50 protein-coding genes, 1 tRNA gene and 3 pseudogenes are annotated in these 55,652 nt (G+C 70.1%); 27 read left to right on the top strand and 27 right to left on the bottom strand.

What is annotated here, in order from left to right; translation table 11 throughout:
- Positions 1-150: 150 nt before the first annotated feature.
- From M1E25_RS12125 to M1E25_RS12105, 5 genes are all read right to left on the bottom strand, one after another.
- Positions 151-1,200, bottom strand: a complete 1,050-nt coding sequence (locus tag M1E25_RS12125) for a LacI family DNA-binding transcriptional regulator (protein WP_251414000.1) — start codon at positions 1,198-1,200, stop codon at positions 151-153.
- A gap of 156 nt (positions 1,201-1,356) precedes the next feature.
- Entirely contained in the window at positions 1,357-2,760 is a 1,404-nt protein-coding gene (locus tag M1E25_RS12120) for a GH1 family beta-glucosidase (protein ID WP_251413998.1), read from the bottom strand.
- Between the two features lie 294 nt (positions 2,761-3,054).
- A complete protein-coding gene (locus M1E25_RS12115) occupies positions 3,055-3,960 on the bottom strand; it encodes a carbohydrate ABC transporter permease (protein WP_251413996.1) in 906 nt (301 codons plus the stop codon).
- A complete protein-coding gene (locus tag M1E25_RS12110) occupies positions 3,957-4,904 on the bottom strand; it encodes a carbohydrate ABC transporter permease (RefSeq protein WP_251413993.1) in 948 nt (315 codons plus the stop codon). Before M1E25_RS12110 ends, M1E25_RS12115 begins: the two co-directional genes overlap by 4 nt.
- Positions 4,905-5,043: 139 nt before the next feature.
- The gene (locus tag M1E25_RS12105; protein WP_251413991.1) at positions 5,044-6,348 is read right to left on the bottom strand and encodes an ABC transporter substrate-binding protein; all 1,305 of its coding nucleotides are present in this window, start codon (positions 6,346-6,348) and stop codon (positions 5,044-5,046) included.
- A 712-nt stretch (positions 6,349-7,060) separates the two neighbouring features.
- Here M1E25_RS12105 and M1E25_RS12100 point away from each other — a divergent pair.
- The 3 genes and pseudogenes from M1E25_RS12100 to M1E25_RS12090 all read left to right on the top strand — a co-directional run.
- A pseudogene (locus tag M1E25_RS12100) lies at positions 7,061-8,008 on the top strand (glycoside hydrolase family 16 protein); the annotation flags it as partial.
- A gap of 388 nt (positions 8,009-8,396) precedes the next feature.
- A complete protein-coding gene (locus M1E25_RS12095) occupies positions 8,397-9,431 on the top strand; it encodes a hypothetical protein (protein WP_251413989.1) in 1,035 nt (344 codons plus the stop codon).
- A gap of 203 nt (positions 9,432-9,634) precedes the next feature.
- Entirely contained in the window at positions 9,635-10,006 is a 372-nt protein-coding gene (locus M1E25_RS12090; RefSeq protein ID WP_251413988.1) for a hypothetical protein, read from the top strand.
- Positions 10,007-10,358: 352 nt separating this feature from the next.
- On the opposite strand, the gene M1E25_RS12085 is transcribed toward M1E25_RS12090, so the two are convergent.
- Positions 10,359-10,994: a dihydrofolate reductase family protein gene (locus M1E25_RS12085; RefSeq protein WP_251413986.1), complete on the bottom strand. Its 636-nt coding sequence runs from the start codon at positions 10,992-10,994 to the stop codon at positions 10,359-10,361.
- A gap of 293 nt (positions 10,995-11,287) precedes the next feature.
- Here M1E25_RS12085 and M1E25_RS12080 point away from each other — a divergent pair, with 293 nt between their 5' ends.
- Positions 11,288-12,232: a DUF5996 family protein gene (locus tag M1E25_RS12080; RefSeq protein WP_251413984.1), complete on the top strand. Its 945-nt coding sequence runs from the start codon at positions 11,288-11,290 to the stop codon at positions 12,230-12,232.
- Between the two features lie 74 nt (positions 12,233-12,306).
- On the opposite strand, the gene M1E25_RS12075 is transcribed toward M1E25_RS12080, so the two are convergent.
- The 3 genes from M1E25_RS12075 to M1E25_RS12065 all read right to left on the bottom strand — a co-directional run bounded on the left by M1E25_RS12075 (position 12,307) and on the right by M1E25_RS12065 (position 14,979).
- Positions 12,307-12,666 carry a UBP-type zinc finger domain-containing protein gene (locus M1E25_RS12075; RefSeq protein WP_251413982.1) on the bottom strand — a complete coding sequence of 120 codons (360 nt, stop codon included), beginning with the start codon at positions 12,664-12,666 and terminating at the stop codon, positions 12,307-12,309.
- A gap of 192 nt (positions 12,667-12,858) precedes the next feature.
- Positions 12,859-14,241 (bottom strand): FAD-binding oxidoreductase, encoded by a 1,383-nt coding sequence (locus tag M1E25_RS12070; protein WP_251413978.1) that lies wholly within the window; start codon positions 14,239-14,241, stop codon positions 12,859-12,861.
- A 150-nt stretch (positions 14,242-14,391) separates the two neighbouring features.
- Entirely contained in the window at positions 14,392-14,979 is a 588-nt protein-coding gene (locus tag M1E25_RS12065; RefSeq protein WP_251413974.1) for a hypothetical protein, read from the bottom strand.
- Between the two features lie 187 nt (positions 14,980-15,166).
- Here M1E25_RS12065 and M1E25_RS12060 point away from each other — a divergent pair, with 187 nt between their 5' ends.
- The gene (locus tag M1E25_RS12060; protein WP_251413971.1) at positions 15,167-15,844 is read left to right on the top strand and encodes an SCO2400 family protein; all 678 of its coding nucleotides are present in this window, start codon (positions 15,167-15,169) and stop codon (positions 15,842-15,844) included.
- Positions 15,845-15,930: 86 nt separating this feature from the next.
- Here the strand turns inward: M1E25_RS12060 and M1E25_RS12055 are convergent, their stop codons facing one another.
- Positions 15,931-16,356 (bottom strand): MarR family winged helix-turn-helix transcriptional regulator, encoded by a 426-nt coding sequence (locus tag M1E25_RS12055; protein ID WP_251413968.1) that lies wholly within the window; start codon positions 16,354-16,356, stop codon positions 15,931-15,933.
- Positions 16,357-16,469: 113 nt separating this feature from the next.
- Here M1E25_RS12055 and M1E25_RS12050 point away from each other — a divergent pair, with 113 nt between their 5' ends.
- The 3 genes and pseudogenes from M1E25_RS12050 (at position 16,470) to M1E25_RS12040 (ending at position 18,693) form a co-directional block, all read left to right on the top strand.
- On the top strand, positions 16,470-17,489 hold the full coding sequence (locus tag M1E25_RS12050; RefSeq protein ID WP_251413965.1) for an NADP-dependent oxidoreductase: 1,020 nt from the start codon (positions 16,470-16,472) through the stop codon (positions 17,487-17,489).
- Positions 17,490-17,558: 69 nt separating this feature from the next.
- A pseudogene (locus M1E25_RS12045) lies at positions 17,559-17,822 on the top strand (Ohr family peroxiredoxin); the annotation flags it as partial.
- A 79-nt stretch (positions 17,823-17,901) separates the two neighbouring features.
- Complete coding sequence (locus M1E25_RS12040) at positions 17,902-18,693, top strand: EI24 domain-containing protein (RefSeq protein WP_251413962.1); 792 nt, start codon at positions 17,902-17,904, stop codon at positions 18,691-18,693.
- On the opposite strand, the gene M1E25_RS12035 is transcribed toward M1E25_RS12040, so the two are convergent.
- Positions 18,671-19,600, bottom strand: coding sequence for a GDSL-type esterase/lipase family protein (locus tag M1E25_RS12035; protein ID WP_251413960.1), 930 nt, complete (start codon positions 19,598-19,600; stop codon positions 18,671-18,673). The two genes, M1E25_RS12040 and M1E25_RS12035, sit on opposite strands and share 23 nt — an antisense overlap.
- 434 nt (positions 19,601-20,034) lie before the next feature.
- Here M1E25_RS12035 and M1E25_RS12030 point away from each other — a divergent pair, with 434 nt between their 5' ends.
- Positions 20,035-20,529: a DUF3145 domain-containing protein gene (locus tag M1E25_RS12030; protein WP_251413957.1), complete on the top strand. Its 495-nt coding sequence runs from the start codon at positions 20,035-20,037 to the stop codon at positions 20,527-20,529.
- Between the two features lie 151 nt (positions 20,530-20,680).
- Here the strand turns inward: M1E25_RS12030 and fabF are convergent, their stop codons facing one another.
- The 5 genes from fabF to M1E25_RS12005 all read right to left on the bottom strand — a co-directional run bounded on the left by fabF (position 20,681) and on the right by M1E25_RS12005 (position 25,667).
- Entirely contained in the window at positions 20,681-21,952 is a 1,272-nt protein-coding gene (gene fabF / locus M1E25_RS12025) for a beta-ketoacyl-ACP synthase II (RefSeq protein WP_251413954.1), read from the bottom strand.
- Positions 21,953-22,028: 76 nt separating this feature from the next.
- On the bottom strand, positions 22,029-22,277 hold the full coding sequence (locus M1E25_RS12020) for an acyl carrier protein (RefSeq protein ID WP_251413945.1): 249 nt from the start codon (positions 22,275-22,277) through the stop codon (positions 22,029-22,031).
- Between the two features lie 75 nt (positions 22,278-22,352).
- The gene (locus tag M1E25_RS12015) at positions 22,353-23,387 is read right to left on the bottom strand and encodes a ketoacyl-ACP synthase III (RefSeq protein WP_251413942.1); all 1,035 of its coding nucleotides are present in this window, start codon (positions 23,385-23,387) and stop codon (positions 22,353-22,355) included.
- A gap of 13 nt (positions 23,388-23,400) precedes the next feature.
- Entirely contained in the window at positions 23,401-24,375 is a 975-nt protein-coding gene (locus tag M1E25_RS12010; RefSeq protein WP_251413940.1) for an ACP S-malonyltransferase, read from the bottom strand.
- 89 nt (positions 24,376-24,464) lie between these two features.
- Positions 24,465-25,667 (bottom strand): PucR family transcriptional regulator, encoded by a 1,203-nt coding sequence (locus tag M1E25_RS12005; protein ID WP_372500655.1) that lies wholly within the window; start codon positions 25,665-25,667, stop codon positions 24,465-24,467.
- Positions 25,668-25,761: 94 nt separating this feature from the next.
- Between M1E25_RS12005 and M1E25_RS12000 the strand changes: the two genes are divergently transcribed.
- A complete protein-coding gene (locus tag M1E25_RS12000; RefSeq protein ID WP_251413936.1) occupies positions 25,762-26,439 on the top strand; it encodes a pirin family protein in 678 nt (225 codons plus the stop codon).
- Here M1E25_RS12000 and M1E25_RS11995 read toward each other — a convergent pair.
- Positions 26,430-27,248, bottom strand: coding sequence for a serine hydrolase domain-containing protein (locus M1E25_RS11995; RefSeq protein WP_251413934.1), 819 nt, complete (start codon positions 27,246-27,248; stop codon positions 26,430-26,432). The two genes, M1E25_RS12000 and M1E25_RS11995, sit on opposite strands and share 10 nt — an antisense overlap.
- Positions 27,249-27,258: 10 nt before the next feature.
- Positions 27,259-27,732, bottom strand: coding sequence for a GNAT family N-acetyltransferase (locus M1E25_RS11990; protein WP_251413931.1), 474 nt, complete (start codon positions 27,730-27,732; stop codon positions 27,259-27,261).
- Positions 27,733-27,850: 118 nt separating this feature from the next.
- On the opposite strand from M1E25_RS11990, the gene M1E25_RS11985 reads away from it, so the two are divergent.
- From M1E25_RS11985 to M1E25_RS11970, 4 genes are all read left to right on the top strand, one after another.
- Positions 27,851-28,873 carry an aldo/keto reductase gene (locus M1E25_RS11985; protein WP_251413927.1) on the top strand — a complete coding sequence of 341 codons (1,023 nt, stop codon included), beginning with the start codon at positions 27,851-27,853 and terminating at the stop codon, positions 28,871-28,873.
- Positions 28,874-29,008: 135 nt separating this feature from the next.
- Positions 29,009-29,461, top strand: coding sequence for a MerR family transcriptional regulator (locus tag M1E25_RS11980; protein ID WP_251413911.1), 453 nt, complete (start codon positions 29,009-29,011; stop codon positions 29,459-29,461).
- Positions 29,462-29,463: 2 nt separating this feature from the next.
- Positions 29,464-30,480, top strand: coding sequence for an aldo/keto reductase (locus tag M1E25_RS11975; protein WP_251413908.1), 1,017 nt, complete (start codon positions 29,464-29,466; stop codon positions 30,478-30,480).
- 85 nt (positions 30,481-30,565) lie between these two features.
- Positions 30,566-31,054 (top strand): GNAT family N-acetyltransferase, encoded by a 489-nt coding sequence (locus M1E25_RS11970; RefSeq protein ID WP_251413905.1) that lies wholly within the window; start codon positions 30,566-30,568, stop codon positions 31,052-31,054.
- A 33-nt stretch (positions 31,055-31,087) separates the two neighbouring features.
- On the opposite strand, the gene M1E25_RS11965 is transcribed toward M1E25_RS11970, so the two are convergent.
- Both M1E25_RS11965 and M1E25_RS11960 read right to left on the bottom strand, forming a co-directional pair.
- On the bottom strand, positions 31,088-31,996 hold the full coding sequence (locus M1E25_RS11965; protein WP_251413902.1) for a DUF4429 domain-containing protein: 909 nt from the start codon (positions 31,994-31,996) through the stop codon (positions 31,088-31,090).
- A gap of 82 nt (positions 31,997-32,078) precedes the next feature.
- On the bottom strand, positions 32,079-33,314 hold the full coding sequence (locus M1E25_RS11960; RefSeq protein ID WP_251413899.1) for an alpha/beta hydrolase: 1,236 nt from the start codon (positions 33,312-33,314) through the stop codon (positions 32,079-32,081).
- 292 nt (positions 33,315-33,606) lie between these two features.
- On the opposite strand from M1E25_RS11960, the gene M1E25_RS11955 reads away from it, so the two are divergent.
- On the top strand, positions 33,607-33,981 hold the full coding sequence (locus M1E25_RS11955; protein ID WP_251413897.1) for a peptidase inhibitor family I36 protein: 375 nt from the start codon (positions 33,607-33,609) through the stop codon (positions 33,979-33,981).
- Positions 33,982-34,051: 70 nt separating this feature from the next.
- Here M1E25_RS11955 and aceE read toward each other — a convergent pair whose 3' ends face one another.
- Positions 34,052-36,784: a pyruvate dehydrogenase (acetyl-transferring), homodimeric type gene (gene aceE / locus M1E25_RS11950; protein WP_251413895.1), complete on the bottom strand. Its 2,733-nt coding sequence runs from the start codon at positions 36,782-36,784 to the stop codon at positions 34,052-34,054.
- Between the two features lie 500 nt (positions 36,785-37,284).
- Between aceE and M1E25_RS11945 the strand changes: the two genes are divergently transcribed.
- From M1E25_RS11945 to M1E25_RS11920, 6 genes are all read left to right on the top strand, one after another.
- Complete coding sequence (locus tag M1E25_RS11945; RefSeq protein ID WP_251413893.1) at positions 37,285-37,725, top strand: DUF3052 domain-containing protein; 441 nt, start codon at positions 37,285-37,287, stop codon at positions 37,723-37,725.
- A gap of 179 nt (positions 37,726-37,904) precedes the next feature.
- Entirely contained in the window at positions 37,905-38,363 is a 459-nt protein-coding gene (locus tag M1E25_RS11940) for a peroxiredoxin (RefSeq protein ID WP_251413891.1), read from the top strand.
- Positions 38,364-38,484: 121 nt separating this feature from the next.
- Complete coding sequence (locus M1E25_RS11935) at positions 38,485-39,060, top strand: TerD family protein (protein WP_251413889.1); 576 nt, start codon at positions 38,485-38,487, stop codon at positions 39,058-39,060.
- Positions 39,061-39,187: 127 nt separating this feature from the next.
- Positions 39,188-39,763 carry a TerD family protein gene (locus M1E25_RS11930; protein WP_251413887.1) on the top strand — a complete coding sequence of 192 codons (576 nt, stop codon included), beginning with the start codon at positions 39,188-39,190 and terminating at the stop codon, positions 39,761-39,763.
- Between the two features lie 48 nt (positions 39,764-39,811).
- The gene (locus tag M1E25_RS11925) at positions 39,812-40,942 is read left to right on the top strand and encodes a DUF475 domain-containing protein (protein ID WP_251413883.1); all 1,131 of its coding nucleotides are present in this window, start codon (positions 39,812-39,814) and stop codon (positions 40,940-40,942) included.
- 126 nt (positions 40,943-41,068) lie between these two features.
- The gene (locus M1E25_RS11920) at positions 41,069-41,809 is read left to right on the top strand and encodes a TerD family protein (RefSeq protein ID WP_251413881.1); all 741 of its coding nucleotides are present in this window, start codon (positions 41,069-41,071) and stop codon (positions 41,807-41,809) included.
- A gap of 43 nt (positions 41,810-41,852) precedes the next feature.
- Here M1E25_RS11920 and M1E25_RS11915 read toward each other — a convergent pair whose 3' ends face one another.
- A complete protein-coding gene (locus M1E25_RS11915) occupies positions 41,853-42,716 on the bottom strand; it encodes a TerD family protein (protein WP_251413879.1) in 864 nt (287 codons plus the stop codon).
- 215 nt (positions 42,717-42,931) lie between these two features.
- On the opposite strand from M1E25_RS11915, the gene M1E25_RS11910 reads away from it, so the two are divergent.
- The 4 genes from M1E25_RS11910 (at position 42,932) to M1E25_RS11895 (ending at position 48,314) form a co-directional block, all read left to right on the top strand.
- The gene (locus tag M1E25_RS11910; protein ID WP_251413877.1) at positions 42,932-44,128 is read left to right on the top strand and encodes an HpcH/HpaI aldolase/citrate lyase family protein; all 1,197 of its coding nucleotides are present in this window, start codon (positions 42,932-42,934) and stop codon (positions 44,126-44,128) included.
- 134 nt (positions 44,129-44,262) lie between these two features.
- The gene (locus M1E25_RS11905) at positions 44,263-46,761 is read left to right on the top strand and encodes a phosphoribosyltransferase (protein ID WP_251413875.1); all 2,499 of its coding nucleotides are present in this window, start codon (positions 44,263-44,265) and stop codon (positions 46,759-46,761) included.
- Positions 46,758-47,612: an HAD family hydrolase gene (locus tag M1E25_RS11900; RefSeq protein ID WP_251413873.1), complete on the top strand. Its 855-nt coding sequence runs from the start codon at positions 46,758-46,760 to the stop codon at positions 47,610-47,612. The genes M1E25_RS11905 and M1E25_RS11900 overlap by 4 nt, the downstream gene beginning before the upstream one ends.
- Before the next feature lie 15 nt (positions 47,613-47,627).
- A complete protein-coding gene (locus M1E25_RS11895) occupies positions 47,628-48,314 on the top strand; it encodes an O-methyltransferase (RefSeq protein ID WP_251413872.1) in 687 nt (228 codons plus the stop codon).
- A gap of 101 nt (positions 48,315-48,415) precedes the next feature.
- Here the strand turns inward: M1E25_RS11895 and M1E25_RS11890 are convergent, their stop codons facing one another.
- The 3 genes from M1E25_RS11890 to M1E25_RS11880 all read right to left on the bottom strand — a co-directional run bounded on the left by M1E25_RS11890 (position 48,416) and on the right by M1E25_RS11880 (position 50,790).
- A complete protein-coding gene (locus M1E25_RS11890) occupies positions 48,416-48,631 on the bottom strand; it encodes an FmdB family zinc ribbon protein (protein WP_251413870.1) in 216 nt (71 codons plus the stop codon).
- A gap of 64 nt (positions 48,632-48,695) precedes the next feature.
- Positions 48,696-49,337, bottom strand: coding sequence for a DUF4383 domain-containing protein (locus M1E25_RS11885; RefSeq protein ID WP_251413867.1), 642 nt, complete (start codon positions 49,335-49,337; stop codon positions 48,696-48,698).
- Between the two features lie 148 nt (positions 49,338-49,485).
- Complete coding sequence (locus M1E25_RS11880; protein ID WP_251414006.1) at positions 49,486-50,790, bottom strand: hypothetical protein; 1,305 nt, start codon at positions 50,788-50,790, stop codon at positions 49,486-49,488.
- Positions 50,791-51,206: 416 nt separating this feature from the next.
- Between M1E25_RS11880 and M1E25_RS11875 the strand changes: the two genes are divergently transcribed.
- A tRNA-Val gene (locus M1E25_RS11875) sits at positions 51,207-51,278 on the top strand.
- Positions 51,279-51,383: 105 nt separating this feature from the next.
- Here M1E25_RS11875 and M1E25_RS11870 read toward each other — a convergent pair.
- Positions 51,384-52,250 (bottom strand): annotated as a pseudogene (locus M1E25_RS11870) (tyrosine-type recombinase/integrase); the annotation flags it as partial.
- A gap of 375 nt (positions 52,251-52,625) precedes the next feature.
- Between M1E25_RS11870 and M1E25_RS11865 the strand changes: the two are divergent.
- A complete protein-coding gene (locus M1E25_RS11865; protein WP_251413864.1) occupies positions 52,626-54,944 on the top strand; it encodes a hypothetical protein in 2,319 nt (772 codons plus the stop codon).
- On the opposite strand, the gene M1E25_RS25900 is transcribed toward M1E25_RS11865, so the two are convergent.
- Positions 54,883-55,515: a GNAT family N-acetyltransferase gene (locus M1E25_RS25900; protein ID WP_372500663.1), complete on the bottom strand. Its 633-nt coding sequence runs from the start codon at positions 55,513-55,515 to the stop codon at positions 54,883-54,885. The genes M1E25_RS11865 and M1E25_RS25900 overlap by 62 nt on opposite strands.
- Positions 55,516-55,652: the final 137 nt, after the last annotated feature.

The following is a 55,652-nucleotide window of genomic DNA, read 5'->3' as shown; positions in this document are numbered from 1 at the left end:
TTCGCATGGGGGAGAGCGCCGACGGCCTGCACATACCGACCCCGGGGCCCCGTGCGCAGAAACTGATGGCCCCGGCGCCGTCCACGTCTGCGCGAAGACCGCCTGTGCCGGTCACTGCCGCACGGTCGACCGCCGGCGCGTCGGCGTGGGTCACGCGGTAGCCCGGAGGATCAGCCGGGTCGGGGTGATCACGGAGGACAGGGGGCGGCCGACGCCGTCTCCCTTCGCCGGTTGGCCGAGACTGCGCAGCATCAGCCGTACCATCAGCCGGCCCATCTCCTCGATCTCCTGGCGGACCGTGGTCAGCGGGGGGTTGGTCAGCTCGGCCACCTCGGCCATGTCGTCGAAGCCGACGACCGCGACGTCCTCCGGCACCCGGCGCCCGCGTTCCCGCAGGACGCGCAGTGCCCCGCAGGCCATGAGGTCGGAGGCGACGAAGACGGCGTCCAGGTCCGGGGCACGGTCCAGCAGCTCGGCCATCGCCCGTGCGCCGCCCGCTTCCGTGAAGTCCCCTTCGACGATGAGCTTGGAGTCGGCGTCCATGAGCATGTCGTGGTAGCCGTCGAGCCGGTCCACGGAGGCCGTCTGGTCCATCGGCCCGGTGATGGTCGCGATGCGTGCACGTCCCAGCGTGATGAGATGGCGCACGGCCTCGCGGGCGCCGCCGCGGTTGTCGGAGTCGACGTACAGGATGCCGCGGTCCGCTTCCGCCCCCGCCCACCCGGGGCGGCCGCCGAAGACGGTCGGAATCCCCACCCGGCGGGTGATGGCGGGCAGGGGGTCGTCGTTGTGCAGGGAGAACAGCAAGGCGCCGTCCGCGTGGCCGCCGGCGAGATAGCGGCCCACGCGGTCGTAGTCGGCCGGTCCCTCGACCAGCAGCAGCACGAGCTGAAGGTCGTGGCCGGCCAGTTCCCGGCTGATGCCGAGCAGTTGTTCGGCGAAGAACGGGTTGGTGAAGACCTTGGTCTCCGGCTCGGCGACGATGACGGCGATGGCGCCGGTGCGCCGGGTGACCAGCGTGCGGGCCGCATGGTTCGGTACGTACCCCAGTTCCTCCACGGCGCGGCGGACCTTCTCCACCAGGGCCTCGCGCACGCCGCTGCCTCCGTTGACGACACGGGAGACGGTGGCCCGGGAGACGCCGGCCCGTTCGGCGACGGCTTCCAGGGTGGGGCGGGATACGGAGTTCTGGTCGGACAAGGAACACTCCTCTCGGGACGGGAACAGCGTAGCTCCCGCGTGACCGCGTGAGAGCCCCTTGGTTAGAGAGCGCTCTCACCGATTCGTCCTACGAAAAGGCGTCCGACCGATCCGACCCCGCGAGCCCGGCGCGGCACCCCCGGCACCCGGCGGCGGTCAGTCCTGCGGCAACCTGCCGTGAGCCACCACATCCGCGTACCAGCGGGCGCTGTCCTTCGGCGTGCGGCGCTGGCTGGCGTAGTCCACGTGCACGATGCCGAATCGCTTGCTGTAGCCGTAGGCCCACTCGAAGTTGTCCAGCAGCGACCACACGAAGTAGCCGCGGACGTCCGCGCCGGCCGCCATCGCCCGGTGCACGGCCTCGAGGTGCGCCCGGAGGTAGGTGACCCGTTCGGGGTCGTGGACGGCCCTGCTGGGGTCGGTGTAGTCGTCGTAGGCGGCGCCGTTCTCGGTCACGAGCAGCGGAGTGGCCGGCAGTTCGTCCTGCAGCCGCGTCAGCAGCTCGTACAGGCCCTCGGCGTCCACCGGCCAGTCCATGGCGGTGCGCGGGCCCGGCGCGGGTACGAACCGCGCGTGGTCCTGTGCGGCCGGCCACGGTGAGGGCAGGGGGTGGGAGCCGGCAGCGACCACGGTGGGGGTGTAGTAGTTGATGCCGAGGCTGTCGACCGGGCGGGAGATGACCGGCAGGTCGCCGTCCCGCACGAAGGACCAGTCCGTGAGCTGCGCGGTGTCCGCCCGCAGGTCCTCCGGGTAGCGGCCGTGGAAGGCGGGGTCCAGGAAGATCCGGTTGGCCAGCGCGTCGATGCGCCGGGCCGCGTCCGTGTCGGCGGGGCTGTCGCTCAGCGGGCGGACCGCGGCGAGGTTCAGTGTCAGTGACACCTCGGCCGAGGGGTGCGCCTGCTCACGCAGCACGCCGAGGGCCAGGCCGTGGGCCAGGTTCAGGTGGTGTGCCGCGCGCAGCGCCGCCTCCGGCTCGGTGCGGCCCGGGGCGTGGACGCCTTCGGCATAGCCGAGGAACGCCGCGCACCACGGCTCGTTCAGAGTCGTCCAGGTCCTTACGCGGTCGCCGAGCGCCTCCGCCACGAGCGCGGTGTAGTCCGCGAACCGCTGTGCCGTGTCGCGCTGGGGCCAGCCGCCCGCGTCCTCCAGTTCCTGCGGGAGGTCCCAGTGGTAGAGCGTCAGCACGGGGCGGATGTTCCTGGCGAGGAGCTCGTCGACCAGGGCGCGGTAGAAGTCGAGGCCCTTCTGGGAGGCCGGGCCGCGCCCCGTCGGCTGCACGCGTGGCCAGGAGACGGAGAAGCGGTAGTCCGTCAGGCCCAGGTCGGCCATGAGCGCGACGTCCTCACGCATGCGGTGGTAGTGGTCGGCCGCGATGTCCCCGGTGTCGCCGTTGCGCACTTTGCCCGGCGTCCTGCTGAACGTGTCCCAGACGGACGGTGTCCGGCCGTCCTCGTCCGCTGCTCCTTCGATCTGGTAGGCGGCGGTGGCGGCGCCCCAGCGGAACGCCGGTGGGAACGTCACCGCGGAGGCGGTCGCGGTGCGGGGGTCGATAGTGGTCATCGGGGCTCCGTCGTGGTTGTTGCGGATGGTGGTGACCGGGGCTTTCCGCTTTTCTGCAGCCCTGTGGCGGTCATGGGGCGTCTTCGGCCCTGTGGCGGTCATGGGGCACCGGTCCGCTTGTCCGGGTCCGGGAGTGCGGGCAGAGAGGTATGGTGCGGCCCCGGTCGGCGGCCGCCTGGTTCCGGGGCGGCAGGCGGGGCGGATCGACCGCGCCGGGGGCGCAGGGCGGTGGACCGGGGGCCGTCCGGGGCGGGCGCGACGCGCCCGCACACGGCGGCGCGGGGGGAGCCGCGCCTACCCCTTCACGGCGCCCTGCATGATGCCGCCCACGATCTGCCGGCCCAGCAGACCGAAGACGAGCAGCACGGGCAGGGTGCCCAGCAGGGTGCCGGCCATGATGACGGACTGGTCGTGCACGTATCCCCCGCCGAGCTGCCGCAGGGCGACCTGAACCGTCGGCTCCTGCGAGGTCAGCGCGATGATCGGCCAGAAGAAGTCGTTCCACGAGGCCATGAAGGTGAGCATCGCGAGCACCGCCATGCCGGGCCGCGCGATGGGGACGACGATGCTCCAGAAGATCCGCGCTGTGGACGCGCCGTCGACGCGGCCCGCCTCGATCAGCTCGTCGGGCAGCGCCTGCACGAGGTACTGGCGCATGAAGAACACACCGAAGGCGGACACGAGCCCGGGCAGGATGACGGCCTGGAGCTGGTTCACCCAGTGCAGCTTGGCGACGACCATGAACAGCGGGATCACGCCGAGTTGCGGCGGAATCATCATCGTGCCGATCGTGAGTGCGAGGAGCGCGTTGCGCCCCCGGAAGTGCAGCTTGGCGAAGGCGAAGCCGGCCAGCGTCGAGCACAGCACGGTCCCCGCGGTCACCGACCCCGAGACGATCAGGGAGTTGAGCACTGCCTTGCCGATGTCGGCCTGCTCGAGCACCTGCTGGAAGTTGTGGACCAGGTTGCCGCCCGGCAGCAGCGCCGGCGGAGACTTCGCCAGGTCCGCGTTGGAGCGTGTGGCCGCCACGATCGTCCAGTAGAAGGGGAACGCGGAGACCAGCGCGGCGGCGATGAGGAGCGCGTAGGCGAGTCGGCCCCCGTGGTGCTGGCCTCCCGCCCGCCCCCCGCGCGGGCGGGAGGCAGGCCGGGAGGGCCCGGCGTTCTTCTTGGTGCGCTGCGGCGTGGCGAGTGCGGTCATCGCTTGGTCTCCTTACCGCTGCGGCGGCGGGCGAGGGCGGTGTTGACCAGCACCAGGAGCACGATCAGGAGGAACATCACCCAGGCGACGGCGGCCGCGCGGCCGAGGTGGAAGAAGCCCCAGCCCTGTTCGTACATGTAGAGGCCGAGGGTCTGGTACTGGTGCGAGATGCCGCCGGAGACGCTGCCCTCGAACAGCAGCGGCTCGCCGAACAGCTGGGTGGCGCCGATTGTGGACACCACGATGGTGAACAGGATGGTGGGGCGCAGACCGGGCAGCGTGACGTGCAGGAACTGCCTCCACCGGGAGGCACCGTCCAGTTCGGCGGCCTCGTACAGGTCGGCCGGGATGGACTGCATTCCGGCGAGGTAGATCAGCGCGTTGTAGCCGGTCCAGCGCCACGTGACGATGGTGGAGACGGCGATCTGCGAGGCCACGGTGCCGGACTGCCAGTCGACCGGGTGGATGCCGACCAGGCCGAGCAGATAGTTGATGAGCCCGAAGTCGCGGCCGAAGAGCTGGGCGAAGACCAGGGTGGCCGCGGCCACGGACGTGGCGTACGGCAGCAGCATGGTGACGCGGAACAGGGTGCGGCCGCGCAGCTTGTAGTTGAGCAGGTGGGCCAGGCCGAGCGCCATCATCAGCTGCGGCACGGTGGAGATGACGCCGATGGCGAAGGTGTTGCGCAGCGCGGTCCAGAAGTACTCGTCGCCGAAGAGCGCGGTGTAGTTGCCCAGGCCCCGCCACTCCATCTGCCCCGGCGTCTGGAGCTCGACGCGGTAGAGGGAGACGTACGCGGTGTAGAGCAGCGGGAACAGCCCGAAGGCGGCGAACAGGGTGAAGAACGGTGCGACGTACGCGTACGGCGACAGCCGGGCCAGGCGCCGCCGCAGGGGGGCCGGCGGTCGCGTGGTCCGCGCCGGGGCGGTGGCGGTCAGGGTCATGGGCGAGACCTTCAGTCGGGGCAGGTCGGGGGGCAGGTCTAGGGAGGTCCGTTGGGGGGAGCGGCAGGGCAGATGTCCCGAGGACAGGGCGCGAAGGACCGGCGACAGCCGGGAGAGGTCCTTCGCGCCCGGGAGGCGGTCAGCCGACCGCGTTCTCGATGCCCTTCTCCGCGTGGCTCCAGGCGGTGCCGGCGCTGGTGCCCTTCTGTTCGACCTCGTTCAGGGCGTCGGTGATCTGCTGTGTCACATCGCCGTCATGCACGCCCAGCACCTGCACGGGAGAGGTCTCGGCGGCCTTGCCGAAGATCTCGCCGGTCGGGGCGTTGCTGAAGTAGGCGTCCCTGACGTCCTTGACCGCCTCGATGGCACCGAGGCTGGAGGGGAAGCTGCCCTGCTTCTTGAAGAGCTTCTCCTGCTGCGGTGCCGCCGTCAGCCACTTGATCAGCTCGTACGCCTCCTTCGCGTGCGGCGAGCCCTTGGGGATGGCCAGGTACGAGCCGCCCCAGTTGCCCGCGACGCCACCGGGCAGCGGGGCGACGTCCCACTTGCCCTGGCCGCCGTTGCCGGCCTGGCCCTTGATGTAGCCCAGCATCCAGGCAGGGCAGCCGATGGTGGCGAAGGACCCGCTGCTGAACGCCTGGTTCCAGCCGGGCGTCCACTGCCTGAGCTTGGCGCTCAGGCCTTCCTCGGCGGCCTTGACCGAGGTGTCCCAGGCCGCCTTCACGGCCGGGCTGTCCTTGTAGACGAGCTTTCCGGAGTCGTCGTAGTAGCGCTCCTTCTGCTGGCCGATCATCAAGGAGTAGAGGCTGCCGACGCTGTCTATCCAGTGGCTCTTGGAACCGGCCTTCGCCTGGTACTGCTTGCCCAGCGCGAGGTAGCCGTCCCAGGTGGACCACTTCTTGGCCAGCTCGTCGCGGTCGGTGGGCAGTCCTGCCTTCTTGAACAGGTCGGTGCGGTAGCAGATCGCCTCGGGGCCGACATCGGTGCCCAGGCCGAGTGTGCGGCCGTCGGCCGCCGTGGCCGCCGCCCACTTGGCCGGGGAGTAGTCGTTCTTGCGGCCCTTGGCGCCGAACGCGTTCAGGTCCTCGAACTTGTCGGCCTGCTGCTGGGTGACCGCGGCGATGCGGCCCACCTCGATGCCCTGGATGTCGGCAAGACCGCCACCGCCCGCGAGCCGGGTCTGCAGCGCCTTCCAGTAGTCGTTCTCCTGCTCGGTGCTGGACTCCTTGATCGTGACGTTCGGGTGGAGCTTCTCGTACTCCGCGTACAGGCCGGCTTCCTTGAAGCCGAACGTGCCGAACAGGTCGACCGTGAGCGTGACCTTGCCGCCGTCGCTGGCGGACGAACCCGATGAACCGGACCCGCAGGCGGCGAGGAGAGCACCGGCGAGTGCGACCGCCCCGAGTCTGAGGGTGGCGCGTCTGGCGGCTCGGGAGATGGGCATGGAAGCCTCCCATGGCTTCGGGACGGGATGCGGGGCGTGACATGCTGAGAGCACCCTTGGCAAGGATTCTTGAGAGCGCTCTCAGACGGCGCTCAGGAGACTGCCGCAGCGGCGCAGGCCACGTCAAGAAACGAATGCGTAACAGAGTGGTCCGAGTCGGCCCCACGCCCCGGCTCTGCCCGCCGGGGTGCTGTCGGTGACGTTCAGGAGCGGGCTTGTTTCGGGGGAACCGGGCAGAGGGTGACCTGGGAGCGGCCTGGTGCTCCCGTGCCGGATGCGGCTGCGGCGGGGGTGATCGGGGAAGCTCGCTGATGGCGTCCCGCCGGGTGTCCGCCGGGTGGTGTAGCCGATCAAGTCACCGGAATCCGCAGGTCGGCGGCGGTGTCCCAGTGTGACCGGGCGCTCAACTCGCCTCGGCAGGGCACCTGGTGGACCGCCGCCGTCTTGGAGGAGATCACCTGGGGCCTCGTGCCGGAACGCGTCACGCTTGACCCCCTGCACCGCGACGCGGGGCGCGGCCCGCTGCCTGGCCGACCTCTCCGCAGCTCCGGACCGGACGAACCGGATCCCCTCCTCCCTTCCCCGGAAGGACTTTCTCCGTTTCATCTCTTGACAGCCGAGGTGGCCGAGAGCACATTGAGCCCTCATTCAGCGCTCGAGAGCGCTCTCACGATGCCCGCGCGTCAACTCCCCCGTACCCCGAGAGGCCCCCATGAGTGATTCCTCCGGCATCCCCCGCAGGCGGCGTTCCCTGAGGCGGGCGCTCGTCGCCGTCCTCAGCACGATGGGGCTCGCCGTGGCCGTCGCCACGGCCGCCGCGCCGTCCGCGGATGCTTCGGCTCCCGCTCCCCCGACCGGCTGGACCCAGGTCTTCCTCGACGACTTCGACGGCCCGGCCGGCTCCGGCGTCGACACGTCGAAGTGGCAGTACGACACCGGGACGTCGTACCCGGGCGGCGCCGCCAACTGGGGCACCGGCGAGGTCGAGACGATGACCTCCAGCGCGAACAACGTCGCGCTCGACGGCAACGGCAACCTGCTCATCACCCCGCGCCGCAGCGCCAACAAGTGGACCTCGGGCCGCATCGAGACCGTGCGCTCCGACTTCCAGCCTCCGGCGGGCGGCAAGTTGCGCGTGGAGGCGCGCCTGCAGATGCCGAACGTGACGGGTGCCGCCGCCAAGGGCTACTGGCCCGCGTTCTGGATGCTGGGCGCACCCTTCCGGGGCAACTACCAGAACTGGCCGGGAATCGGTGAGCTGGATGTCACGGAGAACGTTCAGGGCCTGAACACCACATGGGCGACTATGCACTGCGGTACCAACCCGGGCGGCCCGTGCAATGAGACCAACGGCATCGGCAACTCCACCGCGTGCCCGAACACCACGTGCCAGTCCGGCTTCCACACCTACACCATGGAGTGGGACCGCTCGGTGAGCCCGGAGGCGATCCGGTTCTACGTCGACGGCGTCAACTACCACACCGTCACGGCGAACCAGATGGACGCGACGACCTGGGCCAACGCCACCAACCACGGGTTCTTCGTCATCCTGAACGTGGCGATGGGCGGCGCCTTCCCGAACGCGTTCGGCGGCGGTCCCACCGGCACCACCGAGCCCGGCCACCCGATGGTGGTCGACTATGTGCAGGTCCTTCAGTCCTAGCACTGATCGCAGGGGTGGGGCGACGCTGCGTCGCCCCACCCCTGACCGTTCCCCGGCTGCCGGTCGCCATCGACGCCGCGCCCGCCGGCAGCCGGACCGGCAGGCAGAGAGCGTCCACGCCGGCCGGCAGGCAGTCGACGGTGGACAGCCGCGGGACGGAGTCTCGCAGCCCCAGAATCCTCGTCCCGGCATCGCTGTTCGCCCAGCCGCAAGGGAAAGGACCGCGGTGAGGACGGACGGCAGCGAACCGACGGCCCCAGCAGCTCCGGAACCGGCGCAGGCCGGTGTGGTCGGGCTGGCTGGGGCAGGAACAGCAGCACCCGACCATGAGAGCGCTCTCTCGGCTTGTGGTCGGCCCGACCCCATCCCCTAGACAGGCAGGCAGATGAGACCACTCGACCGCTCCCGCCGCCGTTTCCTCACCCTCACCGCCGCCTCGGCCGCGGCCCTCACCGCCCCCGGGCTCCCGGCCCTGTCGGCCGCCGCCGCGCCCCGCGGCGGCGATGGTGCCGACGGCGTTGACCCGGACCTCGGCCCGAACGTCTTCGTGTACGGCCCGGACACCCCGGCCGAGGAGATCCAGGCCACCCTGGACCGGCTCTTCGCCGCGCAGGAACGCAACGAGATGGGCGCCGACAGGTACGCCGTGCTGTTCAAGCCCGGCCGCTACGAGGTCAACGCGAAGCTCGGCTACTACACCACCGTCGCCGGCCTCGGCGCGCACCCGGACGACGTGGAGGTCCACGGCGCGGTACGCGTGATCGGCCAGCCCGACCCGAACTCGCCGGCTGGCATCTCGGCCCTCACCAACTTCTGGCGCTCGGTGGAGAACCTCGCCGTCAGCCCGACCGACTGGTCGAACCAGTGGGCGGTCTCCCAGGCGTCACCGATGCGCCGGGTGCACATCAAGGGCGTCCTCTGGCTGGAGCCCGGCAACGGCGGCTACGCCAGCGGCGGGTACATGGCCGACTCCAAGGTGGACGGCATCACCATCAACGGCTCTCAGCAGCAGTGGCTGACCCGTGACAGCGAACTCGGTGGCGACTGGACCAACGGGGTCTGGAACCAGGTCTTCTCCGGAGTGGCCGGCATTCCTGCTCATGGCCGAAATAGGTGGTATCACCTGATTGGTGCCGTGCCCTCCGTGCGCCGCGCTCCGGGACGGGCGTATCGGCGGTCGGCGTGTTCGCGCGGGAGCGCCCGCATTCCGCTGCCGGCTCGGCCCATCGGACGAGCAGTTGGGTGCTCTCCGTCGGCGGCGGCCTTGATCGTGTCCACAGATCCCGGCGCGTCCGCTGGAGTGGTGTATAGAAGGCCACTCGGTGGTCTCGTTCGTGACTATGCGGTGAGTTCGGTGGGCAGGGCGGTCTGTCTCGCCGATTTCTGTCTCCATCGGGCAGAGGCGGGCCTCGGCCGGTAGGGTCGAGTCCCCTGCAGCGGGGCCTCGGTCCACTCGTCGTTCAGTTCGGTCGGCACGGCGCCTTCCTCGGTCGAATACCGGTGTGGCACGGGAAGTGATGGGATTCGGCGAGGACGGCCGGATGGTTGAGAAGGTCGAGATCAAGCCGTCCGTACCGCTCGCGAATGGAGGGACTGCAGCAGCGGAGGGGGCCAGGAGACGGTATGAGCGCGGGCCAGGTCGTATTGCGCCTGCTGGAAGCGGTGTGCGCGGTCGTCGCGATACTCCTCGCCCTGCTCCTGGTGCTGGCCACCGACTATGAGCACCTGCGGGCCGCCTACAACACTGGTGGTCTTGCCCGGGTGGTCATGGTCTTCGTGGTGGTGTGCGCTGCCTGGATGGTTCTGTGGCGCAAGCGCACCGGGCGGCGTATTTCCGCCTGGCGTGCCGTCGCGCTGCCGGCCTGCGGCGCGTGTGCGCTCGTCCTGGTGGCCGTACTCGGGGGAGCGGCCCGCACCACGTACCACGAGCGGCATATCGAGCCCGCAACCACGGACACCCCGTCCCCTCCGGTGCCGCCTACCGCCGGGACATGAGTGGGTACGCCTCTCAAGATCATGTGTGGCCGCCCCACCCCCTGATGCGGCACCTGAACGCGCGCAATCAGTGCGACGACGCCGAGCGCTCACTGAGATGTCACGCCGGGGCTGCGGCTGCCTCGCCTTGCGGCGTGCGCGGGCTTGGACCCGTTCCTGGACCGGGGTGTCGGCCGGGCAGACCGGAACCGACAACCCCGCATCGCGGCAACGGGCGAGGAAGGGCTCGTGTCGACTCCGCTGTAAGGAAAACCCAGACCCGTAATCACCTCCGCTGTATCGCTCGGGGGGTCGTGACCGCCCGTGCCCCCTTGGGGAACCTGTCCGCTGCCGAGGACCTGTCGGCGCCTCGTCAGGATGCGCCGGGCCCCCGTTCGCTGCCGGACCGGGACAGATGGGCCTTCGCCTCTTCGTACCCGGCTCGGCCCCGGGGCTCGGCCGGGGCGTAGACGAGGTTCAGCACGCCGGTCCGGAACGTCTCGGACGAGATCAGCTTCAGCGGGATCGGCTGCTCACCCTCGTCGAACAGCCGCATCCCCCTGCGGACGGCGATCGGGTGCACCAGCAGATGCAGTTCGTCCAGCAGCCCCGCGGCCAGCAGTTGACGCACCACGGACACCGAGCCGCTCATCCCGATGCGACCTCCGCTTTCGTTCTTCAGCGCCGTCACCCCCTCGACGAGGCCGCCCGCGAGCTGCTCGGAGTTCCGCCAGGTGAAGTCCAGTTGCCGGTTCGACACGACGATCTTCCGTACATCGCCGAGCGCTTGGGCGAAGGGAGCGTCGTCCCCGCCGGCCGCCTCCCGCTCGGGCCAGGCCCCGGCGAAGCTGTCGTAGGTTCTCCGGCCGAGGAGCAGCGTGTCCGTGCCGCCGAGGGTGGCCTCGACGGCGGCGCCCATCTCCTCATTGAAGTAGGGGAAGTGCCACTGGTCGGGCGCCTCCACGACGCCGTCGAGCGCGATGAACAACTCTGCGGTGATCTTCCTCATGCGGCTCTCCCGAAGGGTGCGTCGGCGGTTCTCTCGTCCTTGCCCCTCCAGTGGACGACGCGGGGGGACGGATTCCGCGGCGACGCGGCGCAGACACGGGTGCAGCTGCCCCGAGGCGTGCGACCCGGACGTGCGCGGTCCGGAGGTGTGAGGCCTGGACGGTGGAGGTCCGCCGGGGAGAACCGGGCCCGGTCCGGCTGCCGGGGCCGTCCCGCGATGCGCGGAGATGCCCGGGACCGCCCGGTGTGCTCATCATGGATGGGGCAGAGTCCTCGCGCAGGAAGGGGAACGCGATGGAGCTGTTCCCGCCGGTTCCGCTCGCCGAGTGGCGGGACACCAAGGAGACGCTGCACCGCTTCGCGCAGGTCGTCGGCAAGATTCGCCTCGCTTCGAGCAGTCGGCGGAACCACTGGTGGAACGTGCCCTTCCACCTCACCGGACGCGGCATCACCACGCGTCCGACGGGGCAGGCCGACGGCGACCCGATCTTCACGGTGGACTTCGATTTCGTCGACCACCAGCTGGTCGTCGCCGCACTCGACGGCAGAGCGGTCTCGTTCCCGCTCTACGGCCGGTCGGTGGCGTCCTTCCATGCCGCGACCCTGGAGGCTCTGGAGTCGCTGGACGTCCGGGTGCGCATGGGGCTCCCACGGCCCTTCGATCTTCCCGACACCGCCCGCCCGTTCGCCGAGGACACCGAGCACGCGGCCTACGACCCCGTGCAGGCCAACCGCTACTGGCGGGTCCTCAGCCAGGTCGCCTCGGTGCTCGAGGAGTTCGCGGCGCGCTTCTCCGGCAAGGTCAGCCCGGTCCACCACTTCTGGCACACCTTCGACATCGCCCACAGCCGGTTCTCCGGCCGCCGTACGGGCCAGTCGCCGCAGGTCGACCCGGTGACCCGGGAGGCGTATTCCCAGGAGGTCATCAGCTTCGGTTTCTGGTTCGGGGACGACACGTTCGCCGAGCCCGCGTTCTACTCCTACACCGCCCCCGAGCCCGCCGGGCTGGCCGGGGAACCGCTCGTTCCCGAAGCGGCGCGCTGGGTCGCGCGGGGTGACAACCATCTCGCCGTGCTGCGGTACGACGACGTGCGCGGCGGGCCCGATCCCCGCGCTGCCGTCCTCGACTTCTACGAGAGCGCCTACCTGGCCGGGGCCGGCCGCGCCGGCTGGGACGTCGCCGGCCTCGCCTGCCCCGGCGGGGTCACCGACCCCTGCTTCGTGCCCCCGCACCCCTGAGGACGTTCGAGCCGTCGTCCGGGACCGCCGTGGCCCCGGACCGCTTTCCGCAGCGGACGTGCGCGTCGGGCGGTTCAGTGCAGTTGCAGCTGCCAGTCGGCGGGGACCCGGCCCCGCGGTCCCGGGGTGGGCTGGTCGGCGGGATGGGAGTTGGGCGGCGGCAGCGGCAACCCCTCGTAGAACTGCCCCGTCTTGATGTTCCAGAGCCAGTTCTCCCCGGGCTCGAAGCTGGCGAGGAACGGGTGGTCCGCTTCCCGCGCGTGCCTGGTCCCGTGCTGGGAGGGTGAGGAGTCGCAGCATCCGATGTGCCCGCACTGCGCGCAGCGCCGCAGATGCAGCCACCACCCGGGACCGTCACCCGCCAGGCACTCCTCGCAGCCGGTCCCGCTCGGTACTGCCGACGGGTCGATGCCGGGGATCCGGTCGGACGTCATGGTCTCGTCCCTTCTTCTTCCGCTTCGGACGGTTCGGGGTGGCCGGTCCCCGACGGCGAGGAGTGGGTGAGGACCAGGCTTTCCTCGGGGACCGGCAGGTCGTCCGGTTCATCGGACATCTCCTTTGCCGGGGCTGCCGAGGGCCGGGAACCGCAGCCGGGCGAGCCGTACCGCGTGCAGCCGCCGCTGCGGTCAGCCCGGCTCGATGTTGTGGTTGCGGTGGAACAGGTTGTCGGGGTCGTAGTGCCGTTTCACCGCCGCGAGCCGCCGGTAGTTTTCCTCGCCCACTCCGGCCCGCACCCGGTTCCGGCCCTCGTTTCCGATGAAGTTGAGCAGGACCGCACCGATGGCCCACGGCTGCATGTCGGCGATGACGTCCTTGGCCCACTGCCGCCCGCGTGCGTCGTCGGCCGCTTCCTCCCAGAGGCCGAACGGATGGACGGCCCACGGCGCGTCACGCCACGCGATCGGGTACTCGGAGGGCCCCCGGGCGACCGCCCCGCCCACGGGGAACAGCACGTGCTGCGACGCCGACGGGGTGAGCATCTCGCCCGCCCGGGCGCAGAACAGGTCGACGGCCTCGTCGGGGAGCGACGACAGGTACTCGGCGGACCAGTAGTTCCGCAGCCCCGGAGGGTCGTCGAGCATGCACTGGAATTCGGCGTAGGGGAGGGCGGCGATCATCTCGCCCTCGTGGCCGAGGTTCAGCATCGGCTCGGCCACGTCGCGGGCGTCCCCTTCGGGGCCGGTGTAGGTGATCAGCACCGCGCACGCGAGCCGGCCGACGAGGGAATCCGGGACGAAGGGGTCGGGGGCGGCCGTCAAGTAGATGAATCCACCGCCGACTTCGTCCGGTGCGGACGCCATGAAATCGCGGTAGCACCGGAGGATCTCCGGCCCGGCGTCCGCGGGCCACAGCAGCAGCGCCGCGGTGAACGAGGGCAGCGGGTGGAGCCGGAAGGTGAGTTCGGTCGCGACACCGAAGTTGCCGCCTCCGCCGTGGAGGGCCCAGAAGAGGTCGGGGTTCCGGCTCTCGCTCGCCGTGACCTCCCGGCCGTCCGCGGTCACCAGCCGGACGGACTCCAGGTTGTCGCAGGCGAGCCCGAACTTGCGCTCCAGCCAGCCCGATCCGCCGCCCAGGGTGAAGCCGCCCACGCCGGTCGTCGACACCCGCCCGCCGGTGGTGGCCAGGTCGTACGGCTGTGTCGCGCGGTCCAGATGGCTCATGGTTGCTCCACCGCCGACCCGTACCGTCCGGCTGTAGGGGTCCACCGACGCGGCGTGCATCCGCCGCAGGTCGACGACCAGGCCCCCTTCGGTGACGGCCATGCCGGCCACGCTGTGACCCCCGCCGCGGACCGCGATCTCCAGGCCCTGCTCCCGTGCGTGGCCGATCGCCGCCGCCACGTCCAGCGCCGTCTCGCACTGTGCGATGACGGCGGGACGCCGGTCGATCATCGCGTTGAACACGCTGCGGGCGTCGTCGTACCCGCGGCTCTCCGGGGTGATCAATTTCCCTGCGAACCTCGAGCGCAGTTCGGCGACAGCCGCCTCGTTCATGACCGTGCGCGCCATGACGCACCACTTCTTCCCTCTGCGGTCCCGTCTTCGGGCCGACGGCCGGCCATGTTCCACGCGGCGGCCCGGCCATCCCTTTCGACCGTAACGCCCGGTTTCCTTCCGGGCATGCCCAGGTCGGACTGCCAGGACGGAGTCTTGCGGGGGTCAGCTCCGCAGCAGGCGCTGGAGGAGACCCCAGCTGAACTCGGCGACACACGCACGCGGTGCCCCGGCCCCGTCCGGCGCGGAGAAGGCCAGCCGCCACCGGGTCGGGGCGTCCCCCTCGATCGGCACTGCCGGGCGGAAGGCGTGGGCCACCTCGTCGACGGTGCACGACCACGGCGCCAGGTCGCCGATGGCGAGCAGAAGCGGACCGGAGGCGTCCGGAGCGCGGACCAGCCACTCGTTCCACACCGCACCGCCCGGTGCGCAGGTCACCTCGAAGCGGAGGTCCGGCCAGAGCGGTATCGACCAGCGCAGCAGTTCGCACTCCAGATCGCCGACCCGCCGCCGGACCGTCTCCTCCGGCGGGCCGAGCACCGAGCGATAGCGGCCGAGCGTGCCGCGACCGCGCGGCGAGCGGACCATGGCCTGCCAGCGGCGGTTCGCCTCCCGCATCTCGGACCGCCCGACGTCCAGTTCCCGCAGTGCCTGCTCCACCAGGCCGGCCTGGTGGTCGGCCATCCTGCGCAGGAGGACCAGCTGGAACTGCAACGGCCCGAAGGTTCCGCCGGGGGCGGTCGTACGGTTCATGGCCCCATCGTCGCCCCGTGCTCTCCGCGCGCCCACAGCGGGAGCGCGGGAGCGCAGCCGGCCGTGCGGGATCGGCGGTTGCGTGGATTCCGGGCGTCCCGCGGCCCGGCGCGACCCGCCGTTCGACACGGGATCCTCACACAATGCGGTTCCGCTCGTGACCCTGCACGCATAGCCTTCCCGCGCGATGAACTACTGCGCACCCTGTCGACGGCACCTCAACGGCGCTCTTGTATGCCCTGGCTGCGGCACACAGGTCGCCGGGCATCCTGCTGCGCCGTCCGGTGGAGCAGGGGCCGACGAGCCGGAGGCCGGTGCCACGACGTCCGGAACCGACTTCTTCTTCGACGCCGGAAAGGGCGCCCGCAGTGGCCGTCGCGCGGAACACCGCAACGGCGGCGATGCCGGACGCGGACGCCGGCGCTCCCGCGCATCCGCGCCCCGCGGGCACGGACGGCGGGCCCGCCGGGGCCGGGGCCGTCGTGTCACGGTCCTCGCCCTGATCCTCGGGGTGGGGCTGGCCGTCCTCGCCGTCGCCGAACTCGGCGCTCCGGTGATGCCGTGGCAGGAGCCCGTCCCGGCGGTGTCCGGGCCGCCCGCGGACGAGAAGACGACCGACGAGTCCACCGAATCGAAGAAGAAGACCGTTGTGGAGGACGATGCGCCGAGCGCGTCGGCCTCCAGCGCATCGACGAAGACGGCCCTGCCGAGCAGTGCGGCGCCCGAGGAGGACCGGCCGGCTCCGGTGCCCGTCACGGTCCGGCCCACCACGCACGCGCCGGCGCCCACGCCCACCCGTACCCGGCCGCCGCAGGACGACAGGCCGCCCCGGAACTGCTTCCTTCTGTGGTGCAGTAACAACTGACGCCTGCCCCGGTCGGCTTGCAGGAGTGGGTGCACCGTCCGCGACCGGATCGGGCAGCCGGGTGCTCCGGCCCGGCCCGGCCCGGGTCAGTCCGTTCCGAGCATCCGGCGGAGCAGATCGCGCAGTGAGGTCCGTTCCGCTTCCGACAGACCGGCCAGCGGCTCCCGGGCGAAGTGCAGTGAGTCACGCAGGCGTGCGGCGGTCCCCCGGCCCTCGTCGGTGGGGGCGGCCAGTTTGACCCGCCGGTCCGCGGGGTCGGGGCGGCGCTCCACCAGGCCGCGCGCCTCCAGCCGGTCGACGATGCCGGTCACGTTCGACGGCTCGCACTTCAGGCGCTGCGCGATCCTGCGCATGGGCATCGGCTCGTGGGAGAGCAGACCGAGGACGCGGGCCTGCGCACCGGTCAGCGAGTGCTCCGCCGCCGCTTCCTCGTACTCCTCGTGGTAGCGCGCCACGACGGTGCCGATGAGCTCGACGACCTCGAGGGTCAGGGGATCGGTGCGAGGGACCATGACGATCAGGGTACCCAGTTACTTGACAACATGAAACATCTGGGCTCATTGTTGTTTCACGTCCTGAAGTAATTCTTTCAGGGGAAGCCGTGACAGAAGGAGGCACCCGCCCCATGTCCGAACTGCCGAAGACCGGCCGTGAATGGCACCTCGTCGCCCGCCCGCACGGCTGGCCGAAGCCGGAGGACTTCGCTCTGCGGGAGGCCGAGGTCCCCGAGCCGGGACCGGGGCAGCTCCTGGTCCGCAACACCCACATGTCCGTCGACCCCTACATGCGCGGTCGGATGAACGACGTGAAGTCGTACGTGCCCCCGTTCCCTCTCGACGGGCCGATGGACGGCGGAGCGGTCGGACGCGTCGTCGCATCCGAGGCCGAGGGCTTCGCCGTCGGTGACCACGTGCTCCACGGCCTCGGCTGGCGCGAGTACGCCGTCGTCGACGCCCGGCATGCCGTCAAGGTCGACCCCGGCCTGGCCCCGGTCTCCGCCTACCTCGGCGTGCTCGGCATGCCCGGACTCACCGCCTACGCCGGCCTGCTCGAGGTGGCCGCCCTCAAGGAGGGCGACGTGGTCTTCGTCTCCGGCGCCGCAGGCGCGGTCGGCAGCATGGTCGGCCAGATCGCCAGGCTCCGCGGAGCGTCCCGCGTCATCGGAAGTGCCGGATCGGACGAGAAGGCGCGGCTGCTCGTGGAGGAGTACGGATTCGACGCCGCCTTCAACTACAAGAGCGGCCCCGTGGCTCAGCAGCTCAAGGAGGCCGCGCCCGACGGCATCGACGTCTACTTCGACAACGTCGGCGGCGATCACCTCGAGGCCGCGATCAACGCCCTCAACGTGCACGGCCGCGCGACCATCTGCGGCATGATCGCGCAGTACAACGCGACCGAGCCCCCCGCCGCGCCCCGCAACCTGGCCCTCGTCATCGGCAAGCGGCTGCGGCTCCAGGGCATGCTCGTCAAGGATCACGCCGCGCTCCAGCCGAAGTTCGTCGAGGAGGTCTCCGGCTGGATCCGCTCCGGCGAGCTCGCCTACCGCGAGACGGTCACCGAGGGGATCGACCACGCCGTCGACGCCTTCCTCGGCATGCTCCGCGGAGAGAACACCGGCAAGGCCGTGGTCCGCCTCGCGGACTGACCGGCGGCCCGCGACCGCCACGGCGGCCGACCTCCGCACGGAAGTCCGCACAGCACAAGGAGCCCGAGCATGTCCCACGGCAGCATCGACGTCCTGTACACCGCGGTCGTCACCGCCGAGAACGGCCGCGACGGCCGGGTCGCGTCGGACGACGGCAGGCTCGACGTCGTCGTCGACCCGCCCGCCGCACTGGGCGGCAGCGGCGCCGGCACCAACCCCGAGCAGTTGTTCGCCGCCGGCTACAGCGCCTGCTTCCAGAGCGCCCTGGCCGTGATCGCCCGCAGGGAGAAGGCGGACGTCTCCGGTTCGCTCGTCACCGCCCGGGTCGCCGTCGTCTGAGCCCGGCAGCCGGAGGCGCGGGCACCCACGGGGGTGGTTCCCGCGCCTCCGTGCCGTGGCCTAGGCTTCCGCCATGCGTGATCTCGGGGCGGGTTTCGGTTACTTGATGAAGGGCCAGCGCTGGGTGCTGCGTCACGGGCGCTGGTGGGGCTTCGGCATGCTCCCCGCACTGATCACCCTGGTGCTCTACGCCGCCGCTCTCGTCGGCCTCGTGGCCTGGGCGGACGACCTGGTGGCCTGGGCCACCCCGTTCGCCGACGACTGGGGATCCCCCTGGCAGGGGCTCCTGCGGGGGACCGTCACGGTCCTGCTCTACGTGGGCGGGCTGTTCCTCGCCGTCGTCACCTTCACCGCCGTCACCCTGCTCGTGGGCCAGCCCTTCTACGAGTCGCTGGCCGAGAAGGTCGACGACTCCGAGGGCGGCGTCGGGGACGTGGTGGAGCTGCCCCTGTGGCGTGAGCTCCTGATCTCCGCACGCGACAGCATCCGGGTCCTGATCTGGGTCGCCCTGTTCGGCGTGGCCCTGTTCTTCCTCGGCTTCATTCCCGTGGCCGGCCAGACTGTCGTGCCCGCCCTCGGTTTCTGCGTGTCGGGCTTCTTCCTCACCGCCGAGCTGACGGCCGTCGCGCTGCAGCGCCGCGGCGTCGAACTCCGCGAGCGCTTCCGCCTCCAGCGCGGGCGCATGCTCCTCACTCTGGGCTTCGGCGTCCCGCTCACCCTGCTGTTCCTGGTCCCGCTGGTCGCCGTCTTCCTGATGCCCGGTGCGGTTGCTGGAGCGACGCTGCTCTCCCGCGACCTGCTCCCCGCGGCAGGCGAGGCGGTCCCCGAGAACGGGAAGCCGTTCATCCGGGCCGACCCTGCGTGACGATCCGCGCGTAGGCGGTCTCGGCCAGCCGGGCCTGCCCCTTCCGGCTCGGGTGGAACCAGTCCCACGGACTCAACTCCCCGAGGCGGAAGCGCTGCCGGAACACCGCGCCGCCGTCGTAGCGGCAGCGGCGATCCGTTGCGCAGACCTCCTCCAGGGCGCCGTTGTAGGCGACCACGCGGTCGTGGACCTGCCGGCGCCGAGCCTCCGCCGCGGCGCCGGCCGTCTCGGTGCCGCCCAGCATCGACGGGCAGATCCCCAGCCGCCACACCCGCGCGATGCCCGGGTCGTCGTGGCCCAGCGACCACAGGTGACGCAGGTCGGGGATGCTCGCCACGTAGACCTGTGTCCCGGGCAGCTCCCGGCGAAGCGTCCGGAGCGCGGTGGAGAAGTCGGCCCGGAACGCGGCCACCGGTGTCATCAGGGTGACGTCGGCGCGGCAGGCGTCGTTCGCACCCATCAGCACCGTCACCAGCTCGGGACGCTTTGCGGCTGCGGCCTCGGCCTGGCCGGGCAGATCGGCCATCCGGGCCCCCGAGCGGGCGAAGTTCCAGGTGTTCCGGGCGGGTTCGTCGACGAGCCGCTGGGCGAGGCTGTTCACGCCCGGGTCCGTGCCCGTGACCCACGACGAGCGGGGGCAGTCGGCGAGCGGGCGGCAGGCGTCGAAGCCGGTGGTGACGGAGTCGCCGAGGGCGGCGAGGGACTCCGGTCGGTGGTCCGCCGCCGGCGTGGCGTCGCGCGAGGAGGGCGCGGAACGGGAGGGGGTTGCGGTGGAGGACGGCCGGCCCGCCGGAGTGACGTCCCCGCCCCCGCCGCAGCCGGACAGCAGGAATCCGCCGAGCACCGTCAGTGCCGCGGCTGCGGACAGGGGTGCGGACCGGCCGCCGGTGCCACTGCTGCGGCGCATGCGTCTCCTCCGTGCGCGTCCGCGGATGCACGGTGACCCCGTGCGCCGACCGATCGGACGTTCCCAGGTTCGCGCATCAAGGCGTCCCCGCGAGTGAAAGCTTCGGTGATATCTGTGCAGGACCGACGGTACGTCACCACGGGGTCACCGCCGCACGGTAGTTTTTGCCCCAGCGGCCGGGCGCGTCGCGCCCTGCGGGCACGGTGGCCTGACGGTCGTTCGAACCAGCGATCGATCGACTGCGTTCGGTTACAACACGTCACATAATGTCCCATTTGCGGAGACTTGACCTCGATGGTGTTTACTGCACGTGACCTCGCGAGTTGGTTCCGTAGTGATCACTGGGGCACAATGTCGATTGCTGCCCTGGACGCGACCGGTACGGGTGCGAGGCCGCTGGGGAAGGCGAACCTCGTCCCACACTGGAGGTCCCGGTGACGACACGTGGAGTCCTGTTCGTGCACTCCGCACCGCGTGCGCTGTGCCCGCACGTCGAGTGGGCCGTCGCAGGCGTGCTCGGCGTGCGCGTCAGCCTCGACTGGATCAGACAGCCCGCCTCACCCGGCACCTGGCGTGCCGAATTCTCCTGGCAGGGCGAACCGGGCACGGCCTCCAAGCTCGCCTCCGCGCTGCGCGGCTGGCACCTGCTGCGCTTCGAGGTGACGTCCGAGCCCTGCGCGACCTCCGAGGGTGAGCGCTACAGCTCCACTCCCGAACTCGGCATCTTTCACGCCGTCACGGGTATCCACGGCGACATCCTGATCCCGGAGGACCGGCTGCGCGCCGCCCTTCTCCGGGCCGAGCGCGGTGAGACCGAACTCGAGACCGAACTGGCCAGGCTGCTCGGCAAGCCGTGGGACGACGAGCTGGAACCCTTCCGCTACGCCGGTGAGGGTGCGCCCGTCCGCTGGCTCCACCAAGTCGTCTGAACCCGCGCCGGGTCCGCCCCGGGGCGGACCGGCGCACCACCGGGCACCACCGAAGTGAACGTCGAAGGACCGGGCAGCCCCCCGTGGCTGCCCGGTCCTTCGACGTGATCCGGTCGGGGCGGCGCCGCGCCGGGCACCGCCCCCAGGGGCGTCAGTCCCTGCGGAAGGCCAGCACGACGTTGTGGCCGCCGAAACCGAACGAGTTGTTGATGGCCGCGATGGTGCCCTCCGGCAGCGGCCGGGCCTCGCCCCGGACGATGTCCGCGTCGACGTCGTCGTCCAGCGAGTCGACGTTGATCGTCGGGGGAGCCGTCCGATGGTGCAGCGCGAGCACTGTCGCCACGGTCTCGACGCCGCCCGCGCCGCCCAGCAGGTGGCCGGTCATCGACTTCGTGCCGGAGATGGCGATGTGGTCGAGGTCGTCACCGAGGACGTTGCGGAGCGCCTTGATCTCGGCGACGTCTCCCTGCGGCGTCGAAGTGGCGTGCGCGTTCAGGTGCACGACCTCGTTCGGCTTCAGGTCCGTCGACTCCAGCAGGTTCCGCAGTGCAGTCGCGATACCGCGACCGGACGGCTCGGGCTGGGCGATGTGGTGGCTGTCCGCCGACAGGCCCTGGCCCAGCACCTCGCAGTACACCCTGGCACCGCGCCGTGCGGCGTGCTCGGCGGACTCCAGCACGACGACCCCCGCGCCCTCGCCGAGCACGAAGCCGTCGCGCGCCGTGTCGTACGGACGCGAAGCCTTCTCGGGGTCGTCGTTGTTCTTCGACATCGCCATCATGTTGGCGAACGCCGCGATCGGCAGCGGGTGGATCGCCGCCTCGGTGCCGCCGGCCACCACCACGTCGGCGCGGCCGGTGCGGATCATCTCGACGGCGTAACCGATGGCCTCCGCGCCGGAGGCGCAGGCGCTCACCGGAGTGTGCACGCCGGCCCGGGCGTTGACCTCGAGCCCGACGTTGGCGGACGGGCCGTTGGGCATCAGCATCGGCACGGTGTGCGGGGAGACCCGGCGGACGCCCTTCTCCTTCAGCACGTCGTACTGGTCCAGCAGGGTGGTCACGCCGCCGATGCCGGAGGCGATGACCGCCCCGAGCCGCTCCGCGCAGACTCCGACGCTGTCGTCGTCCTCGGCGGCCGGGCCGGTGAAGCCCGCGTCCGACCAGGCCTCACGCGCCGCGATCAGCGCGAACTGCGCGGAACGGTCCAGCTTGCGGGCGACCGGCCGGGGCAGCACCTCGGCGGGGTCGACCGCCGCCGGTGCGGCGATGCGGACCGGAAGTTCCTCGTAGCGCTCGCCCTCGAGCGGTTTCACGCCCGAGCGGCCTGCGAGCAGTGCTTCCCAGGTCGATGTGGCATCGCCACCCAGCGGTGTGGTTGCGCCGATACCGGTGACGACCACGGTGCGATTGGTCGCGTTCACAGGAATTCTCTCTCCACGCTCAGAAGGTTGGAATGAACCGGCGCCACCGCCGGGGTGGCGACAAGCCTCGGGCAGATCAGCCCTGGTGCTTGAGGATGTAGTCGACGGCGTCGCCCACGGTCTTGAGGTTCTTGACGTCGTCGTCCGGGATCTTCACGTCGAAGCGCTCCTCGGCGGCGACGACGACCTCGACCATGGACAGCGAGTCGACGTCCAGGTCGTCCGTGAAGGACTTCTCCCGCTCGACGTCCTCGGTGGGGATGCCGGCGATCTCGTTGACGATCTCCGCGAGACCCTCGAGGATCTCTTCCTGCGTGGCGGCCATGGCAGCGCTCCTTCGGTGTATGTGCGGTGTTGCTGAGCACAGCGTACGGATTGTCCGGGCTGTGAGGTGTGTGCCCTAAGGGAGGGTAACGACCGTGGCGGCGTAAACGAGCCCCGCCCCGAAGCCGATGACGAGCGCGGTGTCGCCGCTCTTCGCCTGCCCGGTCGCCAGAAGCCGCTCCATCGCGAGCGGAATCGAGGCGGCCGAGGTGTTGCCGGTGGTCTCCACGTCGCGGGCGACCGTGACGTGCTCCGGCAGTTTGAGGGTCTTCACCATCGAATCGATGATCCGCATGTTGGCCTGGTGCGGAATGAAGACGTCCAGGTCGCCGGGGGAGATGCCGGCGGCTTCCAGGGCCTGCGCGGCGACCTTCGCCATCTCGAAGACCGCCCACCGGAAGACCGTCTGGCCCTCCTGGCGGATCGCCGGGAACTTCAGTTCCCCGTCCTCGCCGAGCGGGAGTTCCGCGACGGCGCCGACGCGGAAGCCGTCCCAGGGCACGGTCTGCGTGATGACGTCCGCCTTGTCGCCCTCCGAACCCCAGACGCTGGGGCCCATCGCGGGAACGTCCGACGGGCCGACGACGACCGCGCCCGCGCCGTCGCCGAACAGGAAGGCGGTGGAACGATCCGTCACATCCGTGAGGTCCGACAGTCGTTCGACGCCGATCACGAGGACGTGGTCCGCGCTGCCGTCGACGACGAGCCCCTTGGCGATCGTCAGGCCGTAGACGAAACCCGCACACGCGGCGGAGATGTCGAAGGCGGCAGCCTTGCCGGCGCCGAGCCGGTGGGCGATCTCGGTGGCGATGGACGGCGTCTGCTTGAAATGCGACACCGTCGAGATGACGACCGCGCCGATCTGCTCGGGCGCGATGCCCGCGCTCGCCACGGCCTTGCCCGCCGCCTCGAGCGACATCTGGGCGACCGTCTCCTCCGGGCCCGCCCAGTGCCGGGTGGCGATCCCGGACCGGGAGCGGATCCACTCGTCGGACGAGTCGATGTGCTTGAGAATCTCCTCGTTCGGCACCACCCGGGTCGGGCGGTAGCCGCCGACGCCGAGAATCCGCGGATAGGCGGAACCCTTACCGGGTTCGATCTTCGAGGGCATGCTCTACGGCTCCTTATTCGGCCGGGGCGTCGGCGTCGGGCGCGGCGTGCGAACCCGCTTCGGCGGTGAACTCCGCCACCAGGGCGCGGCCGGCCTCGAGGTCGTCCGGCGTCTTGAGGGCCACGGTCTTCACGCCGGGCAGGGCGCGCTTGGCCAGACCCGTGAGGGTTCCGGCCGGCGAGACCTCGATCAGCGCACTGACGCCCAGCTTCTGGAAAGTCTGCATGCACAGGTCCCAGCGGACCGGGTTCGACACCTGCGCCACGAGCCGCTGCACGACCTCGCTGCCGTCCGCCACGACCTCGCCGTCGCGGTTGGACACGTACCGGGTGCGCGGATCGGCGACCGTCAGGCCGGGGACGAGGGCGGCAAGGGCGTCGACCGCGGGCGCCATGTGGGCGGTGTGGAACGCGCCCGCCACCTTGAGAGGGATGACACGTGCCTTCTCGGGCTTTTCCGCGGCGAGGGCGGCCAACTGCCCGGCGGTTCCCGCCGCGACGATCTGACCTGCGCCGTTCATGTTCGCGGGGGTCAGGCCCAGCTTCTCGAGGTGCGCGACGACGGTGTCGGGGTCCCCGCCGAGCACCGCCGACATGCCGGTCTCGGTGACGGCGGCGGCGTCGGCCATGGCCTGACCACGCCGGCGGACCAGCATCATGGCCGCCTCCGGCGTGAGCACCCCGGAGGCCGCGGCCGCAGTGATCTCACCGACGCTGTGACCTGCGGTCGCGCCGACCCGGCGGGCGAACTCCTCTTCCGTGCCGAAGAGCTGACGCGCCGAAACGAGACCGGCGGCCACCAGCAGCGGCTGGGCCACAGCGGTGTCCCGGATCTCGTCCGCATCGGCCTTGGTGCCGTAGTGGACGAGGTCGAGGCCGATGGCGTCGGACCATTCCGCCAGGCGTTCGGTGGCGCCGGGGAGGTCGAGCCAGGGAGTCAGGAAGCCGGGCGTCTGGGCGCCTTGGCCGGGAGCGACGAGTACGAGCACTCTCACACTCTCTCTTGCGGACGGCCCCGGCCGCCGGTGAGGACAGGGACCAAGAACCGTCGGGGGAATTGTCGGTGTCCCACAAAAGTCTAGAACTGCGCTCCGACGTCGGACAGGCGCCCCAGGATCAGGGCGATACGCAGCGTGAACGCCGATCGTACCTCCGACGGCGACCACCCGGTGACGTCCGTCACACGTCGGAGCCGGTAGCGCACGGTGTTGGGGTGGACGAACAGCATCCTGGCAGCCCCCTCGAGGCTGCTCGCCTGCTCCAGATAGACGCTCAGAGTCTCCAGCAGTGCCGACCCCGCTTCCTCCAGCGGTCTGTAGATCTCCTCCACCAGCTGGGCGCGTGCGGCCGTGTCTCCGGCCATGGCGCGCTCGGGCAGCAGGTCGTCGGCGAGCACCGGACGCGGCGCGTCGGGCCACGCGGCGCACGCCTTCAGTCCCGCCGCTGCGGCGTGAGCGGAACGGGTGGCCGCCAGCAGGTCGCCGACGACCGGGCCGGCGACCACGGGGCCCGCGGCGAACGGGCCGATCAGCGTCTTCGCCGCGCGCAGCGGGTCGCTGCTGCCGCCGACCACCACGACCAGGCGCTCGCCGAGCACCCCGGTGAGGACCTGCAGCTTGGCATGGCGTGCGGCCCGCCGGATGGCCTCGACGGTGAGCTCGCTGTCTCCGTCGGGTGCGGTGCCCAGGACCACGGCCACGTGCTCCGGCGTGCTCCAGCCGAGGGCGGCGGCCCGCGACAGCGCGCCCTCGTCCGCCTCCCCGGACAGGATGGCGTTGACGACCAGCGACTCCAGCCGGGCGTCCCAGGCGCCCCGGGCCTCGGCGGCCTGGGCGTAGACCTGCGCCGTCGCGAAGGCGATCTCGCGGGCGTAGACGAGCAGTGCCTCCCGCAGTGCGCCCTCGTCGCCCGGGGCCGCCACCTCGTCGATGGCCGTCTCCATGACCTCTATGGTCGTGCGGACCAGCTCGACGGTCTGACGCAGCGTGATCGCCCGGGTCAGTTCGCGCGGTGCGGTCCCGAAGACGTCGGTGCTGATGGCCTGCGGAGCATCCGGGTGCCGGAACCACTCGGTGAAGGCCGCGATGCCGGCCTGCGCGACGAGTCCGATCCAGGAGCGGTTCTCCGGTGGCATGGCGCGGTACCAGGGCAGCGTCTCGTCCATGCGGGCGATCGCGTCCGCGGCCAGGCGGCCCGACGATTTCTCCAGTCGGCGGAGGGTCGCCGCGTGGAGGTGAGCTTCATGGGATCGGGAATCAGGCACGGGACAAGCCTGCCTCATCCGGAGCAGTGCTCGGGGCGGGGCCCTGCGCACCGGCCATGACGGGTCCCGGAGCACCTGTGCCGGGGAGCGCGCGGCACACTACGGTGGAGCGATGATCGAGGTCCGGAAAGGGTCCGACCGGTACCGGGGCGCGGACGAGGCCACGGGCATCGAGACCCGTCACGCCTTCTCCTTCTCCGGCTTCTACGATCCGGACAACGTGCGGTTCGGTTCCCTCGTCGCGTGCAACGAGGAGCGGCTGCCCGCTGGCGCCGGGTTCGGGCTGCACCCGCACCGGGACGTCGAGATCGTCACCTGGGTCGTCGAGGGCGAGCTCGCCCACGAGGACTCCGAGGGCCACACGGCGGTGGTGCGGCCCGGCGACGTGCAGCGGCTGAGCGCCGGCAGCGGAGTGCGGCACGTCGAGCGGAACGCCGGGCCGGATCCGCTCGTCTTCGTCCAGATGTGGCTGGTGCCGGAGGAATTCGGGGGCGAACCGGAGTACGAGGTCGTCCGTGGCATCGCCGACGCCACCCCCTACGCCCTCGACCGCGCACGGGCCGTGCTCCACGTCCGGCGGTTGAGGGAGGGGGAGACCGGCGGGCTGCCGAACGCGTCGCACGTCCATGTGCACGTGGTGCGCGGCGGGGTGCGGCTGGACGGCACCGGGCTCGGCCCCGGAGACGCGGCCCGCATCACCGGCTGTGCGGGGCTGAGCGTGCAGGCGGGCGAGGCCGGCGCGGAACTCCTGGTGTGGGAGATGGGCGCCGGTCCGACGGCTCAGCCCTGACCGATCTCCGCCAGTACGGCGTCCGTGAACTGCGGCCACGCCTCGACCGCCCAGGGGCCGAACGCCCGGTCCGTGAGGACGACGCAGGCTGCCCCGGCGTCCGGGTCCACCCACAGGAAGGTGCCGGACTGGCCGAAGTGGCCGAAGGTGCGCGTGGAGGACCGCTCGCCCGTCCAGTGCGGTGACTTGGCGTCGCGGATCTCGAAGCCCAGGCCCCAGTCGTTCGGCTTCTGGTGACCGTAGCCCGGCAGCACACCGGTGAGACCGGGGTGCACCACCGAGGTCGCCTCGGCGACGGTGCCGGGGTGCAGCAGGCGCGGCGACTGGAGTTCGGCCGCGAACCGGACCAGGTCGTCGACGCTGGACACACCGTCCTTGGCGGGGGAGCCCGGCAGGTCCGTCGCGGTCATGCCGAGCGGGTCGAGCACCGCCTGCCGGAGGTACTCGGGGAACGGGATCTCCGTGGCCTTCGCCAGGTGGTCGCCGAGCGCCTCGAAACCGGCGTTGGAGTAGAGCCGGCGGTCGCCGGGGGCGGCCATCGGCTTGTCCTCGTCTAAGGCGAGACCGGAGGTGTGGGCCAGCAGGTGGCGGACGGTCGACCCGGCGGGGCCGGCCGGCTCGTCCAGCTCGATCGCGCCCTCTTCACAGGCAACGAGGGCGGCGTAGGCGGTCAGGGGCTTGGTGACCGATGCCAGCGGAAAGCGACGTGAGGTCGCTCCGTGCGCTCCGGCGACACTGCCGTCGGCGCGTACGACGGCAGCGGCTGCGGTGGGCACCGGCCAGGTGTCGATCATCTCCAGGCTCTGCATGGCCCCGAGCCTAACGCGGCTCCGAAAGGGTGAGACGCATGGCCGGATCGGAGGTGCGGACGAAGCCGAGAGAGGCGTAGAGGGGCTCGGCCTCGGGGGAGGCGCGCAGGTCCACGCGGGTGACGCCGCGCTCGCGGTACCACTCCAGCAGGGCTTCCAAGCAGCCGCGGGAGTGGCCGCGACGACGGTGTGCGGGGTCGGTCGCGACGCTGAAGACGTACCCGGTCGTCCCCGTGGGGTTGCCGGGGCTTGCGAGCCGGTACTCGATCGCCCCGACCACGCACGCCGTCAGGCCGTCCGGGCCGTCGACGACGAACGCGGCGAGATCGCCGTCGCCCGCCGCGAGCCGCGTGCGCAGCGTCCGTTCCGCGGCCGGCTGCCAGGAGGTGTCGGACGGGCCGGGGCGGACCGAGTCGAGCATGACCTGACGGAGCCTCACCAGCTCCGGCGCATCGGCGGGCGCGGCTCTGCGGACGGTGGCCATGCGGCGGATGGTAGTGCGACGGGGTGGCCGCGGCAGCAAAGTCTTTGACATGGAGTGTGCTTCAGGGTGGACGGTGGCCGCCGTGAACGGGAAACCATCCCCGAGGGAAAGATCTGCCATGGTCACGACGAAGACGACCACCTGGACCGGACGGACGAGGATCGGTGACCACGGTCCGGAGACCAGCACACTGGGCATGGGCACCTGGGTGCTCGGCGGCCCCTGGACGTTCGACGGCCGGGACGCCGGATGGGGCGAGGTGGACGACGACGTCAGCGTGCGAGCCGTACACGCCTCCATCGACGCCGGAGTGCGGTTGTTCGACACGGCCGACTGCTACGGCGCGGGACACAGCGAGCGGGTACTCGGCCGGGCGCTGCGCGCGGTGCCCGCATCCGTCCGTTCCGAGGTCACGGTCGCCACGAAGTTCGGCCTGCTGACCGACGAGGCCACGCGGACGGGTGGAGGCACTGACGTCGCCGAAGCAGCCGTGCGCCGCGCCTGCGCGGGGAGCCTGCGTCGGCTCGGCGTCGGCACCATTGATCTCTACCAGTTGCACGGGGGCGTCGAGACCGCGGCCGATGCCGAGGACGTGGTCGCAGTCCTCGAGAGGCTGGCTGACGAGGGCCTGGTGCGCCGGTACGGCACCGCTGCCGACGCTCCCGAGATCGTGCGGGTCTTCGCCCGTGCGCCCCGCGCCGTGTCCGTGCAGACGCAGGTCAACGTCTTCGGGCGCACGGACAGCGTCCTCGACGCCGCACGGCGCGGTGGTCTCGGGGTGCTTGCCCGGTCCCCTCTGGCGATGGGGTTGCTGACCGGTCGGTACGGCACGGTGCGTCGACCCGACGCCGGTGACGTCCGGCTCGACACCCCCTGGTGGGACTACTTCGACGAGGCGACGATGCCCGGGTGGCTTGACCGTGTCGATGCGGTGCGGGAGCTGCTGACCACTGGTGGGCGGACGCTCGCCCAGGGTTCGCTGTGCTACCTCTGGTCACTCGGTGTCGTGCCGATTCCCGGAGCCCGCACCCCCGAACAGGCCGCCGAGAACGCGGCGGCGCTCGGATACGGGCCGCTGGACGAGGAGGTGGTCGCCGAGATCGACACGCTCCTGGCCGACTCGCCCGAGCGGCGCCCCTGATCGCGTGGTGGGTTCCGGCCCGCGCAGGGGCGGTTGCGGACCGCTTCCTACTTGACTGGAGTCTTGGCTGGAGTGCACTCGAAGTCTCTAGCGTTGAAATGCCGGGAACCGGATACGCCGAGGGCGGTGGGTGTGATGACGACAACAGATGGCGCGTCCGCACGGGTCGGGAGGTGCGTGTCGGAAGGCGTGCACCCGCGGCCGGCCGGGCAGGACGCCTACACGATCGGCGAGGTGGCAGCGTGCACCGGGCTCACCGTCCACACGCTGCGCTGGTACGAACGGATCGGGCTGATGCCGCACGTCGACCGCTCGAACACCGGGCAGCGCCGGTACAGCAACCGTGATCTCGACTGGCTCGCCTTCGTCGGCAAGCTGCGACTGACCGGGATGCCGGTCGCCGACATGGTCCGTTACGCCGTGCTGGTCCGGGAGGGGGAGCACACCTTCGCGGTCCGGCAGGAGCTGCTGCGGGCGCACCGCGAGGAAGTGCGCAGCCGGATCGCCGAACTGCAGGACACCCTCGCCCTCCTCGACCACAAGATCGATTCCTACGCTGACGCCCGCCGGGTGTCGGAAAGGGCCTGAACATGAGCAACGACACGATCGCGACGACCGAGTTGGGAGCCGGAGGGCCTCAGGTCGGGGTTCAGGGCCTCGGCTGCATGGGCATGAGTTTCGCCTACGGGCCGACCGACGAGAACGAGGCCCGGGCCACGCTCGAGCGCGCACTGGAGCTCGGCGTCACTCTGTACGACACCGCGGACATGTACGGGATGGGCGACAACGAGCGGTTCATCGCGCCGTTCGTCCGCGCCAACCGCGAACGTCTCGTGCTGGCGACGAAGTTCGCCCTGGCCGTCGACCCCGACGACACGACGAAGCGCCGTATCCGCAACGACCGCCCTTACCTGCGCCGGTGCATCGAGGAGAGCCTGCGCAGACTCGGCGTCGACGAGATCGACCTGTACTACATGCACCGGAGAGACCCGGAGGTGCCGATCGAGGAGAGCGTCGGTGCCATGGCCGAACTCGTCCGGGAGGGCAAGGTGAGGCAACTGGGACTGAGCGAGGTCACCGGGAGCGAACTGCGCGCGGCCCACGCCGTCCATCCCGTCGCCGCCCTGCAGTCGGAGTGGTCGGTGTTCAGCCGGGACGTCGAGCGGACGGCCGTCCCCGCGGCAGCCGAGCTGGGCGTGACCCTCGTGCCCTATTCGCCGCTCGGCCGGGGCTTTCTGGCCGGCTCCTTCGTCGATGCCGAGCAGGAGCTGGGCCCTGACGACTTCCGGCGGCTCCTGCCCCGCTTCAACGGGGACAATGCCGCCGCCAACGCAGCCCTGCTGGAGCCCCTCCGCCGCATCGCCGGGTCGCGGGGGGCGACACCCGGCCAGGTCGCGCTGGCCTGGGTGCAGCAGCAGGCCGCGGTGCACGGGCTGAACGTGGTACCGATCCCGGGCACGCGCCGGCGCAGCCGCGTGGAGGAGAACACCGCCGCGACCCGCATCGTGCTCACCGAACAGGAACTCGCCCTTCTGGAGCCCATCGCATCCCGGGTCGCGGGGGAGCGCTACCCGGACATGTCCTCCACCTCCGCCGCCCGGGAGTAACTGCGCGGACCGCTGGAGAAGACGCCGGCCCGTCACGGGAGGAAAACTGCTGGCGGGCCGGCGGCCGGTCGACGACCATGGCCAGGTGCTGATCAGAGACGCGGACGCCGCCGACTGGAACGCTGTGTGGCCCTTTCTCCGGACGATTGTCGCCGCCGGGGAGACGTTCACCTACCCGGCCGGTCTCGCGGCCGAACAGGCACGGGCGATGTGGATGCTGCCGCCGCCGGACCGCACGGTCGTCGCGGTGGACGACGCGGGGACCGTCCTGGGTACGGCGAAGATGAACGCCAACCACATGGGCAACAGCTCGCACATCGCGAGCGCCAGCTACATGGTCGACCCGGCTCACGCGGGGAAGGGCGTGGGCCGGGCCTTGTGCGAGCACACAATGGAGTGGGCACGCGCAGCGGGCTTCCGCGGCATGCAGTTCAATGCGGTGGTGGAGACGAACACCCGTGCGGTGGCCCTCTACCGTTCCCTCGGCTTCGAGGTGATCGGCACGGTGCCGGAGGGCTTCCGGCACCCGGCCGAGGGGTTCGTCGGGCTGCACGTCATGTACCGCGCCCTCTGAACCCGGGGCAGCACGTTCCCAAGGCCGGCGCTCTCACAGCTCCGCGAGGAGGTCGGCCTTCTTGGAGCTGAACTCGTCGTCCGTGAGCAGCCCCGACTCGTGCAGGGCGCCCAGGTGCCGGATCCGGTCTGCGATGTCGGCCGGGTCGGACCGGGCACCCTCGCCCAGGACCGCGGTCCGGTGGCCCGTCGTGCAGCCGGGCGGCGCGGTGACGCCGGCGGGCTGGTGCTCGCGTGCCGACTGCACCGCCTCCAGGACCGCGGCGGCGAACGGCAGGGACTCGTGGACCAGGCCGTAGCCCAGGCCGAAGACCACGGCCAGCGGGTCCTCGTCGGCCTCCTCCGGCCGTTCGGCCGTCTCGGCACCGCGCGGCACCAGCCGCAGATGGCCGTCGAAGACCTCGGGGGAGCGCCACTCGACACCGGCCAGATCGCCGGCGCGCAGGTGCTGGTCGCCGGCCTTCCACTTGGTCGAGGAGGCGCCCGTCCAGAACCAGCGGAAGGTGACGGTGCTGCCGTCGAAGGACGCCTTTCCGTCGTATGCCTTGAACTGCATCGGAGGCCGTGGCGCAGACACCAGATAGCGGACGGCCGGTTCGTGGGCCCAGCCGCCGAGCGCCCGCCGCAGCTCCGTCGCGTAGTGGGCCGCGAGCGTCTCGCGCGCGGCCGGCAGAATCAGCCGGTAGGGGTCGCAGCCGTCCTTGAGCTGACCGTCCGCCGCGTCCATCAGCGGATCGGCCCCCGGCCGGGGGACGGCACACAGGACGACCGTGCCGCGCTTCCCGGGGAGCAGGTCCACGCCGGCGAGGGCCTCGTACGGAACCCGTCGCTCGCCGAGTGCCTGGAACAGCTTCGGCGTGCGCATCCCCCGTTCGAAGCGGATGAGCACGGAGTCGGTGTCGAACTCCCAGACGGTGTGAAAACCGGCCAGCACATCACCCATGTGGCTCATCGTATGCGGCGGGCGGCCGCGCGTCCCCCCTCTCGACGCTACGCGCGTCAATCGGTCCGGACGGAGGCTGACGTCAGGCCCGGACGGTCTGTCCGAGCCCGTCGTTGCAGGCGCCTCCGGTCATGCAGCGCACCGAGTCCTGGGATCCGACGCCGATCCTCGCGAAGTTCTTCAGGCTCGAGGTGCCGGGGGCGAAGTAGTCGCCGTGCCCGTGGGCGCCGTTGGCGGACATGACCCGCGCGCCGAATCCGGCGGAGACCGGGTCGGCACCGTGGCCGAGCCCGCCGATCTCGAGGTTGGGCACGTCCCGGATCCAGTCGCCGGGGTCCCGGGTCGCCCAGATCCGGGCGTTGCTGCCGAGTTCCCGGGCGCTCTGCGCCCGCATGCCCGGGCTGCCGGCCACGGCGATGTCGGAGGCCCGCGCCGGCAGGTCGTCGGCTGCGACGCCGCAGACCACCGAGCCGTAACTGTGGCAGAACAGGGCGACCTGCGAGGAGCCGGGCAGGGAGCGGACGAACGCGTTCAGACGTACCGCACCGTCCTCCGCCATCCGGCCGGTCGCCGCGTCCATGCCGACGCCCTCGGGGGCGGTGTAGTCGGCCCAGGCCACGACGGCCGTGCGGACGCCGGGTTTCTCGGCTCGTTCCTGCTGGTAGAGCGAGCGGGCCATGCCGGCCGGCGCGGTGTGCGGCCGGTCGGGACGCTCGAAGTGGGCCAGGTCGGTGTCGACGCCGGGTACGACCGTCGACACCCGCTGGGCCCGGTCGAGGTCGCCGAGGACCTCCGCGACACGGCCGCCGCCGGTCGGGTCGAAGGCGAGGATCTGCCGGCCGTCGCGCAGCAGGGAGTCGAGGCGTTCGACGCGAGTGCGGGCCTGTTCGCGGCCGAGTTCCGTGATGCGCTCGTCGGCCGCCCGGCGCTCGTCCACCGCGCGGGCCTGCTGCATCGCCGTGTGGTTGGCCCGGTACCGCAGCTCGGTCGGGGCACCGGCGAGGTTGCCGACGACGAGCGGATGGCGGTCGGCTAGCGACGTCCGCTGGGTACCGGTCAGCGAAGCGAAGAACTGCTTGATCTTCTTCTGGCCGGCCTCGGGCTTCGGCAGCTTACGGCCGTCGATCGAGCTGTGGATCCAGGTCTGCACGGCTGCGGCACGGGGGCCGGGGTGGGCCGCTTCCTGCCGGATCGCGGTCCAGCCACTGGTCGCGAGCAGGACGAACACCACGGCCAGCGCGAGCACCGCCCGCCGGGCGGAGGAGCCGCCGAACCATGGTCCAGCCGAGAGGGAGCCGAGCTCCGGGAAAGAAGACACTTCGGAACACCTTAGAAGACGGAACCCGGCCCGGAAGAATTCGGTGAGCGTTCTCACGTTTCCCTGAAGGTGCCCTGACCTGGGGTTTGCGCAGCGCACGGTTTCGTTCACCCGCTGTTGGCCGCCGAGGGTGGATTGGCGGGCCCAAAGCGGGGAAAACGGCCCGATTCGTCAGCGGTGGTCCGTTGGCAGTCCCCCGTCCGGGTGGGCCCGGCGCCGAATTCGCGCAGACCGGGCGGGCGACCCGCAGGCTTGGCTCCGCAACGATGCTTCACGGGGGAGTGATGTGCACATGTCCAGGTATCGGACCTTCGCGGCTTCACTGGCAGCATCGGCCGCAGCCGTCGTCCTTGCGGGGGCCGGACCGGCCGGAGCGGCACAGCGGCTCGGCGACTGCGCCGCCGGGCAGCTCTGTCTGTGGCCGGAGCCGGAGTTCCGGGGTTCGCCGCGCATTCATGAACTCCACCGCACCGGCACCCAGGAGTGCGTGGCACTCCCCCGGGGCTCGGCGGGCAACGCGTTCGCCAACCGGACGGGCCGGCCCGTCACCGTCTACCAGGACCCCGAGTGCGGTGAGACCGGCGAGTTCGACACCTACCCGGGGGACGGCACCTGGGTTCCCCGCACCGCCTATCAGGTTCGCGCCGTGAAGTTCTGGGAGCACTGAACGGCCGGGGCCCCGGTCCGCCGAAGCGGGCCGGGGGCCCCGGATCCGTACCGTGCCGCGAGGGCGGGTGTCAGGCGTCGCCACCGGCCGCGCCGGGGTCGGCCGCGGCCACGTCGAGCAGCTGGTAGCGGTCGATGGCCTGCTTCAGCACGGAGCGGTCGACCTTGCCGTCCTTGGCGAGCTCGGTGAGCACCGCCAGGACGATCGACTGCGCGTCGATGTGGAAGAAGCGGCGGGCCGCACCACGGGTGTCGGCGAAACCGAATCCGTCGGCGCCGAGCGACTGGTACGTGCCCGGGACCCAGCGCGCGATCTGGTCCGGCACCGCGCGCATCCAGTCGGACACGGCGACGAACGGGCCCTCGGCGCCCTGGAGCTTGGTCGTCACGTAGGGGACGCGCTGGTCCTCCTCCGGGTGCAGGAGGTTGAACTCCTCCGCGTCCACGGCGTCCTTGCGCAGCTCGTTCCAGGAGGTCGCCGACCAGACGTCCGCCTTGACGTCCCACTCGTCCGCCAGGATCTGCTGGGCCTCGACCGCCCACGGCATCGCGACGCCGGACGCCATGATCTGCGCCGGCTTGGACCCCTTCTCGCCCGCCTTGAAGCGGTAGAGGCCCTTGAGAATGCCCTCGACGTCCACGTTCTCCGGCTCGGCCGGGTGCTGGATCGGCTCGTTGTAGACGGTGAGGTAGTAGAAGACGTCCTCGCTCTTCTCGCCGTACATCCGGCGCAGGCCGTCCTTCACGATGTACGCGATCTCGTAGCCGAACGCCGGGTCGTAGGAGACGACCGCCGGGTTCGTCGAGGCGAGCAACTGCGAGTGGCCGTCCGCGTGCTGCAGGCCCTCGCCCGTCAGCGTCGTACGGCCGGCCGTGGCGCCGAGCACGAAGCCGCGCGCCAGCTGGTCGGCCATCTGCCAGAACTGGTCGCCGGTGCGCTGGAACCCGAACATCGAGTAGAAGACGTACACCGGGATCATCGGCTCGCCGTGCGTGGCGTACGCCGAGCCCGCCGCGATCAGCGACGCCGTGCAGCCCGCCTCCGAGATGCCGTCGTGCAGCATCTGGCCGGTCGGCGACTCCTTGTAGGACAGCAGCAGCTCACGGTCCACGGACTCGTACTGCTGGCCCAGCGGGTTGTAGATCTTCGCCGACGGGAAGAACGCGTCCATGCCGAACGTGCGGTACTCGTCCGGTGCGATCAGCACGAACCGCTTGCCGATCTCCTTGTCCCGCATGAGGTCCTTGAGGACCCGCACGAAGGCCATCGTGGTCGCGATCGACTGCTGGCCGGAGCCCTTCTTGGCGGCCGCGTACGTCTTGTCGTCCGGCTGCGGCAGCGGTTTGGCGCGCACCACACGGGTCGGTACGTAGCCGTCCAAGCCCTTGCGCTGGTCGTGCATGTACTGGATCTCGTCCGAGTCCCGACCCGGGTGGTAGTACGGCGGGAGGCCGGACTCCAGGTCCTTGTCCGGGATCGGCAGGTGCAGCCGGTCGCGGAAGCGCTTCAGGTCGTCCACCGTCAGCTTCTTCATCTGGTGCGTGGCGTTGCGGCCCTCGAAGTTCGGGCCGAGGGTCCAGCCCTTGACCGTCTGCGCGAGGATGACTGTCGGCTGGCCCTTGTGGGCCTTGGCCGCCGCGTAGGCCGCGAAGATCTTCTTGTGGTCGTGGCCGCCGCGCCCCAGGTGCAGGATCTGGTCGTCGGTCATGTTCTCGACCATCTTGCGCAGCCGCTGGTCGGAGCCGAAGAAGTGCTCGCGGATGTACGCGCCGGTCTCGGTGGCGTAGGTCTGGAACTGGCCGTCGGGCGTGGTGTTGAGCTTGTTGACCAGCACGCCGTCGCGGTCCTGCGCGAGCAGCGGGTCCCAGCTGCGGTCCCAGACCAGCTTGATGACGTTCCAGCCGGCGCCGCGGAACTGCGACTCCAGCTCCTGCATGATCTTGCCGTTGCCGCGGACCGGGCCGTCGAGCCGCTGGAGGTTGCAGTTGACGACGAAGGTCAGGTTGTCCAGGCCCTCACGGGCGGCGATGGACAGCTGGCCGAGCGACTCCGGCTCGTCCATCTCGCCGTCGCCGAGGAACGCCCAGACGTGCGACTTGGAGGTGTCGGCGATGCCGCGCGCCTCCATGTAGCGGTTCATCCGCGCCTGGTAGATCGCGCCGAGGGGGCCAAGGCCCATCGAAACGGTGGGGAACTCCCAGAAGTCCGGCATCGACCGCGGGTGCGGGTAGCTGGACAGCCCGTTCGGGGCCGCCGAGTGCTCCTGACGGAAGCCGTCGAGCTGCGTCTCGGAGAGGCGGTCCAGCAGGAACGCGCGGGCATAGATGCCGGGGGAGGCGTGTCCCTGGAAGAAGATCTGGTCGCCGCCGTCGCCGCCGTCCTTGCCCCGGAAGAAGTGGTTGAAGCCCACGTCGTAGAGGGATGCCGAGGAGGCGAAGGTGGCGATGTGGCCACCGACGCCGATGCCGGGGCGCTGCGCACGGGACACCATGACCGCCGCGTTCCAGCGGGTCGCGTTGAGGATCTTCCGCTCGATGTCCTCGTTGCCGGGGAAGAACGGCTCGTCCCTGGTCGCGATGGTGTTGATGTAGTCCGTGCTGCGCATCTCGGGCACGGCGACGCGCTTCGCGCGCGCCCGCTCGATCAGGCGGAGCATCAGGTAGCGGGCACGTTCCCGGCCTCGCTCATCGACGGCTGCGTCGAGCGAGTCGAGCCATTCCTGGGTCTCTTCGGGATCGAAGTCCGGGACCTGGCTGGGAAGGCCGCCAATGATGATCGGGTTGCGATCGGATCCGGAAGCCACGCTGTTCCTTCGCTGTTCGTTACTGCTCGGCTGTCTTGCGCCGCTCTGCTGTCGCGCCGCCTCCCATCGTGTACCTCCAGGGGCGGAAACGTCATCTCTACTGGGTGGTAACCATCATGTTCCCGGGCGTAATGCCCAAGGCGGTCATCGGCAGGTAGTCGGCCAAATTGCAACCTTACGCCCATGGTCCGCGGATCCCGCGCGGCCCCGTTCGCCCCCGTCCTCCCCGATCGGCCCAGTGTGGGAACGGAGCCGTGCAATCCCGGCGGATCGCTGTGGGGTGAATCACCCGAGGGGCCCGTGCCCGGCCGATGGATGCGGTAAGACCCGTCCAAAACTCCGTATGCTCCGCATAAGAGGGTATGGGGGTGCCCCCATACCTTTGGGCGGGATCCGCTGTGGGGTACTTGCGCGATCCGCCCGGCCCGTGTGGACTACGGCCAACGGCTCGCGCACGCGCGGAGCCGCACCCGATCTCGAAAAATGACAGGAGGCAATCCGTGAGCGCGACCGCGGACCACGCGGAGGAGCGGACCAACCCTGCCGCCAGGCTGGGTTTCCAGCCCGGACAGGTGGTCCAGGAGCTCGGTTACGACGACGACACCGAGCAGGAGCTGCGTGACGCCATCGAGGAGCTCACCGGCACGGAGCTCGTCGACGAGGACTACGACGACGTCGCCGACGCCGTGGTGCTGTGGTTCCGCGAGGACGACGGTGACCTGACGGACGCGCTGGTGGACGCCACCACCATGATCGACGCCGGTTCCCCGGTCTGGCTGATGACGCCGAAGACGGGCCGGGACGGCTACGTCGAGCCGAGCGACATCGGCGAGGCCGCCCAGACCGCCGGTCTGGCGCAGACCAGCAGCATCAACGCGGGCAAGGACTGGACCGGCAGCCGACTGGTCACTCCGAAGGCCGCCCGCTCGGGCAAGCGGTAGCCGGTAGCCCTCCCGCGCCCCGGAGGCGCGCCGTCCGCCCCCCGCCGGATCCGTCCGCCGGGGGGCGGAGTGCGTTCAGAGGGTTCCGCAGTGAAAGACTGCCCGGAACCCGCGGGCGGCCGGGACGGTCAGGTACCGGGTCCGGGCACCCGCACTTTCTCGAGAGAGGGATGCGACTCATGGCGATCGAGGTCGGCACCAAGGCTCCGGACTTCGAGCTGAAGAACCAGCACGGCGAGCAGGTCAGGCTCTCCGACTTCCGCGGCGAGAAGAACGTCGTCCTGCTCTTCTACCCCTTCGCCTTCACCGGCGTCTGCACCGGTGAGCTGTGCGCGCTGCGCGACGAGCTGCCGAAGTTCCAGAACGACGAGGTGCAGCTCCTCGCCGTCTCCAACGACTCGCCCTTCTCGCTGCGCGTCTTCGCCGAGCAGGAGGGCCTGGAGTACCCGCTGCTGTCCGACTTCTGGCCGCACGGCGAGACGTCGCGCGCCTACGGCGTCTTCGACGAGGACAAGGGCTGTGCTGTGCGCGGGACCTTCATCATCGACAAGGAGGGCGTCGTCCGGTGGACGGTCGTCAACGGGCTGCCGGACGCCCGTGACCTCAACGACTACGCCAAGGCGCTCGACACCCTCTGAGGCGTCCGGGGGTAAACAACGGCCGGTCCGGGGAACCGCTCACTAGGATCGGTTCGTTGATCCGATGCCATCGCACGACGGGGGCGCGTTCCCCGTACCCCTGGAAATCATGGGAGGACTCGTGGGAGTCAGCCTCAGCAAGGGCGGCAACGTCTCGCTGTCGAAGGCCGCGCCCAACCTGACCGCCGTCATCGTCGGTCTCGGATGGGATGCGCGCACCACGACCGGCACCGACTTCGACCTCGACGCCAGCGCCCTGCTGCTGAACGCCGAGGGCCGGGTCGGCAACGACCAGAACTTCGTGTTCTTCAACAACCTCAAAAGCCCGGACGGGTCCGTCGAGCACACCGGCGACAACCTCACCGGTGAGGGTGAGGGGGACGACGAGCAGGTCAAGGTCAACCTGGCGGGCGTCCCCGGGGACGTCGACAGGATCGTCTTCCCGGTCTCGATCTATGAGGCCGAGACCCGTCAGCAGAGCTTCGGCCAGGTCCGCAACGCGTTCATCCGCGTGGTGAACCAGGCCGACAACGTCGAGCTGGCGCGTTACGACCTCTCGGAGGACGCCTCGACGGAGACCGCCATGGTCTTCGGCGAGCTCTACCGCAACGGAACGGAGTGGAAGTTCCGGGCCATCGGCCAGGGCTATGCCTCCGGGCTGCGGGGCATCGCGCAGGACTTCGGCGTCAACGTCTGACCAGGCCGTTCTTCCGCTTCCGGCGCCGCAACCCCACCGGGCTGCGGCGCCGCGGATGCTCGGGCCGTAAGGCGACCCCGACCCGGGGCCACGGCATGGGCACATCACTTCGGGGAGGAAGCAGAAAATGGGCGTAACGCTCGCCAAGGGGGGCAACGTCTCCCTTTCCAAGGTCGCGCCGAACCTCACACAGGTGCTCGTCGGGCTGGGCTGGGATGCGCGCTCCACCACGGGCGCCCCGTTCGACCTCGACGCCAGCGCCCTGCTGTGCCGGTCGGGGCGGGTGCTCGGCGACGAGTACTTCGTCTTCTACAACAACCTCACCAGCCCCGAGGGCTCCGTCGAGCACACCGGCGACAACCTCACCGGAGAGGGCGAGGGCGACGACGAGGCGATCCTGGTGGACCTCTCGCGGGTCCCGGAGTCCGTCGACAAGATCGTCTTCCCGGTCTCGATCCACGAGGCGGACGCCCGCGGACAGACTTTCGGCCAGGTGAGCAATGCGTTCATCCGTGTCGTCAACCAGGCCGACCAGGCCGAGCTCGCCCGGTACGACCTGTCCGAGGACGCCTCCTCGGAAACCGCGATGATCTTCGGGGAGGTCTACCGGTACGGCGGCGAATGGAAGTTCAGGGCGGTGGGACAGGGGTACGCGTCCGGGCTGCGGGGCATCGCTCTAGACTTCGGGGTCAACGTTTCGTAAAGCCGCGCCGGCGTGCGCGGAGGACCCCGACACACGATTGGGTATCCAGTGGTTCTGAAAACCTTCGGCTGGTCGTTCGCCGTCACGGCGATCGGCCTGGCCGCAGCCGCATGGGGGTGGGGCTGGGAAGCCTTCGGGGTCGTCCTCATCCTCTCCGTCCTCGAGATCTCCCTGTCCTTCGACAACGCCGTGGTCAACGCCGGTGTGCTGAAGAAGATGAACGCCTTCTGGCAGAAGATCTTCCTCACCGTCGGCATCCTGATCGCGGTCTTCGGTATGCGCCTGGTCTTCCCGGTCGCGATCGTCGCGATCAGCGCCAAGGTCAATCCGATCGAGGCCGTCCAGCTCGCGATGGACGACCCGAACCGGTACGAGCAACTGGTCACCGACGCGCACCCCGCCATCGCCGCGTTCGGTGGCATGTTCCTGCTGATGATTTTCCTCGACTTCATCTTCGAGGACCGGGACATCAAGTGGCTCCGCTGGATCGAGCGGCCGCTGGCCAAGCTCGGCAAGGTCGACATGCTCTCCGTCTGCCTGGCCCTGATCACGCTGCTGCTGGCGGCCATGACCGTGGCCACCCACGCCCACCAGCACGCCGGGTACGCCGACAAGTCGGCCACCGTGCTGCTCTCCGGGGTGGCGGGTCTGATCACCTACCTCATCGTCGGTGGGCTCTCCAGCCACTTCGAGAACAAGCTCGAGGAAGAGGAGGAGCGCGAGCACGAGGAAGAGGAGGCGGCGCGCGAGGCCGGCAAGGAGCCCACCATGGTGGGGCTGGCAGGCAAGGCTGCGTTCTTCATGTTCATGTACCTCGAGGTGCTGGACGCGTCCTTCTCCTTCGACGGCGTCATCGGCGCCTTCGCGATCACGAACCACATCTTCTGGATGGCGCTCGGCCTCGGCATCGGCGCCATGTACGTGCGGTCGCTGACGGTGTACCTGGTGCGCCAGGGCACGCTCGACGACTACGTCTACCTCGAGCACGGCGCGCACTACGCCATCGGCGCCCTCGCGGTGCTGTTGATCGTCACCATCGAGTACCAGGTCAACGAGATCGTCACCGGCCTGATCGGTGTCGCGCTCATCGGCTGGTCGTTCTGGTCCTCCGTGCGCCGCAACAAGGCGCTGACCGCGGAGAAGCCCGGCGAGACGACCGAGGTCGCCTCCGGCGTGTGACGGCGGCCCAATTGAGGAACGCTCTCAGCGGGGCGGCCACGAGGCGGACGGACGCGAGTCCCGGCCTCGTGGCCGCCCCGCCCGTTTCGGCGGGGTCCGGGAACACGCGAGACCACTGGGGGCAGAGTGCCGATCTGGGACAAATGGCGACAGAACGGCCGACCGGGATTCGACACCGGGAGCGCCGCCTCGAACGCAATCGAGCTGACGAAACGCCACCCCACGGTGTCGCTCGTCAAACAGGGCGCAGCCACCGGAAACCTGCGCATCAACCTCTCCTGGCGGATGCGCACGACCGAATTCACGGACCGGCCCTCCCGCCGGGGCCGCGCCCTGCTGCGCCGCCCGTGGACCCTGTTCACGCCCGAGATCGTGCAGGCCCAGGGGCCGGCAGTGGTCAAGATCGACCTGGATCTCGCCTGCCTCTACGAACTCGAGGACGGCACCAAGGGCGTTGTGCAGCCGCTCGGCAACTTCTTCGGCGACATCAACGAGCCGCCGTACGTGAAGCTCAGCGGTGACGACCGGTTCGGCGCGCCCTCCGGGGAGACCATCTACGTCAACCTCGACCACCACGAGGAGATCAAGCGCTTACTGGTCTTCGTCTACATCTACGACGGCACGCCCGCGTTCGAGCGCACGCACGCGGTGGTCACGCTCTACCCGAGCAACGGCCCGCGGATCGAGATCGGCCTCGACGAACGGGCACCGCAGGCCCGCTCCTGCGCCGTCGTACTCATCGAAAAGGTCAAGGGCGAGCTGACCGTCCGCCGCGAGGTGAAGTACGTGTACGGCTTCCAGGCCGAACTCGACCGGCTCTACGGCTGGGGCCTGCAGTGGGGCCGCGGCTACAAGACCAAGGCCTGACAGAGGCCGTTCCCGTCGGCCCCTCCGCTCAGCGACTGGGGACTCAGCGGTTCTGGAACTGCGGCCCCTGCGGTGGCAGCGTGAACACCGGATCCGCCTGCGTGTACTGGGGGTAGCCGTAGGCGGGGGCCGGGCCCGGAGGGGACGGCGGCATCGGCGGGTAGCCGTACCCGTCGGTCTGCTGCCGGGGGACGTCCACCTGGGTCGGGCCGTCGGCTGCGCCGGCTGATGCCGGCACGCCCTGCTGGACGGTGGCGTCCGCGCCCGGCTGCGGCTCCGGCAGCGGCCACTCCTCGGGCTCCGGAGCCGACGGCGCGGCGGTCCCGCTCCCGTCCGTTCCGTGGGCGTCCCCGTCCGAAGCCTCGCCGTCCTCGACGGAGATCCCGAACGCGGTCGCCAGCCCGACGAGCCCGGTCTCGTACCCCTGGCCCAGCGCACGGAATTTCCAGGCATCGCCACGCCGGTACAGCTCGCCGCAGATCAGCGCGGTCTCCTCGCCCGTCTCCGGCTGCACCTCGAACCGGGCAAGAGGGGCTCCTGCCGGCTCCGCCGCGTCGTGGAGGAGCAGGGTCAGATCGCGCACCCGGGCGAACGTCCCGCCGTCGCAGGACGCCGACACCACGACCCGGTCGACCGAAGCGTCCAGACCGCCCAGGTCCGCCTCGACGCCGTCGGTGACGAGTTCGTCGGACTCCTCCTTCGCCACGTGCCGGACCAGGCCCGAGGGGTGGCGCGGCTGGTTGTAGAAGACGAAGTCCTCGTCCGAGCGCACCCTGCCGTCGGGGCCCAGCAGCAGCGCCGAAGCGTCCACGTCCGGCAGGTCGGGGCCGGGCGTCCAGCGCAGCACCGCGCGGACCGCCGTGGTGTCCAGCGGGATGTTCGAGCCCTTCAGCATCGCGTGCGTCATGGCGGCAATCCTGCCCTCCCGGGTCCGGGCATCACAACGCGGGGCGCCGAAGCGGCTGTTGCCGGGCCCCTTCGATACGGCGGAGCAGGGCCGATCCGGACGGACACGTACGGGTTGCGGGATGTTCATGGCGCTCGGGAACGATCGCTCCCCCCTCGGACGTACGATTATCGGCCGGATTGTTTCGTTGCACCATCACCAGCGCGGGGGAGCGTATGCGTCACTTCGGGCACGTGCCCCCAGGAACCAGGCAACGCCTGTTCCACCGGCAACCGGTCGAGTTCGGCACCGACTCCCCGGCCCGGCTGCTCGCCGTCGCCCTCGGCGCCACGCTCTACAGTCCGGCGACCCGTCCCCAGCTCGCCGAGGACGTGGTCAAGCAGGCGGCGCGCGGGGTCGTGTCCATGGTCCTCTGCCTCGAGGACTCCATCGGTGACGCCGACGTGACCGCCGCCGAGGAGAACCTGGTCGGCCAGTTCGCCGCACTCGACACCGTCGAGGCCCGCGCCGGTCAGGACCTTCCGCTGCTGTTCGTCCGGGTCCGCGAACCCGGCCAGATACCCGCCCTCGTCCGCCGGCTCGGCGCGTCGGTACGGCTGCTGTCCGGCTTCGTCCTGCCCAAGTTCACCGAGGAACGCGGCATTCCGTTCCTCGAGGCGCTCACCGAGGCCGAGGCGGAGGCCGTGACGAAGGGCACGGCCCGCGACGGTCACCGGCTCTACGCCATGCCGGTGCTCGAGTCGCCGGAACTCCTGCACCTCGAAACCCGCGCCGGAACCCTCGACGGCATCCGGCGGGCCGTCACCAAGTACCGCGACCGCGTCCTCGCCCTGCGCCTCGGCGTCACCGACTTCTGCTCCGCGTACGGCCTGCGGCGTGCCCCGGACATGACCGCCTACGACGTCCAGCTCGTCGCCTCCGTCATCGGCGACGTCGTCAACACCCTGGGACGCGCAGACGGCACCGGGTTCACCGTCACCGGCCCCGTGTGGGAGTACTTCCGGCTCCAGGAACGGATGTTCAAGCCGCAGCTGCGCAACAGCCCCTTCACCGGGCGAGCGGAGGAACTGCGCGCCGCGCTCATCGAGCACGACATCGACGGGCTGCTCCGCGAGATCGAACTCGACCGCGCCAACGGGCTGATGGGCAAGACCTGCATACATCCCACGCACGTCGCGCCCGTACACGCCCTCTCCGTCGTCAGCCACGAGGAGTACAGCGACGCCGCCGACATCCTGCGGCTCGACCGGTGCGGCGGCGGAGTGCTGCGCTCCGCCTATACGAACAAGATGAACGAGGTGAAGCCGCACCGGGCCTGGGCCGAGCGCACCCTGCTGCGGGCCGAGGCCTTCGGCGTCGCGCGGGAGGACGTGAGCTTCGTCGAACTGCTCGTCGCGGCAGGGCTCGCATGACCGGGGGGCTCTCGCCGAGGGGAACGCCGTCCCGCTCCGCTGAAGGCCCGGAGGGACACCGCCCGCCGCACACCGCACCGCACACCGCCGGGCCCCACGGCCGGGCGCCACGAACGAAGGAAGACGGGCCCGTCATGGCGCAACAGCACACCTGGTCCGGCCAATGGGTCACCGACCGGCTCGGCATCGCCCTCGACGGGGACCCCGAGCTGTCCGGCCTGCTGGGCCTGGCCCTGCGCCGCAACCCCAAGCGCGCCCACCTCCTGGTCTCCAACGTGCTCGGCAAGCATGTGCCGCAGCGCCCGGACCTCGTGCACGGGGCGGGCGTCGCGCTCGGACGGCGGGTGCGCGCCCTGCTCGGGGACGAGACGGCAACGTCCGCCGTCGTCCTCGGCTACGCCGAGACCGCGACCGGACTCGGACACAGCGTCGCCGACGGCCTGGAGCTCGCCCCCTGCCTGCACTCGACCAGGAGGCCGGTGCCCGGGCTCACCCCGCACGGCGGCTTCGAGGAATCCCACAGCCACGCCACCTCGCACCTCCTGCTGCCCGAGGACCCGGAAGTGCTGCTCGGCGACGGGCCGCTCGTGCTCGTCGACGACGAGTTCTCCACCGGCAACACCGTCCTCAACACCATCGAGTCCCTGCACCGCCGCAAGCCGCGGGCCCACTACGTGATCGTCGCCCTGGTCGACATGCGCTCGGCGGACGACCGTGAGCGGCTGGACGCGTTCGCCCGCGCGCTGGGCGCCCGCGTGGACCTCGTCGCGGCGGCGAACGGAACGCTGCGACTGCCCGAGGACGTCCTGGCCCGCGGCACGGAACTCGTCGCCCGGCACGAGAGCCCCGCGCATCCCGCAGGCGCTGCCCCGGCCTGGGCCCCCGGAGCCGGCTCCCGTGCGTCCGTGTCCGCGGCGGCCGTGCCCGGTGCTTCCGACGCGCCCGTCACGGTCCGCCGCATCGACCTCGGCTGGCCCCGGGGACTGCCCGACGGCGGCCGCCACGGCTGGACCCCCGCCCACCGGGGCCGCCTCGAAGCCGCGCTCCCGGGCATGGCGGCCCGGATCGGCGCAGAACTCGGCGACGCCCGGCGGGTGCTCGTCCTCGGCTTCGAGGAACTGATGTACGCGCCGCTGCGGCTGGCCGGCGCCCTCGACGCGGCCACCGCTGCCGAGGTCCGCTTCTCGACCACCACCCGCTCACCCGTCCTCGCCGTGGACGACCCCGGTTACGCCATCCGCACCCGGATCGCCTTCCCCGCCCACGACGACCCCGCAGACGGCCCGGGAACCCGCTACGCCTACAACGTCGCCCCCGGCTCCGACCCCGGCCGCCGCTTCGACGCGGTGGTGTTCGTAGCCGACACCACCGCCGACACCCCCGAACTGCACGCCTCGGGAGGGCTGTTGGACCAGCTGGCCGCCAACACCGACCGGGTGCTGCTGGCCGTCGTCCCCACGTACGTCCCCGCGCCCCGAGGGGCCGGACCCCTGCGCGGCCCCGCCTTCTCGTCCTACGAGCCCGACGACGTCGGGTGGCTGCTCCAGGACCTCTCCGACGTCCGGCTGGAGGCGCCCACCGAGGAGCGCGAGGAGGCCATCCAGCACGGCGGAGCGCACTACGCCGAGTCGCTGCCCGTCGAGTTCCAGCCCGACGCCCGCTACCAGCAACTGTTCCGCGCCGCGCTCGACACCTCGGCCGGACGCATCGCCCGCGCGGTCGGCACCGTCACCGAGACCGTCCTCGCCGAACGCCGCGCCCGGCGCCCCGGATCGACGCCCGTCCTCGTCTCCCTCGCCCGCGCCGGCACCCCCGTCGGCGTCCTGATGCGCCGCTGGGCACAGCACCGCCACGACCTGGACCTGCCGCACTACGCGGTGTCGATCGTGCGCGGCCGGGGCATTGACGCCAACGCGATGCGCTGGCTCGCCGCCCACCACGACCCGGCGGACGTCGTCTTCGTGGACGGCTGGACCGGCAAGGGCGCCATCACCCGCGAACTCGCCGACGCCCTCGCCGCCCACCCCGGCTTCGACCCCGAGATCGCGGTGCTCGCCGACCCGGGCGGCTGCGTCCGCACCCACGGCACCCGCGAGGACTTCCTCATCCCGTCCGCATGCCTCAACTCCACGGTTTCCGGGCTGATTTCACGAACCGTGCTGCGCGCCGACCTGGTCGGACCGGACGACTTCCACGGTGCCAAGTTCTACCGCGACCTGGCGGCCACGGACGTCTCCCGGGACTTCGTCGACACCATCGCCGCCCGGTTCGACGACGTCACGCAGGACGTCGCGGTCGACGTGAAGGAACTCCTCTCCGCCGACCGCACCCCCACCTGGGAGGGGTGGGCCGCCGTGGAACGCATCAGCGAGGAGTACGGCATCGGCGACGTCAACCTCGTCAAACCCGGCGTCGGCGAGACCACGAGGGTGCTGCTGCGGCGCGTCCCGTGGCGGATCCTGGTCCGGCGCGGCGCCGGGCCGGACCTCGACCACATCCGTCTGCTGGCCGATCAGCGGGGCGTACCGGTGGAGGAGACGGACCACCTGCCGTACGCCTGCGTGGGCCTGATCCACCCCCGCTACACGCGCGGTGCGACCGGCCCCGACGGCACGGCGGTGAACGTCCGATGAACGCCCGCACGACCGCGGACACGCCGAACACCGGGGGCGCCGGGAGCACCGTCCTGGTCGCCAGCGACCTCGACCGCACCCTGATCTACTCGGCTGCCGCGCTTGGCCTCGACATGCCCGACGACCTCGCCCCCCGGCTGCTGTGCGTCGAGGTGTACCAGGGCAAACCGCTGTCGTATCTGACCGAGACGGCTGCCGTGCTGCTCGCCGAACTCGCCCGCACCACCGTTTTCGTTCCCACCACGACGCGCACCCGGGAGCAGTACGCGCGGATCCATCTGCCCGGCCCCCGGCCGGAGTTCGCCGTCTGCGCGAACGGCGGCCACATCCTCGTCGACGGGAAGTCCGACCCGGACTGGCAGCAGCACGTCCGCCGGACGCTCGCGGCCGGCTGCGCGCCCCTCGCCGAGGTCCGGGCGCACCTGTCCCGCACGGCCGATCCGGCGTGGCTGCTCAAGGAACGCACGGCCGAGGACCTCTTCGCCTACCTCGTCGTCGACCGGGCGCGGGTCCCGGACGGCTGGGTCGACGAGCTGGCTGCCTGGGCCGGCCCGCGCGGTTGGACGGTCTCCCTCCAGGGCCGCAAGGTCTACGCGGTGCCGAAGGTCCTCACCAAGAGCGCCGCCGTGGCAGAGGTGGCCCGCCGCACCGGCGCCGGCCGGACGCTCGCCGCCGGCGACTCCCTGCTCGACGCGGACCTGCTGCTCGCGGCCGACGCCGGATGCCGTCCCGGGCACGGCGAACTCGCCGACACGGGCTGGCAGGCACCGCACGTCACCGCGCTCGGCCGGCGTGGCGCCGAGGCCGGGGAGGAGATCGTCCGCTTCCTCCTGCGTGCGGCCGGAGCCTGAGCGAGGATGGCAGTCATGGCTGACGCAACGAGCAGGCACACCGAGCACCACAGCAAGAGCACGCCGGTCACGCCGGAGCTGTACGACTACCTGCTGGCGCACAACCCGCCGCTCGACGCCGTGCAGCGCGACCTCGTCGAGGTGACGCACGCACAACTGGCGGACCGGGCGGGCATGCAGGTCGCCGAGGAGCAGGGGCCGCTGCTCGCGTTCCTGGTGCGGCTCGTCGGAGCGCGCAAGGTCGTCGAGGTCGGCACCTTCACCGGACTGTCGTCACTCTCGATGGCCCGGGCGCTGCCGGCCGACGGCACCCTGATCACGTGCGACGTCTCCGAGGAGTACACCGCGTACGCCCGCGAGGCCTGGGCCGAGGCGGGAGTCGCCGACCGGATCGACCTGCGCATCGCACCCGCCGTGGAGACCCTGCGTGCCCTGCCGTCCACGGCCGACGTGGACCTCGCCTTCCTGGACGCCGACAAGGAGGGCTACATCGCGTACTGGGAGGAATTGGTGCCGCGGATGCGGCCCGGTGGGTTGATCGCGGTCGACAACGTCCTCTTCCACGGCGAGGTCGGTGACCCGGACGCGACCGGGCCGGCAGCCGCGATCAGGGCGTTCAACGACCACGTGATGGCGGACGGCCGGATGGAGTCGGTGATGCTCACGGTCGCGGACGGGCTCACCCTGGCGCGCAAGCGCTGACCTGACCTGCCGGGGCGGGGCGGTGGGCCGTCTCCGGCCCGGGCGGAGCGCCCGGCCTCCGTCCCTGCGCCGGTCGATGTCCGAGGACGGGGCGGGACGCGTCAGCTGCAGCAGCCGCCACCGCAGCAGCCTCCGCCACCGCCGCCCGGGGCCGGGGAGGGCGCCGAGACACTGCCGCCGACCGCCACGGCCGACAGCAGCTTGACCGTGTCGTCGTGGCCCTCGGGGCAGGACGCGGGAGCGGAGGACTCGGCCATGGGCCGGTTCAGCTCGAACGTGGTCCCGCAGGACCGGCAGCGGTATTCGTATCGGGGCATGGAAACAGAGTAGCTGCCGCTCATCGTCGGGCCCGGGGGCTCCGGGGCCGTTCCGGCAGGGCGTTCAGAGCACTTCGCGGCGCTGCCCGGACGACCGGTGGGCGAGCGCGGCCCGCTTCTTGCGGGCCACTGCCTCCTGCGCGGCATGCTCCCGTTCGACCTGCTGCGGATGACGGGAACGCCAGTACGGATTGTCGTGGGACAGGCCTCCGCTGACCCTCCCGTACATGCCGAACGTCATGAGCATCAGCCCGACCACGAAACTGAACAGGACGTTCGGGATCCGGAACGCCAGGAAGTTGTAGTCCGTTTCCAGCAGGGCCAGGTTCACGAAGCCGCTCAGGATGAAGGCGACGCCAAGCACCGCGTTGAGCATCGACGCGAAGTTGCCGCCGATCAGCATGCCGAAGAACAGCAGCCCGCCCACGACGATCGACAGCACGCTGAGCGCGCCGTTCGTGTTGAGGCCCGCCACCGTGTCGTTCCCGGTGTCGAACCACCCGACCTCGTCGATCAGGCCCAGGATGCCGAAGACCACGAGCACCAGCCCCATCAGGCCGGCGCCGACGCGGTAGACCTGGCTGAGCCGGTGGTCGACGGGCAGGTGTTCGTCGAGACGAGGGTGCTTCGCCAGGCGTTCCGGGAACCGGCCGCCGGGGCCTTTGCCGATGTCCTTGCCGCCCTTGAGGGCCTGGCCCGTCGCCATTCCGGCCTCCTTGCGCACGCGGGACGGCGCGGCTGCTGCGCACCCGGCCGACTGCACCTTCCAGGATCCGCCGGGGCCGGGGGCTCCGCCATTCGGCCCTTCGCGCCGCCACCCCCGCGGATGACCGGCGCAGCCGGATGCCTGCGGCTCAGCCGGTTCCGCCGCGTGCTTCGCGGATCTCCGCCACGACCCGGGCCACCGTCGCGCGGATCTCCTCCGTCTCGGTCAGGAAGTGCCAGTAGTCGGGGTGCCGCCCCTCGAGTCCGGCGACCGTCCGCTCCAGACGGGCCACCGCATCGTCCAGAGGGCGGGCGTGCCGGGGGTCGGGGGTGTTGCGGCCGGCCATCGCCAGCCGCTGGGCGTCGCGGATCGCGAAGCGCGTGCGGTCGACCTCCTTGGAGGGGTCGAACGCCACCGCATCCAGCCGGCGCAGCCGGTCACCGGCCGCGGACACCGCTTCGTCCGTCGTGTTCAGCAGGGCACGGACGGTGCTGAGCAGCGAGGTGGCGTCGGCCCAGCGCTGCTCGTCGCGGGCCCGCTGCGCCTCCTTGAGTTTCTGCTCCGCCTGCCCGACGTGCTGTGCCGCCTGCTGCGGAACGGGCTGGAGGTCCTGCCAGCACTTGGCGCTGTAGCGGCGGCGCAGTTCGCTCAGGACGGGTTCGACACCCTGGGCCCGCGTGGTGATGGCCTGGGCGCGAGTGCGCAGGGAGACCAGCCGGCGGTCGATCTCGGCGGCCCTGGCGGGCAGCTGTTCGGCCTCGGCGCGGAGGGCTTCGGCCTTGCGCAGAACGTTGTCGGCGCGGCGGATCGTGTCCTGGACGCCGTGCTGCCCCGCGCCCTGGTTGAGCCGGGTCAGCTCGGGGGAGAGGGCCGCCAGACGGGTGGCGAGGTCGTCCGCGCGCAGGCCGGCCGCACGGACCGAGTCGAGCGCACCGGTCGCGGCGAGCAGGGCCTGGCGAGCCCGCTCGACGGACGGCGCGAGCCGGGCGAGCTGGGTCTCGGCCTGCTGGAGAAGGGGAGCGAGGCCGTCGGCGAACCGGTCGAGGTCCTTGCGGACGTTCTCCAGATCCTGCCTGGCCTGGGTGAGGTCGTGGTGGGCGCGGGACGCGGCGGCGGCGTCGAGATCGTCGCGGTCCAGGTCGTGGGCGTCGATGGCGGCGATGTAGCGGTGGCTGGCCTCGTCGATGCGGCTGCCGAGGGACCGGAAGTCCTCGGCGGCCCGCCGGCCCCGGGGCGAGTTGTCCACCGCAGCGATGGTCTCGATGGAGATGCGCAGGTCGCGCTGGGCGGTGTCGAGGTCGTAGAAGGCCGCCGCGGCGGCGTCCTTGGCCGCCTGCGCCTCGGCCCGGTGGTTCTCGCCGCGGCCCCACCAGCGACGGGTGCCGCCGCCGGCGAACGCGGCCGGGAGGGCGGCGGCCAGCAGGGGGAGGGGGAGGAGCAGCAGGGCGAGCACATCGGCCGCGGGGGAGCGGGGGGTGCGGGACGTGCCGGGTGTCCGGGATCCGGATGACGTGTGGGGCGGGTGGGACGTGCCGGACGCGCGGGACGTCCCGGAGTGACGGCGCCGTGGTCCCTGTGCGTGCGGCTGTGCGTGTGTCGTCCCCGTCACTGACTCTCCCGTGCCGTGTCCGCCCCTGGCCGGTGCCATTCTCCCACCCGTTACTGACGAACAAGGGGGCCGGATGGTTCGCGGGCGGGGTGGCCGGGGGTCGGCAGGGCGCGGGCCGACCGCCTCGGCCGTGAGGGCTCCGCGGAGGCGGCTCCTGCGGGGCCGCACAGGGTGGCCGGGGGCCAGCGGGGCCGGATTGGGGGCCTCCGCGCGGATTGCGGGCGCGGGAGGGGTGCAATGTAGTCTGTCACCTCATCCCAGGGCGCATAGCTCAGCGGTAGAGCGCTGCTCTTACAAAGCAGATGTCGCTGGTTCGAACCCAGCTGTGCCCACCCGATGCCCCTCACGGCGAAGGCCCAGGTGAACCGGTGCGAATCCGGATCCCTGGGCCTTGATCGTTCCCCGTCCTCGAACACTCGGAACGGGCGGCGTGCCAGTTACGTGCCAGAAGGCTCCTCACCCTGAGCCCGGCGGATCTGTTCGTCGACGTGGTCCGCGATGGCTCGGTCACGTCCGTTGACGAGGTGCTGATAGATCAGCGCGGCCCGGACCGACGAGTGGCCCATGCGCTGCATCAGCTCACGGGTCGTCGCGCCACCGGTCGCGGCCAGGGTATTGCCGGTGTGGCGGAGGTCGTGGAAGTGCACGTCTCCCAGGCCCGTTGCCTTCACGGCCTTGGTCCAGAGCCGTCGGAAGTTGTTCCGGCGCAGGCTGCCACCGCGCGGACCCACGAACACGAGCCCGGTCCGGCCAGGCTCGGCGAACTCCGCGATATGGGCAGCCAGCTCGTTGGTGAGCGAGGAAGGGAAGGACACCGTGCGGATGCCCGCCGCGCTCTTCGGAGTCTTGACCAGGAGCCCCGTCGAACGGGTCTCGGCCTGAGAGCGCCGCACCGCAACCGTCCGACGCTCCAGGTCGACGTCACATCGCTGGAGGGCTGCAAGCTCGCCGAACCGCAGCCCGGTGAACGCTGCCAGAAGGATCAGCACGCGATAGCGACCGGGCACGGCGTCGGCCAGGGCGAAGACCTCGCCGATGTCGAGGAACGGTCGCTCCGCAGTCTTGGTGGTGCCCGCACCCTTGATCCGGCACGGGTTCCGCTGGATCAATCCGTCGTCCACCGCCGTGTTCAGGATGGCCCGCAGGATTTGGTACGCCTTCACGACGGTCGGTTCACCGACACCGCTGTCCAGCAGAGATGCTCGCCAGCGCCGGACCTGAGCAGTGGAGATGTCGGTGACGGCTGTTCTCCGGAAGGTTGGCAGGATGTGGAGTCGCAGGGCGCTGTCGTTCCGCTCGCGCGTGGCCGGCGGTGGTACCGGTCGGCTCCGCAGCTTTAGGCAGCCACCATGGGGCGAGCCTCGAAGATCGGGAGCTCACTTCGGGCTTTGCGGGCAGGCGAGGAGCTGCCCGAGTCGCGAGCGAGCTTACGAGCCCCCGATCTCTCGCCCCATGGCAGCTCCCGCCCAAAGCCGCTCCGCCGACCTCCGCGACGAAGCCACCAGCACGCTAACGGCCGATTCGCCCGAACCGCCCACATTCTCCTCGACATGGAGCTAGCCTGATTGCCTGTCGAAAGGGGCTGCTACATGCCATACACGAGCCGTGACCTCAAGGAAATGTATCCGAGCGTAGATGAGCGAAAGAGGCTACTAAGGCTCGTAGCAGTCCAGGAATTCATGGCGCACTCGATCTTGCCAAGCCGATACCGGGTGCCATCCAAGTTGATCGAGTCCATAGCGCTTACGGATTCCGGGGAGGAACTCTGCAAACGCCTCATGCGGATTCGGAATTTCAAGTGGCCCGAAGTGCGCCTAGCATGTTTTCTGAAATTTTCGCATCACGAACTTCTCGTCGATCACAATAAAACAGATCTTACAGAGCTAATCTCTGCGCTCAACGAAGAAATCGAAGCGGGCAAAATTCTCCACCCATTCATCTGGGGAAGGGAGCTCTACGACAAGGCGTTTGAAGTATTCCAGCATGACCCTGTATCGGTGGACGAGCTTCAGACTGCCGAACTATTGGAGGGGACGCCTCGGGGCGTGTGGCAATCAGCGGACGTGACCACAGGACCACTGGGGATTATATTCAGCCAGGAAATGCGAGCCCTCATTCCAATCGTCGAAATCCCCCTCTACCACTGCGAGAAGCGGACCTGCAGAACGGTACATCGCACGTACCTGGCGACGACGGATAGCCAAATCCATAAGACCCGCGCCAAGCTGCGTGAAATACTGGAAAAGGAATGGGAACCCCCGTCGGCATTTCCCGAGTTCTTCACCGATATCGACAATGAAATCTGTGACTACTACGGAGATCAAAGGTGCCTGGGAGAGATTCCCCTCCTTGGCGAGTGCTTCTCCAGCGAAGAGCTAGACGCGATCATCACAATCGCCCTGAAAGGGAAAGGTGCCCCGCTGCGTTTAGCATTGCGTGAGAATTCGATTAACGTGGGGGACCCGCAAGCGTTTATAGAAGGGTTGGATAAGGCAGGAAAAATTCAAGCCCTTATACTGATGAAGAGCAAGCAGCTCACCACCTGCATCGATGAAGCAGTCCACACCAAGCAGATCAAGATCCCCGCGCATGAAATCAGGCGCCCCAAGATTCTTGATATATCGACAGGATTCTACAACTTGTCGGCAGAGTGTTCGCGCTATGGCGTCCGAACCATGCCGGAGGACAGGTCTTTGGCCGTGGTCCGCCTTCGTCGACTGATCGTCTCCATCTACGATCTTTCCGACCCGTCATGCCGAAGTGAGCTGGGATGGAGGCTCAGGAGGATTGATGGAGAATCGGTGGAAGAGAAATTGGACCGCTATGTGCGAAATGCCGATCCTGCGGATGTGTTGAGCAACCTGGTACTAGTAGGGCCCACCTCATTCTCTGCAGCGGCCGATAGGTGCGGAGTGCCGAGGACGATGGAGCTAGAACGTTTGGAAGACGCAGAGCTTGTTAACATTCTTCTCTGGAAACTTGGATTCAGTCTTAAGGATGCCGAGGACGCTTTTGGTCCTCTGCGCAGGAACCGAGATGCGTTTTCTCAAGCTGTTGGAGCCATCACAGCATATAGCGAGTCGGAGAGGTACGAAATTAAACGGGAATCCTCACCCCTCTTTTCATCCATCGAAAGCGCCCTCGACGCAACTTTGTCCTTTACCGCATGGGCGCTGACTTTCGATCACTGGTCGGCTCAATCTAGGTTCACCTATTATCATGCAGATGCCAGAGAACAAATGGCCAAGGTGCTTAATAGCGCACAAGCACGCCCCACGGCGACAGTCGAGGCGGTCATCTATGATTCTCAAGGGCGCAATACTCTTTTCCCCTTGATCTCTGGATTCTCACGCTTGCGCGCCTACCTCGCCAATGTACTTGCACATGCGGATCAGTATCTGCGACCAGAGTCAGAAATGCCATCCTATGCGACGCATGCAGATCTTACACCTTTCGCCTTCACTCACACCCTGCCCTTCTTGAGTCTCTCCAAGGAAGCGCAGCAGGAGATCATCGAATTGCTTTCAGAGATGACCAGAGTGCTTGAGGGTGGCCAAGTTTCAAGCATTCGCAACAAGCTGCAGCATTCTCGCGATGACTTTCCGAGTAAGGATGAGCTAAATCGCTTTCTGGAGTCGGTTGGCAAGTTTCTGGAGATCGCCGAGGGGTCCGGTCTATGTCCAGTACTCTTTCGACCCGTCGGCCATCATCGGGACGCCTCCGGCAGGTCATCTTACTCATTCAGCGACTACCGCAGTCGAGAACATGTCATCCATCGCCCATCCAGCATCGGAAATACCGGTATGCCGGGGCTGCTCAAAGAGCAATTCATTATTCCCGTCGCCAAAGTGAGCAAATCCACTGAAGTGCTTAGGTTTTCTGTAGGAACCCACTCGACTTACAATGAGCTGTGGCAGGATTGGCCACGGTATAGGGCTACTGCCGATCGAAGGAGCGAGTTGATGCATCCGACAGACGAAGCGGCCCAGGCGGGGTAGCACGATCGAACATTCGCGGCGTGCCACAATCGTGCCAGATCGTGGAGGGAACCACGGGGACTGGGGGGCACCACCGGGGCCTCGTTCCCCAAGGGCCATAGAACCGCAGTTCACGCAGGATGCGACCCCACCTCGCTCCTATAAGTGGTGCTCGATTCAGAGTCTTCGCGTACCAGTGTTCGGCGGCGCGGTGGTCGTTGTAGGGCTCGGTCTCCCGGTACCCATGAGCCTCATACATGCGCCGCGCCTCTGTAAGTTGCGTGTTGGTCTCAAGGACAACACGTTGCGCACCGAGTTCACGGGCGGCTGCCTCGGCGGCCAGCAACAGGCCCCTACCGAGCCCCATCCCGCGCCCTGATGGGCGGACATACATGCGCTTCACCTCGGCGGTCGCGTGGAGATCGGCCAAAAGTCGCACACCTACGTAGCCGAGGACCTCGTCGTCTTCGGCACGGGCGATGAGGAAGGCGCCACGTGGCGACTCGAGGTCGTCATGCGGGTCTTGCTCCAATGCCTTCCTGATCTCTGCCTCTGTGGCTGGGCGCCCCCAGACGCGTTTGCTGACCTCCATGGCGTAGTCCCAGATCGCCTCTCCGATGCCGTCGTCATTGACGTGACCCGACGTGATCATCCACTTACTCATAGGGTCATATTCCTCCAGCCGACATGCAGCCGTCCACGCAGACGCTGGGTCTGCTGCACGGATAG

It is taken from the genome of Streptomyces meridianus (assembly GCF_023703325.1).
Classification (GTDB): Bacteria; Actinomycetota; Actinomycetes; order Streptomycetales; family Streptomycetaceae; genus Streptomyces; species Streptomyces meridianus.
The sequence above is the reverse complement of the archived record's forward strand: the minus strand, read 5'-3'. Positions and strand labels throughout refer to the sequence as shown.

Coding starts and splice junctions, on each gene's coding strand:
- M1E25_RS12120 (WP_251413998.1), bottom strand. CDS start 2,760: ATGACCACTATCGACCCCCGCACCGCGACCGCCTCCGCGGTGACGTTC.
- M1E25_RS12115 (WP_251413996.1), bottom strand. CDS start 3,960: ATGACCGCACTCGCCACGCCGCAGCGCACCAAGAAGAACGCCGGGCCC.
- M1E25_RS12110 (WP_251413993.1), bottom strand. CDS start 4,904: ATGACCCTGACCGCCACCGCCCCGGCGCGGACCACGCGACCGCCGGCC.
- M1E25_RS12105 (WP_251413991.1), bottom strand. CDS start 6,348: ATGCCCATCTCCCGAGCCGCCAGACGCGCCACCCTCAGACTCGGGGCG.
- M1E25_RS12095 (WP_251413989.1), top strand. CDS start 8,397: ATGAGACCACTCGACCGCTCCCGCCGCCGTTTCCTCACCCTCACCGCC.
- M1E25_RS12090 (WP_251413988.1), top strand. CDS start 9,635: ATGAGCGCGGGCCAGGTCGTATTGCGCCTGCTGGAAGCGGTGTGCGCG.
- M1E25_RS12085 (WP_251413986.1), bottom strand. CDS start 10,994: ATGAGGAAGATCACCGCAGAGTTGTTCATCGCGCTCGACGGCGTCGTG.
- M1E25_RS12080 (WP_251413984.1), top strand. CDS start 11,288: ATGGAGCTGTTCCCGCCGGTTCCGCTCGCCGAGTGGCGGGACACCAAG.
- M1E25_RS12075 (WP_251413982.1), bottom strand. CDS start 12,666: ATGACGTCCGACCGGATCCCCGGCATCGACCCGTCGGCAGTACCGAGC.
- M1E25_RS12070 (WP_251413978.1), bottom strand. CDS start 14,241: ATGGCGCGCACGGTCATGAACGAGGCGGCTGTCGCCGAACTGCGCTCG.
- M1E25_RS12065 (WP_251413974.1), bottom strand. CDS start 14,979: ATGAACCGTACGACCGCCCCCGGCGGAACCTTCGGGCCGTTGCAGTTC.
- M1E25_RS12060 (WP_251413971.1), top strand. CDS start 15,167: ATGAACTACTGCGCACCCTGTCGACGGCACCTCAACGGCGCTCTTGTA.
- M1E25_RS12055 (WP_251413968.1), bottom strand. CDS start 16,356: ATGGTCCCTCGCACCGATCCCCTGACCCTCGAGGTCGTCGAGCTCATC.
- M1E25_RS12050 (WP_251413965.1), top strand. CDS start 16,470: ATGTCCGAACTGCCGAAGACCGGCCGTGAATGGCACCTCGTCGCCCGC.
- M1E25_RS12040 (WP_251413962.1), top strand. CDS start 17,902: ATGCGTGATCTCGGGGCGGGTTTCGGTTACTTGATGAAGGGCCAGCGC.
- M1E25_RS12035 (WP_251413960.1), bottom strand. CDS start 19,600: ATGCGCCGCAGCAGTGGCACCGGCGGCCGGTCCGCACCCCTGTCCGCA.
- M1E25_RS12020 (WP_251413945.1), bottom strand. CDS start 22,277: ATGGCCGCCACGCAGGAAGAGATCCTCGAGGGTCTCGCGGAGATCGTC.
- M1E25_RS12015 (WP_251413942.1), bottom strand. CDS start 23,387: ATGCCCTCGAAGATCGAACCCGGTAAGGGTTCCGCCTATCCGCGGATT.
- M1E25_RS12005 (WP_372500655.1), bottom strand. CDS start 25,667: ATGAGGCAGGCTTGTCCCGTGCCTGATTCCCGATCCCATGAAGCTCAC.
- M1E25_RS12000 (WP_251413936.1), top strand. CDS start 25,762: ATGATCGAGGTCCGGAAAGGGTCCGACCGGTACCGGGGCGCGGACGAG.
- M1E25_RS11995 (WP_251413934.1), bottom strand. CDS start 27,248: ATGCAGAGCCTGGAGATGATCGACACCTGGCCGGTGCCCACCGCAGCC.
- M1E25_RS11990 (WP_251413931.1), bottom strand. CDS start 27,732: ATGGCCACCGTCCGCAGAGCCGCGCCCGCCGATGCGCCGGAGCTGGTG.
- M1E25_RS11985 (WP_251413927.1), top strand. CDS start 27,851: ATGGTCACGACGAAGACGACCACCTGGACCGGACGGACGAGGATCGGT.
- M1E25_RS11980 (WP_251413911.1), top strand. CDS start 29,009: ATGACGACAACAGATGGCGCGTCCGCACGGGTCGGGAGGTGCGTGTCG.
- M1E25_RS11975 (WP_251413908.1), top strand. CDS start 29,464: ATGAGCAACGACACGATCGCGACGACCGAGTTGGGAGCCGGAGGGCCT.
- M1E25_RS11965 (WP_251413902.1), bottom strand. CDS start 31,996: ATGGGTGATGTGCTGGCCGGTTTTCACACCGTCTGGGAGTTCGACACC.
- M1E25_RS11955 (WP_251413897.1), top strand. CDS start 33,607: ATGTCCAGGTATCGGACCTTCGCGGCTTCACTGGCAGCATCGGCCGCA.
- M1E25_RS11940 (WP_251413891.1), top strand. CDS start 37,905: ATGGCGATCGAGGTCGGCACCAAGGCTCCGGACTTCGAGCTGAAGAAC.
- M1E25_RS11930 (WP_251413887.1), top strand. CDS start 39,188: ATGGGCGTAACGCTCGCCAAGGGGGGCAACGTCTCCCTTTCCAAGGTC.
- M1E25_RS11915 (WP_251413879.1), bottom strand. CDS start 42,716: ATGACGCACGCGATGCTGAAGGGCTCGAACATCCCGCTGGACACCACG.
- M1E25_RS11910 (WP_251413877.1), top strand. CDS start 42,932: ATGCGTCACTTCGGGCACGTGCCCCCAGGAACCAGGCAACGCCTGTTC.
- M1E25_RS11905 (WP_251413875.1), top strand. CDS start 44,263: ATGGCGCAACAGCACACCTGGTCCGGCCAATGGGTCACCGACCGGCTC.
- M1E25_RS11900 (WP_251413873.1), top strand. CDS start 46,758: ATGAACGCCCGCACGACCGCGGACACGCCGAACACCGGGGGCGCCGGG.
- M1E25_RS11895 (WP_251413872.1), top strand. CDS start 47,628: ATGGCTGACGCAACGAGCAGGCACACCGAGCACCACAGCAAGAGCACG.
- M1E25_RS11890 (WP_251413870.1), bottom strand. CDS start 48,631: ATGCCCCGATACGAATACCGCTGCCGGTCCTGCGGGACCACGTTCGAG.
- M1E25_RS11885 (WP_251413867.1), bottom strand. CDS start 49,337: ATGGCGACGGGCCAGGCCCTCAAGGGCGGCAAGGACATCGGCAAAGGC.
- M1E25_RS11865 (WP_251413864.1), top strand. CDS start 52,626: ATGGCGCACTCGATCTTGCCAAGCCGATACCGGGTGCCATCCAAGTTG.
- M1E25_RS25900 (WP_372500663.1), bottom strand. CDS start 55,515: ATGGAGGTCAGCAAACGCGTCTGGGGGCGCCCAGCCACAGAGGCAGAG.